Annotated in this window: 53 protein-coding genes, 1 tRNA gene and 1 other RNA gene (1 of these 55 only partly in view); 20 read left to right on the forward strand and 35 right to left on the reverse strand. The window is 40.6% G+C overall.

Annotated features, from left to right (window positions below):
• Positions 1 to 35 precede the first annotated feature (35 nt).
• Positions 36 to 1,283 (forward strand): hypothetical protein, encoded by a 1,248-nt coding sequence (locus tag PDL71_RS12785; RefSeq protein WP_407521622.1) that lies wholly within the window; start codon positions 36 to 38, stop codon positions 1,281 to 1,283.
• A 5-nt stretch (positions 1,284 to 1,288) separates the two neighbouring features.
• Here PDL71_RS12785 and PDL71_RS12790 read toward each other — a convergent pair whose 3' ends face one another.
• Positions 1,289 to 1,741, reverse strand: coding sequence for a hypothetical protein (locus PDL71_RS12790; RefSeq protein ID WP_407521625.1), 453 nt, complete (start codon positions 1,739 to 1,741; stop codon positions 1,289 to 1,291).
• A gap of 59 nt (positions 1,742 to 1,800) precedes the next feature.
• Here PDL71_RS12790 and PDL71_RS12795 point away from each other — a divergent pair, with 59 nt between their 5' ends.
• On the forward strand, positions 1,801 to 2,295 hold the full coding sequence (locus PDL71_RS12795; protein ID WP_407521627.1) for a T-complex 10 C-terminal domain-containing protein: 495 nt from the start codon (positions 1,801 to 1,803) through the stop codon (positions 2,293 to 2,295).
• 51 nt (positions 2,296 to 2,346) lie between these two features.
• On the opposite strand, the gene PDL71_RS12800 is transcribed toward PDL71_RS12795, so the two are convergent.
• From PDL71_RS12800 to rpmI, 3 genes are all read right to left on the reverse strand, one after another.
• Complete coding sequence (locus PDL71_RS12800; protein ID WP_407528409.1) at positions 2,347 to 3,750, reverse strand: arginine decarboxylase; 1,404 nt, start codon at positions 3,748 to 3,750, stop codon at positions 2,347 to 2,349.
• 163 nt (positions 3,751 to 3,913) lie between these two features.
• Positions 3,914 to 4,258 carry a 50S ribosomal protein L20 gene (rplT, locus tag PDL71_RS12805; RefSeq protein ID WP_407521629.1) on the reverse strand — a complete coding sequence of 115 codons (345 nt, stop codon included), beginning with the start codon at positions 4,256 to 4,258 and terminating at the stop codon, positions 3,914 to 3,916.
• 47 nt (positions 4,259 to 4,305) lie between these two features.
• A complete protein-coding gene (gene rpmI, locus PDL71_RS12810; protein ID WP_407521632.1) occupies positions 4,306 to 4,503 on the reverse strand; it encodes a 50S ribosomal protein L35 in 198 nt (65 codons plus the stop codon).
• A 257-nt stretch (positions 4,504 to 4,760) separates the two neighbouring features.
• Here rpmI and PDL71_RS12815 point away from each other — a divergent pair, with 257 nt between their 5' ends.
• A complete protein-coding gene (locus tag PDL71_RS12815) occupies positions 4,761 to 6,080 on the forward strand; it encodes an OmpA family protein (RefSeq protein WP_407521635.1) in 1,320 nt (439 codons plus the stop codon).
• A gap of 50 nt (positions 6,081 to 6,130) precedes the next feature.
• On the opposite strand, the gene PDL71_RS12820 is transcribed toward PDL71_RS12815, so the two are convergent.
• Together PDL71_RS12820 and hutH are read right to left on the reverse strand one after the other, a co-directional pair.
• Positions 6,131 to 6,742 carry a hypothetical protein gene (locus tag PDL71_RS12820; protein WP_407521637.1) on the reverse strand — a complete coding sequence of 204 codons (612 nt, stop codon included), beginning with the start codon at positions 6,740 to 6,742 and terminating at the stop codon, positions 6,131 to 6,133.
• 100 nt (positions 6,743 to 6,842) lie between these two features.
• Positions 6,843 to 8,384: a histidine ammonia-lyase gene (hutH, locus tag PDL71_RS12825; RefSeq protein ID WP_407521639.1), complete on the reverse strand. Its 1,542-nt coding sequence runs from the start codon at positions 8,382 to 8,384 to the stop codon at positions 6,843 to 6,845.
• A 58-nt stretch (positions 8,385 to 8,442) separates the two neighbouring features.
• Between hutH and PDL71_RS12830 the strand changes: the two genes are divergently transcribed.
• On the forward strand, positions 8,443 to 9,435 hold the full coding sequence (locus tag PDL71_RS12830) for a WD40/YVTN/BNR-like repeat-containing protein (protein WP_407521642.1): 993 nt from the start codon (positions 8,443 to 8,445) through the stop codon (positions 9,433 to 9,435).
• 247 nt (positions 9,436 to 9,682) lie between these two features.
• Here the strand turns inward: PDL71_RS12830 and PDL71_RS12835 are convergent, their stop codons facing one another.
• A complete protein-coding gene (locus PDL71_RS12835; RefSeq protein ID WP_407521644.1) occupies positions 9,683 to 10,477 on the reverse strand; it encodes a DUF4382 domain-containing protein in 795 nt (264 codons plus the stop codon).
• Positions 10,478 to 10,770: 293 nt separating this feature from the next.
• On the opposite strand from PDL71_RS12835, the gene PDL71_RS12840 reads away from it, so the two are divergent.
• Positions 10,771 to 12,471, forward strand: coding sequence for a S8 family peptidase (locus PDL71_RS12840; RefSeq protein ID WP_407521646.1), 1,701 nt, complete (start codon positions 10,771 to 10,773; stop codon positions 12,469 to 12,471).
• Positions 12,472 to 12,524: 53 nt separating this feature from the next.
• Positions 12,525 to 13,034 (forward strand): DinB family protein, encoded by a 510-nt coding sequence (locus PDL71_RS12845; protein ID WP_407521648.1) that lies wholly within the window; start codon positions 12,525 to 12,527, stop codon positions 13,032 to 13,034.
• A gap of 99 nt (positions 13,035 to 13,133) precedes the next feature.
• Here the strand turns inward: PDL71_RS12845 and rnpB are convergent.
• The 3 genes from rnpB to PDL71_RS12860 form a co-directional block, all read right to left on the reverse strand.
• Positions 13,134 to 13,483: RNase P RNA component class A (rnpB, locus tag PDL71_RS12850), an RNA gene on the reverse strand.
• 136 nt (positions 13,484 to 13,619) lie between these two features.
• Positions 13,620 to 14,642 carry a Smr/MutS family protein gene (locus PDL71_RS12855; protein WP_407521651.1) on the reverse strand — a complete coding sequence of 341 codons (1,023 nt, stop codon included), beginning with the start codon at positions 14,640 to 14,642 and terminating at the stop codon, positions 13,620 to 13,622.
• A gap of 142 nt (positions 14,643 to 14,784) precedes the next feature.
• On the reverse strand, positions 14,785 to 15,252 hold the full coding sequence (locus PDL71_RS12860) for a DoxX family protein (protein WP_407521653.1): 468 nt from the start codon (positions 15,250 to 15,252) through the stop codon (positions 14,785 to 14,787).
• A 204-nt stretch (positions 15,253 to 15,456) separates the two neighbouring features.
• Here PDL71_RS12860 and PDL71_RS12865 point away from each other — a divergent pair, with 204 nt between their 5' ends.
• Positions 15,457 to 15,894, forward strand: a complete 438-nt coding sequence (locus tag PDL71_RS12865) for a hypothetical protein (RefSeq protein WP_407521656.1) — start codon at positions 15,457 to 15,459, stop codon at positions 15,892 to 15,894.
• A gap of 86 nt (positions 15,895 to 15,980) precedes the next feature.
• Here the strand turns inward: PDL71_RS12865 and PDL71_RS12870 are convergent, their stop codons facing one another.
• The 7 genes from PDL71_RS12870 to PDL71_RS12900 all read right to left on the reverse strand — a co-directional run bounded on the left by PDL71_RS12870 (position 15,981) and on the right by PDL71_RS12900 (position 23,983).
• Positions 15,981 to 17,657 (reverse strand): amino acid permease, encoded by a 1,677-nt coding sequence (locus PDL71_RS12870; RefSeq protein ID WP_407521658.1) that lies wholly within the window; start codon positions 17,655 to 17,657, stop codon positions 15,981 to 15,983.
• 161 nt (positions 17,658 to 17,818) lie between these two features.
• Positions 17,819 to 18,784: a polyprenyl synthetase family protein gene (locus PDL71_RS12875; protein WP_407521660.1), complete on the reverse strand. Its 966-nt coding sequence runs from the start codon at positions 18,782 to 18,784 to the stop codon at positions 17,819 to 17,821.
• 2 nt (positions 18,785 to 18,786) lie between these two features.
• Entirely contained in the window at positions 18,787 to 20,844 is a 2,058-nt protein-coding gene (rnr, locus tag PDL71_RS12880) for a ribonuclease R (RefSeq protein ID WP_407521663.1), read from the reverse strand.
• Between the two features lie 55 nt (positions 20,845 to 20,899).
• Complete coding sequence (lpxK, locus tag PDL71_RS12885; RefSeq protein WP_407521666.1) at positions 20,900 to 22,009, reverse strand: tetraacyldisaccharide 4'-kinase; 1,110 nt, start codon at positions 22,007 to 22,009, stop codon at positions 20,900 to 20,902.
• Positions 21,996 to 22,568, reverse strand: coding sequence for a 5-formyltetrahydrofolate cyclo-ligase (locus tag PDL71_RS12890; protein WP_407521669.1), 573 nt, complete (start codon positions 22,566 to 22,568; stop codon positions 21,996 to 21,998). The genes lpxK and PDL71_RS12890 overlap by 14 nt, the downstream gene beginning before the upstream one ends.
• A gap of 69 nt (positions 22,569 to 22,637) precedes the next feature.
• The gene (locus tag PDL71_RS12895) at positions 22,638 to 23,183 is read right to left on the reverse strand and encodes an RsmD family RNA methyltransferase (protein WP_407521672.1); all 546 of its coding nucleotides are present in this window, start codon (positions 23,181 to 23,183) and stop codon (positions 22,638 to 22,640) included.
• Positions 23,171 to 23,983 (reverse strand): DUF3822 family protein, encoded by an 813-nt coding sequence (locus PDL71_RS12900; RefSeq protein WP_407521674.1) that lies wholly within the window; start codon positions 23,981 to 23,983, stop codon positions 23,171 to 23,173. The genes PDL71_RS12895 and PDL71_RS12900 overlap by 13 nt, the downstream gene beginning before the upstream one ends.
• Positions 23,984 to 24,106: 123 nt before the next feature.
• Here PDL71_RS12900 and PDL71_RS12905 point away from each other — a divergent pair, with 123 nt between their 5' ends.
• The 3 genes from PDL71_RS12905 to PDL71_RS12915 all read left to right on the forward strand — a co-directional run bounded on the left by PDL71_RS12905 (position 24,107) and on the right by PDL71_RS12915 (position 27,861).
• Positions 24,107 to 25,489 carry an MATE family efflux transporter gene (locus tag PDL71_RS12905; RefSeq protein ID WP_407521677.1) on the forward strand — a complete coding sequence of 461 codons (1,383 nt, stop codon included), beginning with the start codon at positions 24,107 to 24,109 and terminating at the stop codon, positions 25,487 to 25,489.
• A 104-nt stretch (positions 25,490 to 25,593) separates the two neighbouring features.
• Positions 25,594 to 26,223 (forward strand): hypothetical protein, encoded by a 630-nt coding sequence (locus PDL71_RS12910; RefSeq protein ID WP_407521678.1) that lies wholly within the window; start codon positions 25,594 to 25,596, stop codon positions 26,221 to 26,223.
• Between the two features lie 396 nt (positions 26,224 to 26,619).
• Positions 26,620 to 27,861, forward strand: a complete 1,242-nt coding sequence (locus PDL71_RS12915; RefSeq protein ID WP_407521681.1) for an adenylate/guanylate cyclase domain-containing protein — start codon at positions 26,620 to 26,622, stop codon at positions 27,859 to 27,861.
• A gap of 249 nt (positions 27,862 to 28,110) precedes the next feature.
• On the opposite strand, the gene PDL71_RS12920 is transcribed toward PDL71_RS12915, so the two are convergent.
• The 8 genes from PDL71_RS12920 to PDL71_RS12955 all read right to left on the reverse strand — a co-directional run bounded on the left by PDL71_RS12920 (position 28,111) and on the right by PDL71_RS12955 (position 35,986).
• Positions 28,111 to 28,896 (reverse strand): S1/P1 nuclease, encoded by a 786-nt coding sequence (locus tag PDL71_RS12920; RefSeq protein ID WP_407521684.1) that lies wholly within the window; start codon positions 28,894 to 28,896, stop codon positions 28,111 to 28,113.
• 61 nt (positions 28,897 to 28,957) lie between these two features.
• Positions 28,958 to 31,153, reverse strand: a complete 2,196-nt coding sequence (locus tag PDL71_RS12925) for a B12-binding domain-containing radical SAM protein (RefSeq protein WP_407521686.1) — start codon at positions 31,151 to 31,153, stop codon at positions 28,958 to 28,960.
• Positions 31,154 to 31,394: 241 nt separating this feature from the next.
• Positions 31,395 to 32,147 carry a tetratricopeptide repeat protein gene (locus PDL71_RS12930; RefSeq protein ID WP_407521688.1) on the reverse strand — a complete coding sequence of 251 codons (753 nt, stop codon included), beginning with the start codon at positions 32,145 to 32,147 and terminating at the stop codon, positions 31,395 to 31,397.
• Positions 32,148 to 32,153: 6 nt separating this feature from the next.
• Complete coding sequence (folB, locus tag PDL71_RS12935) at positions 32,154 to 32,504, reverse strand: dihydroneopterin aldolase (RefSeq protein ID WP_407521691.1); 351 nt, start codon at positions 32,502 to 32,504, stop codon at positions 32,154 to 32,156.
• 73 nt (positions 32,505 to 32,577) lie between these two features.
• Positions 32,578 to 33,039 (reverse strand): hypothetical protein, encoded by a 462-nt coding sequence (locus PDL71_RS12940; RefSeq protein ID WP_407521692.1) that lies wholly within the window; start codon positions 33,037 to 33,039, stop codon positions 32,578 to 32,580.
• A 28-nt stretch (positions 33,040 to 33,067) separates the two neighbouring features.
• Positions 33,068 to 34,009: a thioredoxin-disulfide reductase gene (gene trxB / locus PDL71_RS12945; RefSeq protein ID WP_407521695.1), complete on the reverse strand. Its 942-nt coding sequence runs from the start codon at positions 34,007 to 34,009 to the stop codon at positions 33,068 to 33,070.
• 89 nt (positions 34,010 to 34,098) lie between these two features.
• A complete protein-coding gene (locus PDL71_RS12950) occupies positions 34,099 to 34,986 on the reverse strand; it encodes a DUF4249 domain-containing protein (protein WP_407521698.1) in 888 nt (295 codons plus the stop codon).
• A 139-nt stretch (positions 34,987 to 35,125) separates the two neighbouring features.
• Positions 35,126 to 35,986 (reverse strand): RNA polymerase sigma factor RpoD/SigA, encoded by an 861-nt coding sequence (locus tag PDL71_RS12955; protein WP_407521701.1) that lies wholly within the window; start codon positions 35,984 to 35,986, stop codon positions 35,126 to 35,128.
• Between the two features lie 340 nt (positions 35,987 to 36,326).
• Here PDL71_RS12955 and PDL71_RS12960 point away from each other — a divergent pair, with 340 nt between their 5' ends.
• On the forward strand, positions 36,327 to 37,352 hold the full coding sequence (locus PDL71_RS12960; RefSeq protein ID WP_407521703.1) for a threonine aldolase family protein: 1,026 nt from the start codon (positions 36,327 to 36,329) through the stop codon (positions 37,350 to 37,352).
• Positions 37,353 to 37,472: 120 nt separating this feature from the next.
• On the opposite strand, the gene PDL71_RS12965 is transcribed toward PDL71_RS12960, so the two are convergent.
• From PDL71_RS12965 to thrS, 4 genes are all read right to left on the reverse strand, one after another.
• Complete coding sequence (locus PDL71_RS12965; RefSeq protein WP_407521705.1) at positions 37,473 to 37,736, reverse strand: Txe/YoeB family addiction module toxin; 264 nt, start codon at positions 37,734 to 37,736, stop codon at positions 37,473 to 37,475.
• 4 nt (positions 37,737 to 37,740) lie between these two features.
• Entirely contained in the window at positions 37,741 to 37,986 is a 246-nt protein-coding gene (locus PDL71_RS12970; protein ID WP_407521707.1) for a hypothetical protein, read from the reverse strand.
• A gap of 263 nt (positions 37,987 to 38,249) precedes the next feature.
• Positions 38,250 to 38,822 carry a translation initiation factor IF-3 gene (infC, locus tag PDL71_RS12975; protein ID WP_407521709.1) on the reverse strand — a complete coding sequence of 191 codons (573 nt, stop codon included), beginning with the start codon at positions 38,820 to 38,822 and terminating at the stop codon, positions 38,250 to 38,252.
• Between the two features lie 79 nt (positions 38,823 to 38,901).
• Positions 38,902 to 40,836 carry a threonine--tRNA ligase gene (gene thrS, locus PDL71_RS12980; protein WP_407521712.1) on the reverse strand — a complete coding sequence of 645 codons (1,935 nt, stop codon included), beginning with the start codon at positions 40,834 to 40,836 and terminating at the stop codon, positions 38,902 to 38,904.
• Positions 40,837 to 41,078: 242 nt separating this feature from the next.
• Here thrS and PDL71_RS12985 point away from each other — a divergent pair, with 242 nt between their 5' ends.
• The 3 genes from PDL71_RS12985 (at position 41,079) to PDL71_RS12995 (ending at position 43,378) form a co-directional block, all read left to right on the forward strand.
• Positions 41,079 to 41,537: a hypothetical protein gene (locus PDL71_RS12985; protein WP_407521714.1), complete on the forward strand. Its 459-nt coding sequence runs from the start codon at positions 41,079 to 41,081 to the stop codon at positions 41,535 to 41,537.
• A 60-nt stretch (positions 41,538 to 41,597) separates the two neighbouring features.
• Positions 41,598 to 42,656, forward strand: a complete 1,059-nt coding sequence (locus PDL71_RS12990) for a hypothetical protein (RefSeq protein WP_407521716.1) — start codon at positions 41,598 to 41,600, stop codon at positions 42,654 to 42,656.
• A gap of 74 nt (positions 42,657 to 42,730) precedes the next feature.
• Positions 42,731 to 43,378 carry a hypothetical protein gene (locus tag PDL71_RS12995; protein WP_407521718.1) on the forward strand — a complete coding sequence of 216 codons (648 nt, stop codon included), beginning with the start codon at positions 42,731 to 42,733 and terminating at the stop codon, positions 43,376 to 43,378.
• A gap of 11 nt (positions 43,379 to 43,389) precedes the next feature.
• Here PDL71_RS12995 and PDL71_RS13000 read toward each other — a convergent pair whose 3' ends face one another.
• Positions 43,390 to 45,723 (reverse strand): TonB-dependent receptor, encoded by a 2,334-nt coding sequence (locus PDL71_RS13000; protein ID WP_407521720.1) that lies wholly within the window; start codon positions 45,721 to 45,723, stop codon positions 43,390 to 43,392.
• Positions 45,724 to 45,797: 74 nt separating this feature from the next.
• Positions 45,798 to 46,379 (reverse strand): DUF3347 domain-containing protein, encoded by a 582-nt coding sequence (locus PDL71_RS13005; protein ID WP_407521722.1) that lies wholly within the window; start codon positions 46,377 to 46,379, stop codon positions 45,798 to 45,800.
• Between the two features lie 91 nt (positions 46,380 to 46,470).
• On the opposite strand from PDL71_RS13005, the gene PDL71_RS13010 reads away from it, so the two are divergent.
• Positions 46,471 to 48,459, forward strand: coding sequence for an ABC-F family ATP-binding cassette domain-containing protein (locus tag PDL71_RS13010; RefSeq protein ID WP_407521724.1), 1,989 nt, complete (start codon positions 46,471 to 46,473; stop codon positions 48,457 to 48,459).
• On the opposite strand, the gene PDL71_RS13015 is transcribed toward PDL71_RS13010, so the two are convergent.
• The 3 genes from PDL71_RS13015 to PDL71_RS13025 form a co-directional block, all read right to left on the reverse strand.
• Positions 48,460 to 49,203, reverse strand: coding sequence for a lysophospholipid acyltransferase family protein (locus PDL71_RS13015; protein ID WP_407521726.1), 744 nt, complete (start codon positions 49,201 to 49,203; stop codon positions 48,460 to 48,462).
• Positions 49,204 to 49,205: 2 nt separating this feature from the next.
• The gene (gene ung / locus PDL71_RS13020) at positions 49,206 to 49,883 is read right to left on the reverse strand and encodes a uracil-DNA glycosylase (protein ID WP_407521728.1); all 678 of its coding nucleotides are present in this window, start codon (positions 49,881 to 49,883) and stop codon (positions 49,206 to 49,208) included.
• A 55-nt stretch (positions 49,884 to 49,938) separates the two neighbouring features.
• Positions 49,939 to 50,012: transfer RNA gene (locus PDL71_RS13025), tRNA-Arg, on the reverse strand.
• A gap of 272 nt (positions 50,013 to 50,284) precedes the next feature.
• Between PDL71_RS13025 and PDL71_RS13030 the strand changes: the two genes are divergently transcribed.
• Positions 50,285 to 50,635: a hypothetical protein gene (locus PDL71_RS13030; RefSeq protein ID WP_407521730.1), complete on the forward strand. Its 351-nt coding sequence runs from the start codon at positions 50,285 to 50,287 to the stop codon at positions 50,633 to 50,635.
• An 86-nt stretch (positions 50,636 to 50,721) separates the two neighbouring features.
• On the opposite strand, the gene PDL71_RS13035 is transcribed toward PDL71_RS13030, so the two are convergent.
• Entirely contained in the window at positions 50,722 to 53,472 is a 2,751-nt protein-coding gene (locus tag PDL71_RS13035; RefSeq protein ID WP_407521732.1) for a putative LPS assembly protein LptD, read from the reverse strand.
• A gap of 123 nt (positions 53,473 to 53,595) precedes the next feature.
• Between PDL71_RS13035 and PDL71_RS13040 the strand changes: the two genes are divergently transcribed.
• The 4 genes from PDL71_RS13040 to nhaA all read left to right on the forward strand — a co-directional run.
• On the forward strand, positions 53,596 to 54,540 hold the full coding sequence (locus PDL71_RS13040) for an N-acetylmuramoyl-L-alanine amidase (protein ID WP_407521734.1): 945 nt from the start codon (positions 53,596 to 53,598) through the stop codon (positions 54,538 to 54,540).
• Between the two features lie 114 nt (positions 54,541 to 54,654).
• Positions 54,655 to 55,635 (forward strand): MlaD family protein, encoded by a 981-nt coding sequence (locus PDL71_RS13045; RefSeq protein ID WP_407521736.1) that lies wholly within the window; start codon positions 54,655 to 54,657, stop codon positions 55,633 to 55,635.
• 4 nt (positions 55,636 to 55,639) lie between these two features.
• Entirely contained in the window at positions 55,640 to 57,571 is a 1,932-nt protein-coding gene (locus PDL71_RS13050) for an OstA-like protein (RefSeq protein WP_407521738.1), read from the forward strand.
• Positions 57,572 to 57,603: 32 nt separating this feature from the next.
• Positions 57,604 to 57,671 carry the start of a Na+/H+ antiporter NhaA gene (gene nhaA / locus PDL71_RS13055; protein WP_407521740.1) on the forward strand. It continues 1,105 nt past the right edge of the window, so the window shows 68 of its 1,173 coding nt (coding positions 1-68); the start codon lies at positions 57,604 to 57,606; its stop codon lies off the right edge, out of view.

Below are 57,671 nucleotides of genomic sequence, written 5' to 3' on the forward strand. Positions count from 1 at the left end.
GTTTCTTTCATTTGAAGTATTTTCGCAGCATCAACATGAAACAGATACTCCTTCTTACTGCAGGTTTATTTTTTGCATTCAGTATATCAGCCCAGGAAAAAACAGATTCTGTTGTGGTGCCGGATGCTGATACGATTCTTCGTATCCGCAACCTCAACCCTTATTTTACTCTACATGTAGACAGTTCACTCAACTATAAACTGGAAATCAATAAAGAAGAAAGTAAGTATTACTGGTACTTAAAAAACTCACCATTAGGTTTACGCATTAATAAAGACAACGGTTTACTCACTTTCAAAGCAGATAAAGCCTATTTCCTTTCCGGCAAACTCAAATATGATACTGAATACAAAGTGATGCTGGGTGTTCAGAATCTGTTTAACCCGGCAGACAGGGCTGATACTGCTTTTACGATTTTATTCTTCAATACAGAAGTGGTTACTTCAAAAGCAAGACCCTCTGTTTCAGGAATCGTTACGGTGGATGAAGGTGATACGCTTCGTTTTACCATTGGATGCGAAAACGGAAACTTTCCTGTAGAGTTCATTAATTTTGAAAGCAGTTTGCCTTTAAAAACAGAATCATCCATTACAAAATGTGCTGATGAATTTAGATGGGGTATTCCTTATGACTTTGTAAAAGATAATGACACATTAAAAACAAAATCGGTACGGTTGTTATTTATTGCAACAGATAAATTCAGAAACAGGGATACAGCAATTGTGCGGGTGAATGTGCGTGATGCATTGAATTATCCGCAAAAGAAAATGGAATATGAAAAAACAGTTTCTGATTACAACCGTTACATTCAGCAACTCAAATTCACATTCCGATCGTTAGATAAAAAAATAAAGAAAGTAAGAGGCTCCCGTATTGCATTTGACATGACTTCTTCTTCCACAGCTCTTGCCGGAACAATTATGAGCACTTCTGCCAATGAAAGTCAGAAAAATGTGGGAAGGGTATTACCTGCTGTTGGAGTTACATTGGTACCGGTTAAAGAAGCGGTAGCGCCGAATAAAGTAAATGAACAGAACATGGTATCACAGGTGCGCAGCAGCATCCGGCGCCTCGAATTTGTGCTTTCTGAAAACAGTTTGATTGGTGAAAAAGATATGGAAATTGTACAAAAAACAGCCAGACTCAAAGCTGAGTTAAAACAAAGTCAGCTACAGTTAATTGATGTACCGCTGGAAGGAGTTGATATTCTTGATCCCCTGCAAGCCAATCAATACTTCAATGACCCCAAAGTAAATAAGAAGTATAACCGGAGAAAAAAGTAAAGCCGTTATTTACAACTGTCTTTTCTTCTTGTATCAATGATGTACTGAATTTTCCAAACACCATTCAACCGAACCAGTTGGAATGAATTAACACCGCAATGGCTGAAATTGCCTTTATAATAAAATTCATAAGGCGTCCACACACTTGCCATTGGGCCGTCTATATGAATAGCTCCGAAAGTAATCCGTTCATCAGCATCACCTTTTGCCAGTTTGCTGATACTGGATCCAAAACCTGAAATCTGTTCTGTACGCACCATTGTTTGTCCTTCTTTATTACGGCCAATGGTTTGCAAAACGGCAGTTGGCGAAAAAACATTCATCAAACCTGCACTGTCAGCATTCCGCATAGCTGTAAACATATCATTCACAGCTGCTTTTACGGAATCTTCGGTGCTTTGTGCGGCAGCAAATTGTGCCATAAGGATTGTTAAAGAAAGCGTAAGAAAATATTTCATACCCGTTGTTTTATGTTTTTGGCCGATGGTTTGAATTACAAGTATAAAACTTACCAACTATGGCTACAACTAAACTTTACAAGTGGTTATTAACGGTGATGATGATAATTGCCACATTTGCCTCTTATGCACAACCCTCTGCACGGGATATACTAAATGAAGTTCTGATAAAACAACGCAGACAAGAACCCGTTGTGGAAAGAGATGGCACCACGAGGTACCCGGATGGAACCATTGTGTATCCTGATGGTACGGTGCGTTACCCCAACGGCAGAATAGAACGCAATGATCGTTATCCTGATTATGACCGGAGAGATGAACGTCATCAATGCTGCAATGGTTGTGGAATGCCTCCCGGCCAGGCTAAGAAAAGATATGGTGGTAATGCAAGAGATTACGCCAAAGGAAGAAAATACTGTAAGAAAGATCACGACGATGATGATGACTGGGATGATGACAGACGTGTAAGAAGATATCCTCAGCAATACCCACAGTATCCTCAAAACCCACGCAATGGTCAGAAATATCCTTCAGGAAAAAACCGGCAGTTATAAAATCCAGTGAAGAACATAAAAAACCCCGACGAAATGGTCGGGGTTTCTGTTTTAATAACCAAGTATCTTCAACATACTTTGTGCCGTCTGTTCTTTCGCATAAACCCAATCCACCAGTTTACCATTCTTATCATGTCCCACAATAATATGTTTGGGCGATGGAATCATACAGTGCTTGATACCTCCGTATCCGCTGATCTGATCCTGGTAAGCACCGGTGTGAAAAAAGCCGACATACAAAGGCTCTGTGGTATTACCATTTAACTTAGGAAGAAACACTTCATTGATATGTTCCTCTGAATCGTAATAATCATGACTGTCACAGGTAATACCGCCTAATACTACACGCTGGTATTCATTATCCCACTTATTAATGGGCAGCATCAGGAATTTTTCACCAATACCCCAGGTATCAGGCAAGGTTGTGATGAAGGAGGAATCAATCATGTACCAGTTTTCACGATCGTTTTGTTCCTTCTGCCCCAGCACACTGTAAATATGTGCCATACTCTCTCCTACTGTAAAGCTTCCGAACTCTGTATAAATATTCGGCATGGGCACACCTGCTTTCTTACATTGCTTTTTGATAGTACCTACAATTTCATTAATCATGAATTGATAATCATACTCAAAACCCAATGAATGCTTGATAGGGAAACCACCGCCAATATTGATTGAATCCAGTTCCGGACAGATTTTACGCAACTGGCAATAAAGGTTTACAATCTTGTTTAATTCACTCCAGTAATAAATATCATCTTTAATACCCTTGTTCAGAAAGATGTGAAGCATCTTGAGCTGAAAGCGATCCTCGTTGCCTTCAATCTTATCTACATAAAACTCGAGAATATCCCTGGCACGGATACCTAATCTGGATGTATAAAAAGGAAAAGTAGGTTCTTCTTCTGCCGCTACACGGATGCCCACCTTAAACGGAACCTTTACCGTTTTCTTGAGTTGCTGTAACTCCTCTTTGTTATCCAGTACCGGCATTACATTTTTAAAACCGGTGTTGAGCAGTTTGGCAATGCGTTGGATATATCCTTTCTGTTTATAACCGTTACAGATGATCTGGATATCCTTCGTGATTTTTTTCTTTTGGTACAGCTTATTGATGATTTCAATATCATAAGCAAAAGAAGTTTCCAGGTGAATATCGTGCTTCAGTGCTTCTTCCACTACAAAAGAGAAGTGACTGCTCTTGGTACAGTAACAATAAAAGTACTTGCCTTCATAACGATGCTTTTTCATGGCCGCATCAAACATCTTCTTCGCCTTTTTGATCTGCATCCCGATCTTGGGTAAATACGTAAGCTTCATAGGCGTTCCGTACTTATCAATCAAAGCTTTCAGATCCACACCGTTAAACTGGAGATAACCTTCTTTGGTATCAAAACCTTCCTGTGGAAAATTGAATGTTTGCTGCACCAGGTCGGTGTACGTATTGTTGCTCATCTGGTAGGGAGCATTGTCTCTTGCCAATGTAGAAAAAGTTTAGGGTGCAAACTTATTGGAAAAAATGAAATACAGGCATGAAGTTTTTTGCAGGCTGTAATTTCCCGGCAATAAAAACGTCCCGTCAGTAAATGACGGGACGTTTATAATGAAGTAGCTGAAATTACTTCACTGAAGCCACGAGCTTTTTAAAGCTTTCAGGCTCGTTCATAGCCAGGTCGGCCAGAACCTTACGGTCAAGATCAATATTCTTAACTTTCAGCTTGTTGATGAATTCAGAATAAGTTAAACCTTCTTCTCTTACTGCAGCGTTAATACGTGCAATCCAGAGACGGCGGTATTCTCTTTTCTTTAATTTACGGCCTACATAGCTGTAGGTTTGTCCTTTTTCTACAACGTTTTTAGCAACGGTGTATACATTTTTACGTTTGCCGTAAAATCCTTTTGCGGCTTTTAAAATTCTTTTGCGGCGTGCTCTTGAAGCAACTGCGTTTACTGAACGGGGCATATCTTAATGTTTTTAAATTTTTGAAAATTGGTTTACTGATGTGCGGCTTATTTAAGACGCAATAAACGTTTTACAAAATCAACATGAGATTTTGCCACTGTACCGTCAATACGCATGTTACGCTTGCGCTTTTTAGACTTTTTGGTAAGAATGTGACGTTTGAAACTCTTTTGGTGAGTGATTTTTCCGGTGGCCGTTACTTTGAAACGTTTTTTGGCACTGGAATTCGTTTTAACCTTAGGCATTTTGATGCACTTTAAGATGATACCCTGACGGCGTTTCTGCACGGGCAGAACTCTTAGGGAGCCGGGTGGGCAATAATCACAATTACCTGTGATCCCTTTTGGGGGTGCAAATGTAGGCAAATACACTCAAAAAAAGGCAGATTCAGCCCTGAAATTTTAGCCTCTATACCTGCACAGGCGCTTTTTCATTACCTGAATGTGTTATTTCAAAGGCGGAAAATCCTGTTTAACTTTCAGACCATCTAAACAGCATGCACATGAAACCGATTTTGATTACCTGCTTTTTATTGCTTTTTGGAGCCTTGTTTACTCAGGCCCAATTTAATCCGATTGAAAGGGCTAAGGAAAGAGCCAAACAAAAAGCCCAGCAGAAACTTGACCAGAAAGTGGATGAAACGGTTGATAAAGCCATGGACCCTGCCATGGATCCGAAAAAGAAAAAGAAAGGGGCAAAAGACAGTACGGGCACTAAGTCAAAAGAAGAAATGGAAGGCCCCGGCAATCAGAAGGAAGGAAAAGCCTCTCTTGAAACTTACAGCAAGTTTGATTTTGTGCCCGGCGAAAAAGTGATCCTCTTTGAAGACTTTACCAAAGATAATATCGGCGACTTTCCTGATAAATGGAATACCAACGGAAGTGGCGAAATTGTAACTGTTAACAAAACACAGGGGCGGTTTCTCATGACCAAAAAAGAAGTGGTGATGTACCCGGAATGGATTAAAAACCTGCCCGACAACTTTACTCTTGAGTTTGATTTAATGACTACTGATAAGTTCAGCTATTACAGTGGCTGGTTTATTGTAGGTATTACCAGTGCAGATAACGTAGGAAAAGATTTCAGACGTTTTGCCAAATTTGGTGATGGACGTATTGATAACGGAGGCGGATTTGAAATTGCATTTCATCCTGAAAATGCCGGCGGCCAACAAGGTATTACAAGCGCATACGGAAGTTTTAACGGACAGGAAGTGTTAAGAAACGAAGCCGATCAAAACGTACTTGCAGCACCTGAACGTACACTGTGCCGCATTTCCATCTGGCGACAGAAAGGAAGAGTTCGTGTTTACATGAACGATAAAAAAGTGTGGGACTTACCCAAACTGGTGGCTGATGGTTTAAAACTCAACTCTGTTTACTTCAGAAACGATGGTGCTTCCAATGAAGAAGATGCATTTTATTTCGGCAACATACGAATGGCCATTGGAGCCCCTGATACAAGGAATAAACTTATCACCGAAGGAAAGTTTGTAACCCGTGGAATTTTATTTGATGTAAACAGTGACAAAATAAAACCGGAATCCTACGGAGCTGTTAAGGATATTGCCAATGTGCTGAAAGAAAACGGGGATGTGAAAGTTGTCATCATCGGTCATACAGATAGTGATGGCGATGAAGCAAAGAACCTGGAGTTATCTAAAAAACGTGCCGAAGCTGTTAAGCAATTCCTGATAAAAGAATTCGGTATTGAAGCCGGTCGTATGACCACAGATGGAAAAGGTGAAAGTCAGCCAACTGACAGCAACACCACACCTGAAGGAAAGGCAAATAACCGGCGGGTAGAATTCATCAAGCAATAATCAACGGCACACTTTATAAAAAACAGCCATTCAACTTGAATGGCTGTTTTTTATTTAATCAGGCTATCAATGCGTGCTTTTGCTTTTTGTTCAAATTCACCGGTGCTGATCTTATGTTGCAGCAAATCAATTTCACTGTTCATCACTTCTATAGCGAGTGCAAGTTGCTGTTTATAGTCTTTCAAATCTTCATCCAGGTGCTGCGCATCTTTTGCAGCTACATCTTTGCGTAGCAAGTCCACATCAAACAAAAGATTTTCACGTATTACATTAAACTGCTCATGCGTTTTAGGATGCAATACTTCTGACAACAACTCTGTTCTAACGGTTTGTGTAAAGAAAGGCGGCATTTCGAGGTAATAATATTTCTGGCGTTGTGATTGTGCCAAGGTATCGGTAACGAGATCAATAGCTTTAGCCCTGTTAATAAGCCATTGCATTTCCTCTTTACTTGCCTCCAGCACTTTCACTGTAAGTTTGCGTTTATCATTAGCCGCTGCTAAATCAGTAAAATACAACCCGGCAATTATACCTACAAAAGTGCCCACCAATGAAAGTATATATCCAAACGCATCAGGATACTTTTGCCTGAACGACGAAAACAAAGGAAGAAATAAAATAAACGGAATACAGCAGAGTACAATTACAAACCATAAAGGCATAGCATAATCATTTAAAATGACTGCCGGTTGCAAAAGGGTTGAAACAAAAATAAAAACTACACAGGAATTTAAAAATGCTTCTTTGCTTTTTTAAGTGTTTCTACAATTCATATTGCTGAATAAAAGCAACTGCCTTCATCATATCATTATGTAACACACGGTCTTTCTTTACAAAATCTACTTCCCTTCTGAAAGCAGCAATCACCTCTTCTACCCTTTCTGAGCTACGTGCCGGTCTTCTGAAATCAAGTGCCTGTGCAGCACTCATCAATTCAATCGCCAATACTTTTTCTGCATTTTTTAAAACACGATAAGCTTTGGTAGCCGCATTGGCACCCATGCTCACATGATCTTCCTGGTTATTGGATGATGAAATAGAATCCACGCTGGCAGGGGTGCATAGCTGTTTGTTTTCACTCACAATACCTGCTGCGGTGTATTGCGGAATCATAAAACCACTGTTGAGCCCCGCTTCTTTTACAAGAAATAAGGGAAGACCTCTTTGTCCGCTGATGAGTTGATAGGTTCTGCGTTCACTGATGTTTGCAAGTTCACTCATAGCAATTGCAAAATAATCCAGCGCCATCGCTAAAGGTTGTCCATGAAAATTACCACCGCTCACAATCAAATCATCTTCCGGAAAAACATTCGGGTTATCAGTTACTGAGTTCATTTCTCTCAGGAACACTTCTTTTACATGTGCTACTGCATCTTTTGTGGCGCCATGCACCTGCGGAATACAACGGAAGCTGTAAGGGTCCTGCACCTGTTGTTTCCTTTGTGCAGCTATGCTACTTCCGTTTAAAATTTGTTGTAAGGTTTTGGCTGTATGCAATTGCCCCGGATGCGGGCGGGCATGATGAATTTTTTCATGCAAAGGTTCAGTAACACAATCAAACGCATCAAAGGAAACCGCTGCAATCAAATCGGCCCATTGCATCAATCGTTCTGCCTGTACCAGGCAGTACAAACCATAAGCACTCATGAACTGTGTACCGTTAATCAATGCCAGCCCTTCTTTACTTTTTAAATGAATCACTTCCCAGTTCAATTGCTGCAACACCTCTTCAGCCTTAATTCTTGTGCCTTTATATTTTACTTCTCCTTTTCCAATCAAAGGCAAACTTAAATGACTCAAAGGCGCTAAATCACCACTGGCACCTAATGATCCTTGTTGATAAATAACAGGCAATACATCTGCATTGTGCATTTGTACCAACCGATCCACAGTAGCTGTTTGCACACCACTGTTACCATAACTCAAGGATTTTACTTTAAGCATGAGCATTAAGCGAACAATGGCATCCGGCACTTCCTCTCCCATACCGCATGCATGACTCATGAGCAGGTTGTTTTGCAGTTCCTCCAATTGATCATCGCCAATGGTTACATTCTGTAAAAAACCAAAACCGGTATTGATACCATAAAAGGGAGTATCTGTATCAGCCATCTTCTGATCAAGATAGGCCCTGCATTGTTCAATTTTTGTTTGTGCAGAAGTTGTAACAGCCACGGGCTGATGAAAACGCAGGTACTGTTCAATTTCCTGAAACGTAAGAAAACGTTCATCCAGCAGAAGAAAATTCTTATCAGTCATAATAAGGGCAATCGTTGGCAACGAAAGTAATAAAAAAACATCCATTCAGCAGATATGCAGTATCTGCACTGCAAGCAGAGGGATCAATTGCTTATTTTTAAGTATGAAATCAATAGCCCTCCTCTTCAGTTTCTTTTATGCAAGTATGCTCCACGCACAAAGTATTCAATTACTGGACAGCAACAGGAATATTTCCATCCGTGGATTAAGTGTTGTTTCCAATGAAGTCATCTGGCTCAGCGGCAGCAAAGGCACTGTAGCTGTTTCTACAAACGGCGGAAAAACATTTGAGTGGAAAAAAGTGGCCGGTTTTGAACAAAGAGATTTTCGTGATATCGAAGCCTTTAATGCAACCACCGCTGTTATGATTGCAGTAGACACACCGGCTGTAATTTTAAAAACAACTGATGGTGGCAACACCTGGAAAAAAGTGTTTGAAGATAAACGGCCCGGTATGTTTCTCGATGCCCTGGAGTTCTGGAATCAAAACAGCGGCATTGTAATTGGTGACCCGGTTGATGGAAAAATATTCATCGCCCGCAGCTTTGATGGAGGAGATACCTGGCGTGGATTACCGGAAACCAACTATCCAACCGCTGAAGCAGGAGAAGCCATGTTTGCTTCCAGCGGCACCAATATTGTAAAGCTCAACCAACAGGAAGCTGTATTTGTAACCGGGGGAAAAAGATCCCGCCTCTTCATCAGGGATTTAAAACTTGATCTGCCCATTGTACAGGGAAAAGAATACACAGGCGCCAACTCTGTTGCTGTATTTGATGAAAAAAACATCATCATTGTAGGCGGTGATTTTACAAATGACACATCACGCTCCAGCAACTGTGTACTCACACATGACAAAGGGAAAACCTTTGTACAACCTGCAACTCCTCCTTTTGGTTATCGTAGCTGTGTAACCTATCTCACCAAAAAGAAACTGATTACCTGCGGCACCAGTGGTATAGATGTGAGTGAAGATGGAGGTATGAACTGGCGCAATATTTCAAAAGAAAGTTTTCATGTGGTGATGCGTGCTAAAAAAGGAACAGCTGTTTTTTTGGCAGGGAGAAACGGAAGAATTGCAAAACTCATTTGGTAATACAGTATTACATATGATTTAAAAAACCTGTTTTACAAATAAAACAGAGTTCGAAGAACAGAATCACTTGCTTTTGCGGAGTGTGGCAGTTTCCCCTCCCGGGAGGGGTTGGGGTGGGTTATCATTTCATCTATTATACTCTTCGTGAATTAAAAGAATATAAGAAGAAGAGTGCTGCTACAAAACAAAAAACCGGCTGTAAGAGCCGGTTGGTTTTACATAGAAACGATTTGCTTCACATCAAACCCTATTTTTTTAACTGTATGGTTCCCAGTTTCACTTCCCTGCTGCCCACCACAATATTGCGGATCACTGTATCACGATAACCATTGGCAGTAGCATTGATTTCAAGATCTACAGTTCCTGCTTTAATACCACGGATTTTAAATTCACCATCGTCATCATCAGGCAAAGCAATCAATGTTTGTCCGCCACCTGTTACTGATACAATTGCCTTTGCTTCTCTTGGTAATATCTTTCCTTCAATACGTCCGTCATGATCATCATCAAAGGTTTTGATCCTTGGCTGCAGTTCAAATTGATTATTGCTGATACGGATGATGGAACCACAGGCATCAAAATCAATATGAATTTTAAACTCACCCGGATTAATGGATGAAATATCATCCACATCAATAATCACTTCTGGCTTTTTCAATGTAAGCGGGTAGGTAACATTATCCAACACTACATTGTTACCGGCTCCCAGCGTAATACGTAATTTTTTAATTTCTCCTGTTGTTACAAAACCCTGTGCCAGCAGTGTATCCACCCCGTTGCGAAAGTTGAGAATATTGTAGATGCCGGGGCGTATTTGCAGTGTTTCCCAAAACTCACGTTCAAAACCTGCACTGTCCACTTCAATCTTTACTTCCACTTTCTGAATGTTAATATTAACTGCCTGGAAGTTAACCGGGTTATCCGTGAGATAAACTTTAAGCTGTTGTTTGCCTTTGTTCCCACTGCTTTCTTTTTTACAACCCAGCAATAACAACATAAGGATCGCTGCCACGGGTATGGCGATTTTTAAAACCGTTTTCATGATATTAAATTTTTGATTTAAAAATGTTTGCATGAGTCAAAAGTAGAAGCACCCGCCGGGCAGGAAAAGCGAATGAAACTGAACAGGCAGCAGTTCTTGCTGAACCGGAAAGAAAGCGGTGCAGACCGTTTTTGCTGTTCAGGAATCACAGTGTAGTGTGTATGAAACGAAAGACAGGGTCCCGCTTGTCATACCCCCGTCAAAACCTTGCTAAAAAAATGGAAAAATGTGGAAGAACGGTACTGTTTGCATCAAATCTTACTGCATCTTTACAGCTAAATTTTATTGAAAACATGAAGAAATCAGTTTGGTTGTTTTATATCCTTGCCCTCGTTTTATCCGTATCTGCGCAGGCACAAACTGCAGTGAAAGATGACGTACTTAAAGGATGGCACCTCAAAAACAACGATAAAGATGGGTTCTACGGCATCAGCCTGGAGCAGGCTTACGAGTTTTTGAAAGATAAAAAAAGCACTCCCATTATTGTAGCAGTTATTGACAGTGGTATTGATACGCTGCATGAAGATTTGAAACCTGTGTTATGGAAAAATCCCAAAGAAATTCCCGGCAACGGAATTGACGATGATAAAAACGGTTATGTAGATGATGTATATGGCTGGAACTTCCTGGGTGGTAAAGATGGCCGTAACGTAAAAGAAGAATCACTGGAAGCAGCCCGTTTATACCATGCACTCAAGCAAAAGTATGGCGGCGATGTAGATGAAGCAAAACTCTCTCCATTAGAAAAAGAAGAGTACCGCATTTTTAAAGAGGCTAAAGAAGATATTGAAGGTGGCGCTACTGATGCACAATCACAGATACTGTTTCTCCGCAACCTGTACAAACAATCAGCGGCTGCTGATTCTATTCTGAAAACAGCATTTAAAAAAGAATACACCGGCAACGAAGTAGCAGGTTTTAAACCCGGCAACTCTAAAGAGGCCAATGCAAAAGCTACCATGCTCACTTTGTTTAAAGCTTTTGAAATGATGGATGCGCCCAACACCACCATCATGAAAGAATTTACTGATTATTACAACGGGCAGGAACGTAAAGCCGAAGCAATGGATGCTCCTCCCAAAAACTTCCGTGCTGATATTGTAAAAGATAATTACTATGATTTCAACGACCGTTACTATGGCAATCCTGATGTAATGGCAAGTACTCCTTTTCACGGTACACATGTAAGCGGCATTATAGCTGCTGCCAGGAACAATGGCGTAGGTGTGGATGGTGTAGCCAATAATGTAAAGATCATGATGATCCGTGCCGTACCGGATGGAGATGAGTATGATAAAGATATTGCCCTTGCTATACGTTATGCAGTTGATAACGGTGCACGCATTATCAATATGAGTTTTGGTAAAGGATTTTCTCCGCAAAAGAAATGGGTGGATGAAGCGGTGCAGTATGCAAAGAGCAAAGGTGTGTTACTGGTACATGCAGCAGGTAATGATGGCAATAACGTAGACAGTACAGAAAATTTTCCCAATCCTGTTTTTAAAGACACTAAACAAAGAGCTACCAATTTTATTACCGTTGGTGCCAGTGGTGATCCTAAAACCGGCGGTCTTGCTGCTGATTTTACCAATTATGGCAAAAAGGAAGTAGATGTGTTTGCACCCGGTGTAAAAATTTACTCTACCGTACCCGGCGGTACTACTTATGGCTTTGCACAGGGCACCAGTATGGCCAGCCCTGTTGTGGCCGGTGTTGCTGCATTAATTCTTTCTTACTATCCTGATCTTTCACCTGAGCAGTTGAAGTATTGTATTGAAAAAGGAGCACAGGTACAAAACATTGAAGTAAAAAAGCCGGGCAATCCGGAAGAAATGATCCGCTTTAATCAACTAAGCCAGACCGGTGGATTATTAAATGCCTATGAATCCATTAAGATTGCTTCCACACTTAAAGGTGAACGGAACCAGCAACCGGCTGCTCCTAAACCGCTACCTAAACCTTCCCCCAAAATGAAAAAAACAAAAAAAGGATAAACCCGGAAAGTTCTGCAGTTTTGCAGAACTTTTTCATTTTAAAACAAATCAAAATGGCAAAACCCTTATCAACCGACCACCCGCCGTATTTCAAAAAGTATATTGATTTAGTAAGCGGCGATGAAATTCAGGAAGCTTTTAAAACACAACAAACACAGCTTGCCGCCATGCTCAATGCAATACCGGACAGCAAAGCTGATTATGCTTATGCCGAAGGTAAATGGACAGTAAAGCAACTGCTCCAGCATGTAATTGATGCCGAACGCATATTTGCTTACCGTGCACTCTGGATTGCACGCAAAGCTGCAGAACCATTACCCAGCTTTGATGAAGATGCATTTGCAGCCATAGCTGATGTAAGTCAACGAAGTTTGCAGGATCTTAAAAACGAACTTGTAGCAGTACGCAGCGCCACACAATACCTGTTTAGCAGTTTGGGTGAAGATGAATTGCAGCGCCGTGGTATTGCCAGCGGAAAAGAAGTAACGGTAAATGCTATTGGCTTTATTACACTCGGGCACTGGCTGCATCATATCAATGTGCTGAAGGAACGTTATTTGTAACGCTTAGAAAGTTTCAATAGCTAAACCATCATTAAATGGACAATCCCGATCAAACAGATCGGGATTGATGTTTATCCGCCCACAAGAGGCCGGATGAAAAAAATCTGCAAACCGGTAAGCCGGATTCTGTCGTGGGCTATCATTTATCTGTTCCGCCATTTACACAACGGAATCAATCTGCCTACCCATCATCATTGAACGGGCCGTTCTCAAGCGATGATTTACATGGCATTTCAGCACCTTAGGTTTACCCTACTGTAATGTTACCACTACAATTTGTGAGCTCTTACCTCACATTTTCACCCTTTCCCCGCCGTAGCGTGGTGGTTATTTTCTGTGGCACTTTCTGTTGGCACATTGCTGCACCACCCGGCTCTTCACCGGAAGGCTGCCCTTTGCTGTCCGGACTTTCCTCCTTAATTGCTTAAAGCGATAGCCTGGTTTGCAGTTGGTAAAGGTAAAATTAAATTATGAGGAATATGGATGTTACCGGCAGTTGAAACAATATTCAACGTATTTGCGTCGTATTGCAAATCCCGTCTTTAGCGGGACTCTTGTACAACCGTACATAATTCTACATTTTTCTCAATACTCAAAAAAAACTTCAGTAGCTCCATAGCCATACAAAGGATGATACTGGTTTACAAAACTCTTTACTTCTTTTTTGTTTCGTAAACGTTCATGTATTTCATCACGCAACACTCCTTCTCCCACTCCATGGATGATGATGAGCGATGGCTGAAAATGCAGCAAAGCCAGCTCATAGTATTTTTCAAACTCTTTGAGCTGCAGCGAAAGAATTTCAAAATTATTGAGTCCTTTCCAGTAGTTGGTGATTTTTTCAACGTGCAGATCAATCACACTGCGGGCCGGTGGTATATGCTGCCTTGCTTCGCCGGCATCATAAATTTTGTACCCTGCACCCGAGAGTTTATGCAGGTCAAACTTTTCTTCCACAGGTTTATCAGGATATGTTTCGAGGAGCAGGTAAGAAAAACTGGCTTCCTGTTTCAATAACAATTCTTCAATTCGTCTAAACAGTTGCTTGGGTTTGATTTTAAAAGAGGCTTCCGCATAATCTGCTTTCTTTTTGTCTTTGGGTTTGAGTTCAAACTCAAAATCAAAACGGGGCGAATCATTTAAATCTTCCAGGGGCACATCATGTAAATAAAAATCATTAAAAGGCAAGAGCTCATTCTTCAGTTCAAAATCCACTTCGCCATCAAACCTTAAAAAGTATGTGAATTCATAAGTAGCTGCAGTATTATTCACCAGGTAAATACGGAAATAATCCACCACATCATCATCAAACACATCTTTATCAAACACAGGCAATAAAGAAATCCAGATACCTTCACCCACATTATATTGCTTAATAGTACTTCCTTTTTCCTTTTTAATATTTTCTACATATTGTTTTTGTTTGGGAGGAGCCGGTTTTTTTTCAGTAAACCGTTTAAAATAAGGGTACTCAATCTGATCTGTATAAACAGGAAACTGCACACCGCCCACATCTACGGTAACCATTTGTTTATTGATGATGTCCACCACTTCTCCTTCTTCATTGGAATGAATCAGTAATACTTTATCGCCTACCTGGAATTTCATAATGCAAAGATAAAGACAGCCCCCTAAATCCCCCCAAGGGGGACTTGCCCATCACAAACCACGCTATTCATAAATGAACGAGATTAAGATTAATAATAAAGCCGCTTCAAATGAAGCGGCTTTACCTATTAGAATTTGACAGCTATTCCCATTTATGTTTATGTGGTCGTTCATCACTGTGGGTACGCATCCATTCATCAAAGCTCAGTTTACCGCTGCCCTCGATGGCAAAGAGTATGAGCAGGAACAATATGATAACAGAAAGCCACAGTTCGGCATTTGTTTGTGATACGCCGGCAGGCAGGTTTACAATAAATATAGCGCCCAGCATCACGGGGATTAAAACGATACAGGCAGCACGGGTTAATAATCCAAACAAAATCATAGCACCACCCAGCAGGTTAGCAAACACTACAATATGTACTGCAATGCCTAAACCAGCTGAACCGAGAAATCCGCTTTTTGCCATGAGATCTGTAAGCGGTTGCATGTTATTGATAAACTGTACGCCTTTGAGCATAATGATTAATCCTGCTGCAATACGTACAAAATCAAGCCATTTCGGGTGATGCCTGTCACCCCAGCTTTCAAGACGATTCATCAGATTCATAAAGCAAGTTTTTAAGATGAGCAATTATAAAGGAGCAGGTAAAAGTTACGACAGATATCCGGTTTTTACAAGCAAAGTTTTACAGTCAGCCGCAGCAGCAACCAAAATCAGCAATGGCGGTAACGTTCATCATCTGCTCAAAATCCATCTCTGCCGAAATTAGCCTGTTCAAATTCATCAACCACAAAACAAAATGTAAGTGTTATGGAAAAGAAATATTTCGTGAACGTAAAACACGTTGACAACCGTTTAAAAGTATTCCTCAATGGCGAAAATGTTTGGGACAGCGGTATTGTACACGGCGACCCTGCTATGAATGAACTCATTGAAATTACAGAACAGCTTAATCAGAACCGTGAGCATACCAGCGAATTGATTTTTGAAGGTTTTAATGATGATGTTACACTCAACGGCCAGCACAGCGATGATGTAAACCCCTGGCATTTTCAATACAGGGTGATTGAAAGAACCTTTGACAGCCACGGAACTTTTATAGAAGAAACAGATTTGCTGGAGCCTTATGATCAGAAACATTTATCCAAACCCAACATACGTGCTATGGATAATACTTACCAGATTGTTGCTGCAGGGGAAAGTTTTAAAGTGATCAACAATACTTTAACGCAGCAATACGCTATTTGATATAACCCTACATTATAGTTTACCCAAAATCAAAAAAAGCTGTGGCAGGAACCTGCAACAGCTTTTGAATTTTAGAATAACAGCTTTTAAGCTGATAATTTGCTTTTACGATAACCGTAGAAGAAATAAATGAGCAGTCCCACTCCCATCCACACAAAAAACCAGAACCAGCTGGCAACAGGTATTTCAATCATCAGGTACAAACAACTCAAAGCTCCCAGCACGGGGATAAGTGAATATTTGCGGATGAAGGTATAAGCAGTTACAACCACTGCTATTAATAAAAATACAAGGAACAATATTTCCTGGTGTGATTCATTAGAAATATTAGTTACAGCATCAACTACTCTTGTGCGGAATAAATAAATAAACAAAGCCAATATCGCAGGCATAATATATTGCCCGTTGATATAAGGCAATTTGAATTTACCGGCACCTGCATTTTGAATGCGGGGCAGGAATAAAACACCCAGGCAAACCAATACAAAGGCAAACAAGGTACCGATGCTGGTTAAGTCCGTCATGATAGAAGAAGGAAGCACTAATGCAGGAACAGCTACCATTAAACCGGTGATAATAGTAGCAAATGCCGGTGTTTGATACTTGGGATGAATATTGGAAAAACGCTTGGGTAATAAACCATCACGGCTCATCGTCATCCAGATGCGGGGCTGACCTAACTGAAATACCAGCAACACCGATGTAGTTGCTACAACCGCACTGATGCTGATGATATAGCCAATCCATTTCAACCCGATTTTATCAAATACATAGGCCAATGGATCATCTACTTTCAATTCACTGTAATGCACCATACCGGTTAACACCAGGGCAATCAAAATATACAACACCGTACAGATGAGTAACGCATACATCATACCACGTGGTAAATCACGCTGTGGATTTTTACATTCTTCTGCAGTGGTGCTGATGGCATCAAAACCGATGTAAGCATAAAACACAGCACTCACTCCCTGTAACACACCGGTAAAACCATTGGGCATAAAAGGATTCCAGTTATCCGTGTTTACATAAAAGAAGCCAACAATGATTACAAAAATGATCACTAGTATCTTAAATACCACCATGGCATTGGCACTCTTCTTACTTTCTTTAATGCCGATATAAGTAAGAATCGTAATCAAGCCTACAATAATAAAAGCAGGAAGATTTAAAAACAGTTTGGTACCCATCAACTCCGGTGCACTGTTAAACCCGTTGATGATGGTTTGCATATCCGGTGTCATCGCTACACCTTTAGCAATTTCTTCATTCACTTTTGCCAGCGCTTCACCGGCAGCAGTGCCATTGGTAGTTAACCAAAAAGGAAGATGAATATTCAAACCCTGCAAGAGATTATTGAAATAACTGCTCCAGCTGATTGCCACCACAATATTACCAATAGCATACTCTAATATCAAAGCCCAGCCAATAATCCACGCCACCAATTCACCAAAGCTCACATACGCATAGGTATATGCGCTTCCGCTCACGGGAATGCGGCTGGCAAACTCTGCATAGCACAAAGCTGAAAACCCACAGGTTACAGCCGTAATAACGAATAATAAGGAAACCCCCGGACCTCCGTGAAAAGCTGCGGAACCAATGGTTGAAAAAATACCCGCACCAATTACTGCGGCAATACCGAGAAAGGTAAGATCACGAACGTTCAACACTTTGTTGAGACCGCCGCCATGACCTTCTTCCGGCATATCTTTTAAAATCTGGTCAATCTTTTTTGTGCGGAATAAACTCTTGCTCATGAGATTGGTTTTGAAGGGTTCAAAATAGGGAAAAATAGGGAAAGCACAAGTCTTTTACAGGTACTTTGCTTTCGCAAAGAAAAATGCCATATGGTACAAGCTTGATGAATACTGTTCAACAGATGTGGCGTCGCACTCTTGTGCTTATTTAATTCTTATCATCAATACTCCCGCTGTATTAAAAATTTTGCCAGTTGCTGCAACGGCTCTTTACGTTTACTCATGACTGCAATGGCATCTAAGTGCTGCAGTGCTTTTTCAAAATATTCATTCTTTAGCTGTAGAGCCCATGAATCAACACCGGCATTTTTAAAGATGGCAAGTACCTGCGCTATTTTATCTTCAGGGTTGGACTGCAGTAACTGCTCTAATTTTTCTTTATCAGATGGTGAAGCTGTTTCCAAAGCATGAATCATCAGGAATGTTTTCTTATTGGCTAAAATATCGCCACCCACCTGCTTGCCGAATTTTGCAGGATCCCCGAAAGCATCCAAATAATCATCCTGAATCTGAAAAGCGATGCCAAGATTTTTTCCGAATTCATATAAATGATCCCTGTTGCCTTTACTGGCTCCGCCAATGATGGAACCTAACTTTAAACTGGCCGCCAGCAATACAGATGTTTTTAACGTAATCATCTCAACATACTCATCAAGGCTCACACTTGCTTTTTGTTCAAAGTCCATATCCAGTTGCTGACCTTCACATACTTCCAGTGCGGTTCTGTTAAACAGGGGCATTACTTCCTGTAATAAAGGTGGTTGTATGGCCGAAAGTTTTACATACGATTGAACAAAAGTAGCATCCCCGGCAAGTATAGCCGTAGGTTCACCATACTTTGTATGTACCGTTTGCATCCCTCTGCGCAGCGGTGCTTTATCCATAATATCATCATGGATCAATGTGAAATTGTGAAACAGTTCAACAGCAGCTGCTACATGATAGGCATCTTCTTTAAGATCATCAAATAATTCATTGCCCATGAGTACACAAACCGGGCGAACCCTTTTACCACCAATACCAAGAATGTATTGTGCAGGATCGTATAGTGTTGCAGGCGACGATGGGAATTGCCGTTCGCTGAAATAGGTTTCAAAAGATTTTAATAATTCTTCAAACGATTTCATGACTATCTTTTCTTTCTTTTTTTCTGCCCAAACTGTTTCGGGCTGCTTGTTTTATTCTTCGGCTGCTTAGCCATTGCATTTCCATTTTGTCTAACGGTTGGCAATGCATTGGGTACTACCAATTCATAATCCAGTTGACGCTTTTCCAGGTTGGCAGCCACCACTTTGATCCGCACCTTCTCTCCGATTCTGAATGTTTTACCGCTTCTTCTGCCCACCAAACAATAATCTTCCTCAATGTATCGGAAATCATCCAGTTCACTTATGGAAAACAAACTAACAAGTCCCTCGCATTTATGTTCAACTGTTTCTACCCAAAATCCAAAACTGGCCACTCCGCTCACCACACCGTCAAAATCTTCACCCAGGTACTCACTCATGTATTCTACCTGTTTGTATTTGTTGGCAGCACGTTCTGCTTCCATAGCCGCCCGTTCCCGTTCACTGCAATGACGGCATTTCTGCTCCATCTTTTTATCAATCTGGGGTTCTCCATCCAGGCATTGCTGTAAAATCCGGTGCACCATTACATCTGGATAACGACGGATCGGCGAAGTAAAATGACAATAATGTTCAAACCCCAGTCCATAGTGACCGATATTCTCGGCAGTATAAACCGCTTTGGCCATGGTGCGTATGCCCAGCGTCTCGAGCACATGCTGTTCAGGTTTACCCTGCACATCATTTAATAATTGATTAAAGGAGGCGGCAATTTTTTCCGGTGATGAGTTATCAAACTTATGACCATACTTTTTGGCAAAAGAAATAAACGGCAATAATTTTTCTTCGTCTGGCGTATCATGTACCCGGTACGGAAACGGCACCGGTTTATCTTTTACATGAATACTTCCAATATACATCGCCACATGTTTATTGGCCAGCAGCATAAATTCTTCAATGAGCTGATGCGACTCTTTGCTTTCTTTTACAGTAATGCCAACAGGTTTTTTGTTTTCATCCAAAACAAACCGCACTTCAGATGAAGAAAAATTAATAGCACCTTTTTTGAAACGGTCTTTCCGCATCTTCTGCGCCAGTTGATTCAGCAGTAATACTTCATCGCTGTGTAATCCTTCACCCGTTTCAATGATCTGCTGCACTTCTTCATAGGTATAACGATGATCGGAATGAATGATCGTTCTGCCCAGCCAAACGTCTTTGATTTCTCCTTTACTGCTCATTTTAAATACCGCCGAAAAAGTGTACTTGTCTTCATGTGGACGTAAAGAGCACAATTCATTGCTGATGCGTTCCGGCAACATAGGATTCACACGGTCCGGCAGGTAAACAGAAGTGGCCCGGTCGTATCCTTCATCATCTAATGTCATACCCGGTTGTACAAAATGACTTACATCGGCAATATGCACACCTATTTCAAGCAACCCGTTGGTGAGTTTTTTAATAGAAAGTGCATCATCAAAATCTTTGGCGTCCACAGGATCAATGGTAAAGGTTAACGTACCACGGAAATCTCTTCGCTTTAATGTTTCTTCTTTTGAAATGATTTCAGGCAGGCGAGCTGCTTCTTCCAATGCTTCATCACTAAAGCTCAATGAAAAACCGCCCTGCAAAAGCAGTTGCTTCATGGCGAGGTCGTTTACGTTTTCACCTTTGATCACTTCCAGAACTTCACCTTCAGGCAAACGTTTATCTTTATTCCATTCAATAAGCTTTACAACTACTTTATCATTGTTTTCAGCACCCGCTGTTTTATCTGATGCAATATGAATATCCGGCATGGGCCGGTCGCTTTCAGGAATAAAGAACACATTATGCTTCTGGAATTGCAAACGGCCGATAAATTCTACCTGTTTTCGTTCAATAATTTTTGTGATACTTCCTTCATTCCGGCCGCTATTACTTTCTTTGGAGATGGTTACTTCTACAATATCCCCATTCAATGCTGTGTTTAAATGATGCGGACGCACCAAGACATCACGTTGCATATTTTCTACGGTAACAAAGGCCATACCACTGCGGGTAATTTCAACAGTTCCTTTGTAACTCGCATGTTTTTCTGCACCCTGCTTTCTTTTTTTATCTGTCTTTTTTTTACTCATGTAAGTGTTTTAAATAATCTGTTCTTCCTCACTATTGAAAGAAGTCTTCATGGATTTATGGCTGCATTATATTTTCAACGGGAGTTTGCTTTGGTTGATGAAAATTTCTTATAAACGAAACCACAGCACTCCTGAATTTTTCTTCCTCATCAAACAAAATTTTATGTTGAATGGGCAGTACAAAAAGCGGCAAATCCTGCAGCTCTGTTTGAAACTTCATTAATCTCACAGCATCTTTTTCTGTAGTGATAATAATCTTCTGCTCGCTGTTGATGCCGGCAAACCTGTTTTTAATTTCATTTAAATCATCAATCGTAAAAATATGATGATCGCTGAAACTCATACGTTCATAGGTATAGGTACTGTCAAGGATGTAACGCTTCAGCGGTTCAATATTGGCAATACCTGTTACCAGCAATACTTCCAGGTTTTTATGCAGATGATAGGTTTGACTGTTGTTAAGAATATGATGCGGCACCCCATACTCAATGGTACTGAAAAACAATTGCTGATGCGGCAGGGGGCTTAAATCCTTTGTAACTTTTGCACGGTGCTCTTCATTAAACGTGGGTTTGCACTTAGTAGCAACAATGATATCAGCTCTTCTGCTGCTTCTTACCTCATCCCTTAAATCACCGGTGGGGAGATAAAAATCTTTAGTGTAGAGATTATTGACATCAGTAAGCAAAATCGAAAAGCCCGGAAGAATAGAACGATGCTGAAATGCATCATCCAGTAAAATAACTTCTGTTTTCGGCCGGTCCTGCAGCAATTGCGGAACAGCTTCCACCCTTTTTTCACCAACTGCTACTGCCACTTCAGGAAATTTGGAATAGAACTGCATGGGTTCATCGCCTATCTCAAGTGCACCTGTATTTTCATTAGCCAGTACATATCCACTGGTTTTGCGTTTGTAACCACGGCTCAGCACCGCCAGTTGATACTCCTCCTTCAACAAACGGATAAGGTATTCAATCATCGGTGATTTACCGGTACCTCCCACACTCAGGTTACCAACACAGATGATGGGCAGGTTAAATGAAACTGACTCCAGCAGTTTTTTATCATACAACCGGTTGCGTACCCAAATGATCAAGGCATACAACAATGCAAAAGGCAACAATAAGAAACGTATGGATTGAAATGTGATATTAGCCAAATTCATAAATACGATGCGGCGTAACGCAGTAACTTAAAGGTATATCAAATGAAGCAGAATCAGCGATTTTATCAAGGGGTTCAAAATAACTGAAACCCACTTTTAGTACATCACGGCGGCATTGTGCCAATAATTTATCATAGTAACCTTTGCCATAACCTACTCTATTACCTGCAGTATCAAAGGCAAGCAAAGGCACCAGCACCAGGTCAATTTCCTTTGCATCAACTACAGTACCATCTACCGGTTCTGCAATGCCCCATGAATTAGTGGTAAACAATAAATCTTCTGTGTGCAGGATATTATCCAGCTCATTGGTTTCAGCATTCACCCTTGGTATTACAAACTGTACACCCGGATGCTGAAACTCCATATAATGCAGAATGGCATCCGTTGCAAATTCTTTCTTTGCTTCCATAGCAAGATAAGTGTGTACCAGCAAAATTTCAGGCAATACTAATTTTTGAAATTGTATAAGCAAGAGATCATCAAAGCGGTTCCGGTCTGCAACCGGCAGTTGCATCCGCTTTTCAGTATAAAGTTTTCTTGCTTGCTGTTTGGTCAAAATTTATTTGTTTTACCACGAAGACACAAAGAAACAAAGAATATAATTCGCCTCCAGGTCTGTTGATGGCTACTCTGCTTTTGAATTTACAAATATTGAAAATACCGTTGTTCCGTAATTCCGTTCTGCTTTAAACAACGGGTAATTTTTATAACTGTTCCTGGGTGTGTGTTCCAGTACAAACCATCCAGCTTCTTTGAGTAATTTTTTCTCAACAATGAGCTTGGGCAATTCATCAATGGTACCCAATGCGTAAGGCGGACCTGCAAAAATAAAATCAAACTGTTCATTGCATTGTTCAATGAATCTGAACACATCCATCTTCACCAGTTTTACATCAATGCCCAGCTTTTTACACATCGTATTGATGAAGCCACTCATCTGCACATCTTTTTCTACAATGGTTTGATCAGCGGCGCCACGGCTTGCCAGTTCATAGGTGATGCTTCCGGTGCCTCCAAACAGATCCAGTGTTTTGATGCCTTCAACTTCTATATTGTTTTGAATGATGTTGAACAGCCCTTCTTTGGCAATATCTGTTGTGGGCCTTGTATAAGGCATATTAGCCGGTGGCTGAAAACTTCTTCCTCCGAATTTGCCGCTTATGATACGCATGTTAAAATACGGTCGAGAGATGATTTGGTATGATTGGGAATATCCGATGTATTGGGCGGAAAACCATATACCAGTTGCTGCTCCGGTTCCAGGTTTAGAATATACTGATGCAAGAGTTTGTATAAAGCTGATTGTTCTTCAATCATTCCTGTAACTGTTACCATTACTTCATCCCGCATGCCAAACTGTTGTTTGCAGTTAAGCACATGGTACAATACATCTTCCGGTGTTTGATAAGCACGCTGTTGTAACAGCAGCCATTTACCATTTTGTTCAGCAAAAAGAAACATACGGTGAAACCATAGCTCCATATTAATTTTTGCTTCTTCTGTGGGCAACTGTTGTAATACGGCTGTTTCGTGATGCTTCCATTTAGCGGCAGGAAACAAGCGGGCAAAAGCGGTATAAGCTGCCGCAGGCACCTGGAAAATATTTACCACATCAGCCGTGGCATCTTCCAGTAAAATATGGTTATGATGCAAACCGGGCACTACTTCTAATAATTGTTTTTCACTACCCGGCACAAACAAAGGTTTTGGCACCAATGTATTCACCGCATTATAATCTGCAATGGTTACGGAGCGGAAAGAAGAACGAAGCCATTCCTGCCGTTCTGTAAACTGAGAAAGCATTGTTTCATCCAATGGCGCCGTCAGTTCATACAACACCCATCCATGCACCTGTTGCTGCTGCGGATCAAACAGCACAAATCCGCAAAAGGAATCATGATGCTGCACCAGCAAATGCTGTGTTGCCGGATCAATGGCATTGTTCTTAAAAAAATAAACCGGGTGTAACAATGTTCTTTGTTTAAACCAAACTGAAGGAACTGCTACAGTGCATTTCTTACAATTCTTAACACTGCAATAATAGGAAGAATAAGGCAGAGATAAATCACATAATTTCGCTGCAAATTTTACAGTGTGGAAACGCCTTTACCGAAGAATGATTTACGGCTGGATATAACCAACAAACAGATCTTATCCATCTCATTGCCCATCAGCCTCTCGCTGCTGGTACCATTTTTGAATTTTACGGCTAATAACTATTTCATCAGCGGCCTGGGGGAAGAATACCTTGGTACAGCCGGCATTACGGGTGTTTATTTTTTAATAGTAGCCGTAATTGGTAATGGATTGAACAATGCACTTCAATCGCTTATTGCCAGAAGAGCCGGGGAAAACCGTGTTGATGAAATAGGCAAACTGTTTGCGCAAGGTGTGCGTATAGCAGCAGTGATGGCGGCTGTGGGCATTACGCTTACTTACTTTATTACTCCTTTTATTTTTCATAATGCGTTACAGTCAGAAAAGGTGGATGCCAATGCCATTGAGTTTCTCCGCATCAGGGTTTGGGGGCTGCCCTTTCTTTATCTCTTCCAGATGGGGAATGCGTTTCTTGTGGGTACCAATAACAGCCGTTTCTTAATGATTGGAACCTTTGTGGAAGCAGGCGCCAACATTTTCTTTGACTACAGTCTCATAAATGGTCATTTCGGAATGCCCAGGCTGGGATTTAACGGAGCAGCTTATGCCAGTGTACTGGCAGAGTTTATCGGAATGATTACAGTGTATGCATTAATTTTTATATTAAAACTGCACCAGCGTTTTCATTTGTTCAGACACAGGGCTTACAGTAAAACTATTTCAAAGCTCATTTTGAATATTGCAGCACCATTGATCGGCCAGTTTTCCATAAGCCTCATTACCTGGTTATTATTTTATATTCTCATTGAGAGGAATGGTAAACTTATTTTTCCGGAGGAACCCGAACGGGCACTGGCGATCAGCAATGTGATGCGGAATATTTTTTCGCTTACCGGTATTTTCATCTGGGCTTTTGCAAGTACTACCAATGCCATGGTGAGTAATATCATTGGCCAGGGAAGAAAAGATGAAGTGGTAAAACTCATTCACCGCATTATGCGGTTGAGCTTGATTGCCACCACCTTCATGTTTGTACTTTTTAACCTTTTTGCAGCAGAGCTGCTCTCCTTCTTTCAACTTTCAGCAGCTTTTGTTGATGCAGCCATTCCCCCTTTGCGTATTGTAACAGTGGGCATGATGTTTATGAGTTTTTCAGTGATATGGTTAAATGCTGTTACCGGCACCGGTAATACCAAGGTGAACCTGCTCATTGAAGCAGTAACTATTATGGTTTACATTATCTATGTGTACCTGGTACTGGAAGTATGGCATCTCAATTTAACCTGGGCCTGGGCTTCTGAAATATTGTATTGGATTGTGATTTTTGTGATGGCCTACGCTTATATCAGGAGTGGGAAGTGGCGGGGGAAGGTGATATGAAGTGAATTTTGGTTAAATTCGTTTTGAGAATCAATATCAATTTGAATAAATTGATGCGCAAATACAAATGTTGGCAGTCAGCTTAAAACGACATACTTCACACATTGAAAAATAAAGGACTTTACATCACGACAATTATTTTCTTTCTACTGGTCAACACGACATATTATTGGGAAGGAAAACTTGGACTTTTTGCTATTCCTGCTTTTATCTTATTAGTGGCGGTTTATTTAGGACTTGCAATAGCTCTTCTGCGACAGATTTACTTTGCAGTTAAAGAGCAGTTTAAACAAAGCCACAGGTTCATCTTAATTGGACTATTGACAACTGTGTTGTTATTGACTTATTTCAAACCATTGGGAATTGTAGACTTTGACAAGTTTGAAGTAACAGACATATTAGTTGCAGAAAGAGAAGGTGCAGCAAATTGCTTGACAACTCTCAAACTCAAAGACGACTACACCTTCAGAGAAAGAATTGGCTGTTTTGGTATTTCAGAAATTAAAGGAACATATCGTGTTGCAAACGATACCATTTATTTTGACAATATTGAACTTGGCAGACAAGAAGAAAGTTTTTACAAATTTGCAGTTATCAAATCAACAAAGTTTGACAACTCAAAAATATTTGGAGACCTGATAAGATACAAAGATTTGACCGACACTGTTGGACACTTTCTTTGGATTACAAAAAATGATTTAAACAAGTTGAAAGACAAAAAGCCGAACCGCTAACATTGCATTTGTTTTATGTCGGCGGACGAATAACGCCTCCTTCTCAACTTCTCTCAAATTCATTTACTGATAACCTGCAAACCGCTGGATGGGGACGTTGCGTAAATCAGTACTAAAAAGCACAAAAGCTGAACAAGATTACAATCCGCAAAAGTCTTATTCTGCAGAGATGTCTCCTATCGTCGACATGACGGGACTCCGATGTCACAGGATAAAAAAAGCGATTCATCAAACTCTTTCACCGTCATTCCGAATGAAGCCATGATAATGCCTTTTTTAGTATCTTGATGTAAATTTAGATGATTCTTTTTTTTAATGAAAATAACTAAAGCAGAATTAGTTTTAAATAATGTCTTTCCTGTTTAAAATATTAGCCGGTTTTAAAACACAGAATTCATGAAAATGCCAATAACTCGACTATTGAATAAAATTATAAATATTGGCATTACCTCTGATCTTGTCATTAATGAAGCTAAGTATATAAGGGTAACCAATGGAATATGTTTTATAGCAGTACTTTGGCTGTTACCTCTTTCTTTATTTTTTATTCCCTTATTACCTGATTCAAAGAATGTATTATTCAATTGTATTTTTTTCCCAACTGTTTGGTTAGGCACTTTCGTTTTTAACTATTACAGGTATTACCTGGTAGCCAGGGTGTTTTTATACGGAAGCGCCATAATCTGTGTTACATTAAATGCCTTTCAACTGGGAAGGGATTCTGAAAATCACTTGTATTTAATAACTGCAGCCATAGCCTCTTTTTATATATTTCCAAAAACCCAGTTTAAGTATATTGTGCTCATATCCATTTCTTCGCTATTGGCCTTCATCGCAGTCGAATTATATTCGACTGACAAAGGTGCATTTGTAAATGCTCCCCCGGATTTTTTTAAGTTCGGCAGACTCCTCAGTATGATTGGATTGGCTATTATCATTTTTGCATTAACTGCCTATCACTACCGTAGTCTTAATAAGGCACAAGAGGAAATTGAAGAAGCTCATAAGAAGTCAGAAAATTTATTGTTAAATATTCTACCACCTTCCATAGCTTCAAAATTGAAAAATGACAATACTTCTACAATAGCTGAAAGAATTGACGGAGCTACAATCTTGTTTGCGGATATTGTTGAGTTTACCAAGCTATCGCAAAATATAGAACCAGAAAAGCTTGTTGAATTACTTAACGATTTATTTTCAGAATTCGATAACATCACAAGAAAATTTGGATTGGAAAAAATTAAAACCATTGGTGACGCATATATGGTGGCAGGTGGCGTTCCTGAACGCAATGACCACCATTGCGAATTAATAGCGAGGTGCGGGTTAGAAATGCTGGAAATTATGAATAAAGGAGTAGGCTTTTTTACTAATTGTAAAATAAGAATTGGCATACACACGGGCCCTGTTGTTGCGGGAGTTATAGGTAACAGCAAATTTGCTTATGACCTGTGGGGGGACAGCGTCAATACAGCAAGCAGAATGGAATCTCATAGTGAAGCCAATAAAATAATGGTAACACGAGATGTCTTTTTAACACTTAAAGACAAGTTTATATTTGAAGAAGGTCGCACCATTTATGTTAAAGGAAAAGGAAACATGGAAACCTATTTCCTAAATAGCGTGAAGAACAGTTGAATTGACGATTAAATAAATGTCAACAACTTGAGAGTTTTTTCCTTCTCAGCAACATCTCCCAAATTCATTTGCTGATGATCTGCAAACCATTAAATGGGGACGTTGCGTAAATCAGTAAAAAGCACAAAAGCTGAACAACATTACAATCCGCAAAAGTCTTATTCTACAGAGATGTCTCATATCGTCGACATGACGGGAATCTGATTATTTGAATGCGATCAGAAACTAAAATAATTCAAGCAAAAAATATCACCCAAAAATTTCATTCAGCAAGCCTGCCAAACGTACACCACCTTTCAACAATTGCTGGTTCACCACCTCTATAAAATCATAGTTATAACGATAGCCCAGTTTTTGCTCCGGCTGGGTAATGCTTTTATAAATACGATCCGCTAATTGATAGGATTCAAAAAACCATTGTTCCCTGGGTTGTTGTTGCCATGTAGCTCTTTGTATTGTTGTGGTATGGTTGATGGCTGTTGCAAACTCGGTATAGCTGAGCTTTTGCTGTTCAATCAAACGATCATCCCACAAAGCGTGCAGGTTGGTGGGATCATTAAACCATTGCACACGAATACGGTTACCGCCTAAATCTTCAGCACGGCCCACATGCATCGGCTGGTGAATATCACCCACCATATGAATGAGCATACGCAGACAAAACTGTTTCCGCTCGGCAGAAAGATTTTTGTTCTTCAGTTCAGCCACCAGGAAATTGATTTTGGTATAGGCGTTTACTCCTGTGTCCTGTTTTATCTGTGTTTCAAAAGCTGCATAGTCCAATCCCGGTTTGATATTGACATAATGCCAGGGATCTAAATATTTCATCGTAGAATCACTCTTTATAAAATCGGCCCAGTTACTGCCCATGGCAATTGACTCGTTCCCTAAAATAGCAGCAATATTTTTTCTTGCTTTTTTACTGAGGTAAGAATCTGCAATAGCACCTACAATACGATGACCGTTGGCGCCCCATCCAAATGTGCTGGTAACTGCAACAAAACAAATCAATACAACCAGTGATACTTTACGCATAACAAAAAATTAGAGTGCAAAAATAAGGGAGTGGCGCTATGTAACATTCTTCAATAAACCGTTACAACCGAAGCAATCCTGCTTTCCATAACTGCCCCACCGGTTTGTTATCAAAAAACAATTCAAAATCATCCCAGCCATGGGCATCGTAGGATTCTTTTACCTGCTGTAATGTTTTAGGCGGGAATGTATGTACTGAAAGTTGCGGTAAGAGTTGTGCCAGCCACGCTCCTTTTTCCTTATCTACCTGTATGGAAATCGTTTCTTTATTGGTAACGAAGTTGAGTTGCAATAATTCCCAACTGTTTCCTTTTTTGGACTTGGTGATCACTTCTGTGCTTATCAATTTACCGATGAAAAGAATTTTGGTACCGGGTTTACTCAGCAGTAATTCTTCTTCAGCAACAATATTGAGAATGGTTCCAGGTGCTACGGTGGTTCTTGGCACTTTCATATCAAACCATTTATGCAATGGTTCTTCCAGGCCGATTCCCTGCATATAGTTGAACAGTGATTTCTTCAACCCAAAACTGAAACTTTCATGATCAGTTCCTGTTTCATCTATATGCTCCACATCATTATCAGCAAAGATGATGGCTACTTCTTTTGCCCGTTTTACTTTGTACTGTTCAGGATTCATACCCACCGGGCTATGGGCGGTCATTGCAAACTGGTGCCAGAATGCAGATTGCAACACGCCGGTTTGAAACAGTTGCCGTACCATCTCCAGTGAATCCATCGTTTCCTGTGCTGTTTGTGTAGGAAAACCATACATCAAATAAGCATGCACCATTATACCGGCCTCTTTAAAATGTTTATTTACTTTGGCTACCTGTGCAACAGTGACGCCTTTTTGAATAAGCTCCAGCAAACGGTCACTGGCCACTTCCAGTCCGCCGCTTACGGCAATACAGCCGCTGGCTTTCAACAACAAACATAAATCACGGGTGAAACTTTTTTCAAAGCGGATATTCGTCCACCAGCTCACCACTAATTTTCTCCGTAGAATTTCCAACGCCACTTCACGCATGAGTGCAGGTGGCGCCGCTTCATCTACAAAATGAAAACCGTTGTTGCCGGTTTGAGCCATGATAGTTTCCATTCTATCCACCAAAAGTTTTGCAGCAACAGGTTCATAGAGTTTGATATAATCCAATGAAATATCACAAAAAGTGCACTTGCCCCAATAGCATCCGTGGGCCATGGTGAGTTTGTTCCATCGGCCATCGCTCCACAAACTGTGCATGGGGTTCACCACTTCAATGGCTGATATGTATTGATCCAGCAACAGATCATTGTAATCCGGTGTGCCTACATCCGCCTGTTTATAATCTTTGCAGGAAGCATTGTTGATATAGACAACAGTATCATCCTGTAACAGGAAGGTGCGTTTTAATTCCTTTACAGGAATTTCATGATGAATGAATTTGATGAGTTGTTCTATGGGTGCTTCTCCATCATCCAACGTAATGAAATCAAAAAACTCAAACACACGTACATCTTTGAGCGAACGTAATTCTGTATTGGGGAAACCGCCTCCCATGCATACGTTGATTTCAGGATGCTGCTGCTTCAACCATTGTGCACTCCGAAAGGCAGCAAACAAATTGCCGGGGAAAGGCACAGAAATGCAAACAAGTTTTGGCTGAACGGTTTCAATATGCTCTTGCAAACATTGAATGAGTAATTGATCTACATAACTTAATGGTTGTTGCAGTTCTGCATACAATTCATCAAAGCTGTTGGCACTGCGGCCCAACCGCTCTGCATAGCGACTGAATCCAAAATGCTCATCAATGGTTTCTTTGATGAAATCAGAAAGATCTTCGAGGAACAATGTGGCAATATGCTTGGCTTTATCCTGCAGACCCATGGAGCCGAAAGCCCATTGAAAATCTGTTAACTCCTGGAAACGGTTTGCTTCCGGTAACAAATTGCGGGATGCAATGAGATGGGCAATGGTTGGGTTTTTTCCCTGGAGAAAAAGAATAACGTCGTCAATGCAACGGATATAATCATCTTTTAAGGCAAGGATACGTTGGGCATTTAGTGAAAGCTCCTCACCTTCTTTCATTAAGGAGAACAAATGTGTTAACCCTTTTTTTGAAAACAGTTGCAGCGTTACCTCAATACCTAAATCTGCCTGGAGAGAAGAAATGTTTTTGGTGTTCAAAAATCCTTTGAGATACGCCGTTGCAGGATATGGGGTATTCAGCTGTGTAAACGGCGGCGTAAATAAAAAAACAGTTTTGCTCAAAGGAAGTGATTGATGGGCAAAAATATTGAAATTAAAATGAGTAAGCTTTTTTGTGATGGATTTCAATTTGTATAGCTGTGATACCCACCCCTGTTAATCATTCTGATTGTTTAAAACTCCTCTACCCCTCCCTTGGAGGGATAAACATTCTCAATGAGTAAGAGTTGAAATCATACAGAGGTGTACGTCATACTTCTTACATCATACTTCTTACTTCGTATTTCCTACCTCGTACTTCATTTCAGTTCCACTCTTTCAGTAACTCGCCTGCTTCTTTTTTTACCAATGCATCTTCTGATGTAGCATCCGGCAGTTTCATAGCCTGCCTCAACAATTCAATGGCCCGGGTTTTATTTTTTTGTTTGTAATAAACTTTCGCCATTTCTAAATAGTTCAACACAAAACCCGGACTTAACGCACCTGCTCTTTGATAAAAATATAAACTGGAATCATAGCTTGCTTTGGGTAAACCGCCGAAAAAAACTTTAAGTCCCGCTTTTTCTACAGCATTCAAACTCGTTACTTCATAATGCCATTTACCCAATACATGCAGGGCTTTGAAATTTTTGGGATTATAAGCTACTGCACGTTCTGCATAAATTTTAATATCACGTACATACGCTACTTTTTCTTTGCCGCTCAGGAGCAAAGCCATACGACCATATGCCAGGCTCATTACCATATTGGCATCACTGTCCTTAGGATTTACTTTCAATGCACGCTCTGCGTAGATTTTTGCAGCTCTGTAAAAATCAGCTTGTTTTTCTTTGGTGTTTTGCATACGGCCGATACGGCTGGCCAGTTCACTGCATTTGTTGAGTGCGTAGAGGTGCTGCGGATGTTGTCTTACAATCTCTTTAAACTTTGCATAAGCTTCCGGCTCTTTCATTTCTTTTTCCAATGCATCAGCCTGCTTTACCAGTTCTTCAACCGGCTGGGCAATGCTTTGAATGGAAACGGTGATGCATAAAAACAGAACAAAGCGTTTCAGCATAAAGGGTTAATAGGTTTTGATCATCGTAATACCTGTCTTGCCTTCAAATCCTTCAATGGGCGGTGAGCATTTGTAAATACTCAACTCCACTTTCTGTATAACGTTGAAACGGGTGTGAATGTTACTGCAAATATCTTCTGCCACTGTTTCCAGCAGACTGCTGCGTTGCTGCATTCGCTGCTTTACCAGCTCAAACAGTGTTACATAATTAATGGTTTGCTCTAAGGAAGTAACGGGTGCTGATGGCTGGTACCAAACAGTGAGGTTTACTTCAAATGGTCCGCCTGTTTTTTCTTCCCCTGCATACAAACCATGATAAGCATGAAATTTTAAATCTTCCAGATGAACTGCAATCATGCGGTGAAATTAAAAAGTCCTGCGGAGATGCAGGACTTTTAATACTACTTTCCCCATAATTTAAATTCACAAATTATCTTTTTAGGTTGATAATTTTGATCAAGACCCCCCCGTTTGAACTTGTATCAGTACCATACAGAGTTAAACTTGTGCTGGTTACATTAATAATTTTAGCCTTGTGCATCGTTGGTTGGAATTGTAGAATTGAAATACTGGAGTCAGACAATAAATTATATTTACATGTCCCCGTGTACCAATAGATTTTAAAATTTACCTCTCCATTTGACTTAAAATCCATGAAATCTGATGAGTTACCAATATAATTTCCCGGCATAGGAAAACCTCCATTATAATAATCTCCAATATTTGCTAACGAATCATTTACAACTTTCCATCGTCCTGAAATAATTGAGGTTGGCTGTGGATTTGGATTTACAGGATCAGAATTATCCGAATCTTCATTTTGTTTTGTACATGACGAAATCAAAAAGAGTATAAGAATAAAGACCTTAAGTGCTAATAATGTATTTTTCATAGTCTTAAAAATAATATAATCAGAGAAATTACACAACCCCTTTATGTGATAAATATCTCTCCGCATCCAATGCCGCCATACAACCACTACCCGCCGCAGTTACTGCCTGTCTGTAAATTTTATCCTGTACATCACCTCCTGCAAATACACCTTCAATATTTGTTTTGGACGTACCCGGAATGGTTTTGATATAACCTGCTTCATCCATATCAATCCATGGTTTGAAAATAGCAGAGTTGGGTTCATGACCAATAGCTACAAAGAAGCCTTGTACAGGTATCACACTCTCCTCTCCTGTTTTATTATTCTTCACCTTCATACCATCTACTTTATTATCGCCCAGGATTCCAAGCGTTTCCGTATTCCAGTAAATTTTAATGTTAGGCGCATTCATCACACGTTCCTGCATCACTTTGCTGGCACGCATGGCATCTTTACGAATGAGCATGTGAACGGTAGTACAAAGTTTGCTAAGGTATAAGGCTTCTTCTGCCGCTGTATCACCCGCACCTACAATGGCTACTTCTTTACCACGGAAGAAAAATCCATCGCACACAGCACAGGCACTTACACCATAACCGTTTAAGCGTTGTTCACTTTCCAGTCCAAGCCATTTAGCGCTGGCACCGGTACAAATAATCACACTATCTGCTTCAATTAACTTTTCATCATCAATCCAAACTTTATGAACGGGACCCGTAAAATCAACTTTAGTAGCCAATCCATAGCGGATATCTGCCCCCATACGCTTGGCCTGTTTTTCAAAATCCACCATCATCTCCGGGCCTTGCACACCATCAGCATAACCGGGATAATTTTCTACTTCGGTGGTAATGGTTAATTGTCCGCCCGGTTGAATACCCTGGTACAATACCGGTTTTAAATTGGCTCTTGAGGCATAAATGGCGGCGGTATAACCTGCAGGGCCGCTGCCGATAATCAAACAATGTACTTTTTCTGCTGCTTCCATAATATTCTTCTTGTAATCGTCAAAAATAAGGGAGTGACAAATTGGTTTTTGTCTTTTTAGTTACAGAGCGGCTGGTTGTGGATAAAATACTACTTTGGAATGACAACTGTCTTAAACTGGTTGGCATAACCGCCAAAATAACCCAATGCCCCGTTGCTGATGTTACCCAGAATTTTAGTGGGAGATGAAAACGGGTTGCCGATGCTTTGGTAACTGAATTCAACCGTTCGCCAGAAATCAAAAGTGGCTTTATCAATATTGCTAAACTTAATGGTTACCGTATCGCCTTTGGCAAAGAATCCGTAGTTATCAATATCAATATCTGTATTGCGGTCCACACCCTGGTCTACATCCACGGTATAAGTGGTATTGTTCACCAGCGCATCATCAAAAACGGAATTCAGACCGGGCAGGAAAGGCGCACTGTTTACTTTGGTAAAATAGCGGATGTAGTTCCCAAAACCGGGCGGATCCGTTACTCTTGCTTTTACCACCATTTTTTTGCTGGTATCCGGTGTATTAGGCGGTTTGGCATACCAGAGCGAATCAATTTTTTTAGTGAGCAAGGGAATCGTTGTGGTGGAACTGTATTCCTTGCCTTGCCATACAATTCGGAGCGAATAGCTTTTCCCGAATTCACCGGTAATGATGGTGGCGGGTGAAGCAGGGTCGCTTGAATAAAAACTGAAGGGCACATTAGCACCGGGAATGGTAATATCGTAACGGCGCAGCTTATGGGTTTTTGTTCCATCGCTTACAAACACTTCTGCATCTTTCACCAGGCTGCTGGCAATCACATCGGCTGAAACCTTAGAGAAATAATTTAAACTTTTGGTGAGTATCACCACCGGCGGCTCATTGCTTTCAATACTGGCATCTACAGTGAGCAAGGTGGGAGATTCTTTTAAATCAAACTCCACTTTCTTTTCGCAGGCAATGAGGAGTAAACAACAAAGAGAAATGATGTGTCCTTTCATGGAAGTGCAAAGTTATGGAAGCATGGCAAAGGATTATTCGTTGTTGATGGAGAATTAACATCATGACTGCATTCATAAAACAAAAATCCGCCCCAGAAAGGGGCGGATTGAATACTTAATACCCATTAACATTCCAAACTTAATTGCCCAGGTAACTTTTCAGTGCATTGCTGAAACGGGCTTTTTGCAAGCGTTTAATAGCACGCTCTTTGATTTGACGGATCCGCTCTTTTGTGAGATCATATTTCTGACCAATCTGCTCAATGGTAACTCCATTTTCGCCATCCAGTCCAAAATAAGCATTCACAATTTCAGCTTCACGGGGGCTGAGTGATTTTAACACCCTGCGAATTTCATTGCGGAGTGAGTCTTTCATCACATCCTCATCAGTATCGTCACTTCCTTCCAGCAAATCGCCCATAGCCACATCTTCAGCTTCGTGCACGGGTGCATCCAGTGAGGTATGACGGGTGTTGCTTTGGAAAATGTTGTTGATTTCAGTTTCGCTCATCTCCAGGATATCAGCGAGTTCTTCAGTTGAAGGCTCACGCTCATGCTCCTGTTCAAAAGCCATGTAAGCTTTATTGGCTTTGTTGTAGGTACCAATTTTGTTTTGTGGCAAACGTACCAAACGTCCTTGCTCAGCCAAGGCTTGTAAAATGCTTTGACGAATCCACCATACTGCGTAGGAAATAAATTTAAAGCCCTTTGTTTCATCAAAACGTTGGGCAGCTTTAATCAAGCCGAGATTTCCTTCGTTAATGAGGTCGCTCAGTGATAAACCCTGGTGCTGGTATTGTTTGGCCACAGAAACCACGAAACGGAGGTTGGACTGTACCAATTTGTCCAAAGCCCTTTGGTCGCCCATTTTAATACGCTGGGCCAGGGTGGTTTCTTCCTCCGGAGTAATCATAGGGATTTTGGAAATTTCCTGTAAATACTTCTCCACCGCTTGTGAATCACGGTTGGTAATTTGTGTTGCAATTTTTAGTTGCCTCATGATAGAATCTCCTGATTTTTAGTTTGTAACGTAGCTAAGACAGGGAAATTTCACCGAAAGTTGTAAAACCGGGTTAATACATCCTGTAAGTCTGTTGGCAAAGGTACAACCCGTTTCCCGCTTTTCATAGCTTTCCTGTTTAAGAAAACTGATTCAAGCAGATTTATAACGTTTGCAGTGAACACATAACATATTGCTAACAATATGAGTTGCAAAAGGTTGATGCATCATTTAAGATTTTTACACAAATTGTGAATTATTTGATGTGCGGTAATAGCATCATTCAAGACATGCAGGTTTTTTGTGTTTCCGCAGTTTGAACGCATAAACTGATTTATATATGACGCAACAGGTAATTGATTTTAGAAGCGATACGGTTACCAAACCCACACCTGCCATGCAGGATGCGACGCAAAAGGCAGCGCTGGGCGATGATGTGTTTGGCGAAGACCCCACCATTAATGAACTGGAGGCTAAAACTGCCGCTATGTTTGGAATGGAATCGGCTTTGTTTTGTCCCAGTGGCACCATGACCAACCAGATAGGCATTAAGATGCATACACAGCCGGGGGATGAAGTGATCTGTGATTTTTTAAGTCATGTGTATCAGTATGAAGGCGGTGGTATAGCTTTTAATGCCGGTGCTTCCGTTAGGTTACTTACCGGTGATCGTGGACGTATTACTGCTGATCAGGTGCTGGAAGCCATTAACCCGGACGATGTACATAAGCCACACAGCAGCTTGGTTGTTTTGGAAAACACCAGCAACCGTGGCGGTGGCAGTTGTTATGAATTGGCTGAAATTGAAGCAATCAAAAAAGTGTGTACAGAAAATAAATTGAAACTGCACCTGGATGGGGCCCGACTGTTCAATGCACTTGTTTATAAAAATCAAAGTGCCAAAGATTACGGAAGATTGTTTGATTCGATTTCTATTTGCCTGAGTAAGGGTTTAGGCTGTCCTGTAGGAAGTGTGCTGATAGGAACAAAAGAAGACATTAAAAAAGCAAGACGTATCAGAAAGGTCTTTGGCGGCGGTATGCGGCAGGCAGGGATGTTAGCGGCGGCTGGGATTTATGCCCTCGATCATCATGTTGAGCGGTTGGCACAGGATCATACACATGCCAAGCAGATTGAAGCAGCACTGCTCTCCCATCCTTTGGTGGAAATGGTTGTTCCTGTTGAAACCAATATCATCATCTTTCAACTCAAGCCAACCATTACGGCTGCTGAGATGGTTGAAAAGTTAAAAGCTAAAGGAATTCTTTGTTTTGCAACAGGCAAGCAAACGATACGTTTTGTAGTGCATTTGGATGTGAGTGCGGAAATGGTGGAGAGAACAGTTGAGATGTTAAAAACTACTTGACATTTTCAGGTATCTGATCTGCCTTTCCCGGCAGGAAGGCGCCTCCACGTCGTCCTGATACCACTTTTCAGAGTTGAAGATGGTACCTGGTATCAATACATTGAAAATTATAGAAACGCTTTATTCTTGATAATGCCCATAACAGGAATAAACAATTACTAAGTCTTCCATAACCTTATAAACTAAGCGATGCTCATCGCTAATTCGTCTCGACCAAAACCCGCTTAGATTTCCTTTTAGTGGTTCGGGTTTTCCAATACCTTGAAAAGGATTAGACTGAATATCACTTAATAATTCAAATACTTTAAACGCCAGTTTTTGGTTGCCAGATTTAAATAGTTGAAGTTGATTGATTGCATCAGGTGAAAACTGAACTTTCCACATAAAGTTATTTATTTAGGAAAGCTTCTAATTCCTGCATGGTAAATGTTATTCCTTTACCTTCCTCGATATCCTGAACTGATTTACTGATGCGTGTGATGTATTCTTCTTTCGATTCGTTCAGTGCAAAACTATTTTCCTGAGTCTTGATTGATATGGTAATATCTGCAGATTTCCCATTAAGAAGTGCTTTGATTTTTTTCAGCAATTCTTCATTAAAATCTGATGATGATATTTTTATGGTAGCATCCATTTGAGGATAAAATTAACTCTCTTTGCCGAAAAAAAGAATCAAAATGATTTTGCATCTGATCTGCCTTTGCCGGCAGGCGGCGACTCCACTGCGTACTGATACCACTCACTGAAGTTTTAGAGGGTAACTGGTGTCAGGATGTTGAAAACGTCAGACACCCTTGGAAAGAAATCAAGTATCAATTAAAAGTCTAACCTTTATTATTCCACTCATCAGAAAAAATCAGTAAAAAAAAATCCCGCCACTCGGCGGGATTTCTATGCTTAAGCTTCTTTCTTTTTCTTGGCACTCTTGGGTGCAATAATCATCAGCATCCGTTTGCCTTCTAATTTAGGCAGGCCTTCCACCTGTCCAATTTCTTTCAAACGCTCTGCAAATTTCAGCAATACCAACTCCCCTCTTTCCTTAAACTGGATGGCACGGCCTTTAAACTGTACATAAGCCTTCACCTTATTACCTTCTTTTAAAAAGTTTTCAGCATGTTTTGATTTAAAATCAAAATCATGATCATCCGTATTAGGCGTAAAGCGGATTTCTTTTAACTCAGCCGCCTTACTGTTGGCCTTCATTTCCTTTTCTTTCTTCTTCTTTTCGTAAAGGAACTTGTTATAGTCAATGGCTTTGCACACAGGTGGTACCGCCTGCGGAGAAATTTCCACAAGGTCTAAGCCCAATTCCTGTGCAATCTGCAATGCTTTTTGTGTGGGATAAACACCAACTTCTACATTATCGCCCACCAATCGTACTTCGGGCACACGAATCATGTTGTTGATGCGATGTTCTGGTTCCTTACGGGGAATAAATCGTCCCCTGGGAGGTCTGGGAGGAAATGCCATATTCTGTTGCGCCTCCTTCCCCATTCGGAGGCCCTGTCAATTTAATTTTTATAAACAACTTCAGCGGGGAACTGAAGTTTTATCTACGCTCTTTGATTTCGGCGGCTGCCTCTGCTATGAAAGCTGCAGCATCCATAGTTCCTGCATCACCCTTACCCTGCTTGCGAACGGCCACTTTGTTTTCGTTCATTTCTTTCTCACCTACCACGAGCATGTAAGGTACTTTCATCAGCTCTGTATCACGGATTTTCTTACCGATCTTTTCATTACGGTCGTCAATCTCTGCACGAATATCTGCTTTTTTCAAATCATTCAGCAGAGTTTTTGCATAATCCATAAACTTATCACTGATGGGCAGAATTTTTACCTGCACCGGTGCCAGCCACAACGGAAACTTGCCGGCATAATGTTCCAGCAAAAAGCCGATGAAACGTTCATGTGTACCCAACGGTGCACGGTGGATGATCAACGGTACTTCCGGCTGGTTGTTTTGATTGGTATACGCCAGCTTGAATTTGTTACCGCTGTTAAAATCAACCTGGTTGGTGGCCAGTGTAAACTCACGGCCGATGGTGCTCCAGATCTGCACATCAATCTTAGGACCGTAAAACGCAGCTTCGTCCTGTACTTCAATAAACGGAATATCGGATTCAATTAACACCTGCCGAACCATCGCTTCTGTTTCATTCCACAAAACGGGTTCGTTCACATATTTCTGACCGAGTTTGGAAGGATCATGTAAACTCAGACGCATTACATATTTATCAATGCCAAAAATTTTGAAATACTTCAGGTACATATCATTAACGGCCCGAAACTCATCAGCAAACTGTTCACGGTTGCAGTAAATATGAGCATCATTCATGTGCAGGCAACGCACCCGCATGAGCCCGAATAATTCACCGCTCTGTTCATAGCGGTAACAGGTGCCATATTCAGCAATACGGAACGGAAGGTCTTTGTAACTCTTCGGTTCTGCATCAAAAATCTTATGATGATGCGGACAGTTCATCGCTTTCAGATAATATTTTTCTCCATCCATTTCCATAGGAGGAAACATACTATCTGCATAATACGGCAGGTGTCCGCTGGTGAGGTACATGCTTTCCTTGGCAATATGCGGTGTTACCACCCGCTTGTACCCGGCCGCCAGCTCTGTTTCTTTGGCTAATTTTTCCAGCTCTTCAATCACAATCGTTCCGTTGGGCAGCCATAAAGGAAGACCGGGCCCAACATCATCGTCCATGGTGAAAATGCCCAGCTCTTTACCCAGCTTACGGTGATCCCTGCGCTTGGCTTCTTCCAGCATGGCCAGGTGCTCATCCATTTCTTTTTGCGAAGGGAAAGTAACCCCGTACACACGGGTGAGCTGTTTATTTTTTTCATTGCCTTTCCAGTAAGCGCCGGCAATAGAGGTTAATTTGATGGCTTTGATAGCACCGGTTGCCGGGATATGTGGCCCACGGCACAGATCTGTAAAATTGCCCTGCGAGTAAAAAGTGATTTCACCATCGTTGAGATTACTTAACAGGTCGAGTTTATACTCATCGCCTTTTTCAGTGAAATACTGAATGGCATCCGCCTTGCTCATTTCCTTTCGAACGAAAGCATTGTTTTGCTTCGCCAGTTCGTTCATCTTTTTTTCAAGAGCTGCCAGGTCTTCTTCTGTCATTTTCCGATCACCCAGGTCCATATCATAATAAAAACCTTTGGGGCTTTCTAACGGCGGCCCCACCCAAAACTTAACACCGGGGAACATACTTTCCACTGCTTCGGCCATTAAGTGTGCTGAAGAATGCCAGAAGGTTAACTGTGCCTCTTTATTATCCCATGTAAGAAGTTTTAAAGAAGCATCCGCATTGATAGGTCGACTCAAATCCCACACTTCACCATTCACACTGGCCGCCAATACTTTTCTGGCCAAACCTTCGCTGATGCTTTTTGCTATATCGAGCGCCGAACTGCCGGCTGCATATTCTCTCACAGCGCCATCCGGAAAACTAATCTTGATCATTCTGAAATTCCTGTTTTTAAGAGGAGCAAAGGTAATAAATTGGATCGCTGCTCCCACAGCTATTTTCAGGCGTTAATTCAAATATTTTATGGTTAGCCGGCTTTTATTGCCTGGTTAAGCTTCTGTGATCTTCGACTCATCCGGTGAATGATTCACACTCTCGTACAGTCTTAAGTCTTTCATCATGATTCTGAAAAATTTGAAATTTTATCATCGTTTATATTTTCGTTGCTTTGCACTATATGAAAATACTTTTTATCGCTTTGCTTTCTTTTTACTTTTCCTCATCAGTTTTTGCTCAGAAACTGGAAGGAGAATGGACAGGGTACTTTAAATCAAAGGGCAGCCACATTGAAACAAAGTATTCAATAAAATTTCTACATGAAAATGGAAAAACTTATGCTGTAACCCGAACGGATTTACAAGACGGAACTTATAATTACTTCATAATTTGTAAAGCTCATGTAACAGTTAATAGTGCTAAACAAAAAATAATTCTTAAGGAATATGAATCAATAACTAAAAATACTCCTATAGAATTTAAAGAGTGCTTTCAGAAACATACTTTGTGGTTTACTTCAAAAAACAGGATTGAATACCTTGAAGGAAATTGGATATCTTTTGGCAATAAAATGAATTGCGGCAACGGCACCACCAAACTCCAAAGGGAGAGTAAGAATTCTGCCGCTCACCAATATTAACAAACCATCTTCGCTTCTATCTTTGCGCTTTCTTTAATTTGCAGGTTGATGATGAAAGCTATGATGAAACAAATACTTCTTGTGTTCTGCAGTTTGATTTCCCTGCCCCTGCTGGCACAGAAATACAGTGGCCAATGGAGTGGCAGCTTTGATGCCAAAGGTGAAGAAGGAATCCGCACAGAATATGTTTTAGAAATTGAAGCAAAGGGGAAAAGTTTTACAGGCACTTCGGTAACTTATTTCACCATCATGGGTAAACGTTATTATACCATTTGTGAAATTACCGGCACCATTGATCCCGCCAGTAAAACACTCACATCCACTGAAGTAAAAGTGATTAAACGGAATACGCCTCCTGATTTCAGGGATTGTTTACAAACACATATTCTTACCTATTTCAAAAAAGGTGAAACGGAAGAATTATCCGGCATATGGAAAAGTGCCAAAGCTGATGGTGGCTGCGGAAGCGGCAGCACCGTGTTAAGCCGTAAACAATTAGTGAAGAATACAGTTACAACACCTCCTCCACCCAACCCAACCGTTAGAAACAATACAGGTAATAAACCCAATACCACACCTGCTCCAAAACCAGTAATCAAACCTCCTGTAACGAATAATAAAACTACTACCACCAAACCACAGGCAACAAAACCGGCGCCTAAAAAAGATACGCTGGTGAAAACAGGCCCTACGATTCAAAAAGCAGAAACTGAAATCAAAGCTCCTTCCAAGCCGGAAACCAAACCTAATATACCTGCACCCAAATTGCCCAATGGTTTAGAGCGCAGGGATAACAAAGTATTTGAAACCATCACCATTGATGAAGAAGAAATTACCGTGAACCTTTATGATAATGCTGAAATTGATGGTGATATCATTACAGTTCTATTTAACGGCGAAGTTGTGGCTGCTCAAAAATCATTGACCGATAAACCGATTACCCTTAAGCTGAAAGCCATTAAAGGAAGAGACAATACACTAACGATGTATGCAGAAAACCAGGGTAAAGTTCCACCAAACACAGCCCTCATGCGGGTGCAATGCGGCGACAATTACTATAAAGTATTTTTAAGTGCCGATGATAAGAAGAATGCAAGCGTGGTGTTTCGGGTGAAGTGATTATAAAGGAATATTATTTTGAATTTTTTTTGTGACTGTCTAAATTTACCCTGAACTACTCACAAATCTCATTCATGAAATCACCTTTAAGCACGAGAGTTTTATTTTATTTAGCAATCTGCAATGCAGCATGTATTTCTGAAAAATCAGAAAAAAATACATCCATTCTTGTAGTTGATAGTTCCATTAAACACATTGCACTTCAAAAAATATGGAATAGAGACTCAAGTTATTCGAATTGCGTTTTTTCTTCAAGGTTAAATGCTCAATTCTTTCAAAATGACCAATTAGACCAAGAATTCAAGGATTCAATTGATGAAACTTTTTGGGGAAGATATTGGTGGCAAAATGATACATTAACTCTAACCGGTAATACTGGTGTACTTAGTTCAAGTGGATTTATTGTACATATTTATAAAAATTCTACTGCCGATATATATGTTAATCAATGTGCACATGAAACTCCGAGATATAAAGTAAATGAAACAGATACGTTATCTGTTTGTATAAAAGTACCCTGCCAATTTGCAGAGCTTAAAATTTCAGCATTTCCTGACAGTACAAAAGATGAGGTATTATATGGATTTGTAAACTTTAAAAGCAACGACTATTATTACCAAGTTGGTAAAGAAAAAACAAAGCTCAGGACTAATATGTCTTTCTACTTTAAAGCTTGTAACTACGAATACTATCTCAAAAAGCTACGACGAAACGTTCCGTAACAATTATACTTTTAAAACTTAAAATTCAACGTTACACTCGGTATTACCGGAAATAAAGAAACCTGTCTGGCTTCTACTTCCAGTGTTCCCTGCAAAGGATTGCCGCTTTGATCGTAATAAATAAAGTAAGGATTCTGACGACTGTACACATTGTACACACTAAACACCCACTCTGTTTTAAACTTACGTACTTTCTTTGGTTGCGGTGTATAGATGGCCGCAAAGTCAAGGCGGTGATACGGGTCCAAACGGTATTGATTAATACGACTGAACTGCTGCGTTAGTACGCCATTCACCAAAAAGAAACGCTCCGGTAATGTAAAGGCATTACCTGTGCCATATACAAACACAGCTGAGTATTTCCATTTTTTTGTTTTCTGATAGTTTGCCACAATACTTAAATCATGACGGCGATCAAAACGACCGGGATATTTTTCGCCTTCATTCAACTGCGGGAATTTTCTCCAGGTCCATGAAAGTGTATAACCGATCCACCCCGTGAAATTGCCTCTTGCTTTGTTCACATAAAACTCAGCGCCATAACTCCAGCCTTTTCCAAATACAAAACTTTTTTCGGGATCGCCAATGCCAGGTGTGTATCCTTCTGCATACTCAATCTGGTTAGCCATGGTTTTGTAATACACTTCAACGGATGTTTCCCAAAGGTTGTCTTTAAAATTTTTAAAGATCCCCGCTGCATATTGCCATCCTATCTGCGGTTGAACCCTGTAAGTACTGGGCACCCAGATATCGGTAGGTAATGTAGTACCGGCATTGCTCACCAGATGAATAAACTGAAGATTACGGGTGATGGCGGCTTTCAATGAAGTCTCTTCATCAATGGAATAACGCATGGTCACTCTCGGTTCCAGTCCGCCATAGGTTTTCACAGGATCTCCTTTGCCATAAACAACAGTGTCTCCGTTAATACGTGTATAAGGACCCACCTGCTGAAAAAACGTGTACCGTAAACCATAATTGATTTTAAGCTTGCTGTTCACCTCCCAATCATCCAACAAATAAATACCGGCTTCATTGGCAAACTTGTTGTTCACAGCTTCCGGTGTAAACACCTGGTCGCCGCTGCGGCCACTTGTTGTTTGCGGATTGAATTTATGACGGGTTGCTACAACTCCGAATTTTAATTGATGACCTGTAAAGGGATAATAATCAAAATCAATCTTGGCGGTAACATCTCTTACTGCTGAATTAAACTTTACTTCAAAATTGCTTTGTGCTCCTTCAAAAGCAAACTGATAATCGTTCCACACCACAGAAGTATTAGCAAAGAGCTTACTGTTGAACACGTGATTCCAACGGATGGTTCCGGTAGAGTTACCCCACGGTATGCGTGCACTGAAACTGCGTTCAGCATTTTTGAAAGTAAACACATCTCTTCCAAAGTAACCGCTCACATACAAACGGTCTTTCTCCGTAAACTTATAATTGAACTTGGCATTTAGATCATAGAAATAATAACCGCTGCCGAAAAAATTACTTTCTTTCTTGATAAAAGGTTTTGCCAGCACATCAATATACGTTCTGCGTGCTGAAATAATAAAGGATGCTTTTTCTTTAACAACCGGACCCTGTATGGAAACTCTTGAAGAAATGGTTCCGATACCACCTTCCACCTGGTATTTTTTGTTATTACCTTCTTTCATGGCAATATCTACCACACTGCTGATACGACCTCCGTAGTTTGCCGGCATTCCACCTTTTATAAGACTTACATTCTTGAGTGCATCACTGTTGAACACAGAAAAGAATCCAAACAAATGCCCGGGATTATACACCACGGCATCATCCAATAAAATCAAGTTCTGATCCGGTCCGCCACCACGTACATACAAGCCGCTGTTACCTTCACCTGCATTACGCACACCGGGCAGTAACTGCAACACTTTCATGGGATCAACTTCACCTGCCAGCGCCGGCACAGAACGGATCTGATTCATGCTCAGTTCAAACTTGCCCATTTGTGCCGCTTTCACATTAAGGTCACGCTTTTTGCTGTACACTACTACTTCCTGCGATACGGCTATGCGTGGCGCTAGGTCAAAATTGAACTGTTTGTTTGCATTCAATTCAATTTCCAGTTCTTTCGATTGATACCCGATATGAGATACAGAGATGGTATAAACACCTTTCTCAAGTGTTACAGAATAAAAACCGTATTGATTGGAGCTGATACCTTTGGTACGGCCTTTTACTGTAATGGTAGCGCCAATAACAGTTTCGTTACTGGTACTGTCTTTTACATAACCGCTGATGGTGAATTTATCCTGTGCTGCGGCTGTTATGTACATGAGGCTCAGGATAAGGGTTGCAACAAAAATTTTCATTCGTCTTAAAAAGTTTGACTTCTTCTGCTAACAATCAAATGGCAAGCATTCATTTCATCATTCACTTGTCCAACTCAATACTTCAACGTCTCTTTCACTTCACCACAGGTAAGCATTTTTTTACCGAAGTAAGGATTGCGGATACTGTCTGCATTGCTCAGCCAATAAGCGCCTTTGTCATTAAAAGCCATCGGGCAATATTGATAGTAAGCTGTAACACCGTTTGGACGAACAGCCCGGAGCAGATCATAAAACGCACCGCTGATCATTTCAAAAGATTCACGCTTTTTTTCTAATTCTTTTTCTGAAAGCATAGCAGTAATTTCAGCTGCTGCATCACCGGGTCTGCCGCTGATGCTTGAAAAAGCAATGGTATCTTTTTGTTGTACTTCATCCAGTTTTAAACTATCAAGTAAATTTTTAAGTTGATTTCCTGCAGCATTTACCGCAACAGTATCGCTTTTCACAAACGCATCTTTCAGATTATAGTAGGCGTTCAGCACATTGTTGAAAGATGTTGTAAAAGTTTCAGAGTAACGATTACCGCTTCCCTCCTTTTTTTCTTCTGTAGCAGAAGCATCTGCCTGTTTGTCTTCACCATTTTTGCAGGCAATAAAACATGCAGAGAGCAGCATCAACATAAAAAAATGTTTCATAGTATAAAAATTTTGGTCAAAGGTAGCCGATTTCGGTTACAGGCATTTTATCATTCTGTGAATGGCTTAACTTCGCCGCACTTTTATCATTATGTTAGCAGGATTACAAAACGTTACGTTTGAGTTTGGCGCAAGAGCCATCATTGAAGAAGCCACCTGGCATATCCACCCCAATGAACGCATCGGGCTTATTGGTTATAACGGTACCGGCAAATCAACTATACTCAAGTTGCTGGTAGGCGAATATTCCCCATCCAAAGGAGAAGTGATCCGCAGCCGCAGCACCAGCATCGGCTACCTGCACCAGGACCTGCTTAGTTTTGATACCAACGATTCAATTTTACAGGTGGCACTCGGTGCTTTTGAAAAAGTATTGCAACTGGAAAAAGAAGTAGAAGAACTGGGCAAACAGCTGGAACAGAATCATGAAGATGAAAACCTGCTGCATCTTTATTCTGATAAACTGCATGAAATAGAAACACTCGGTGGTTACAACATGCACCACCGTACAGAAGAAATTCTGCAGGGGCTTGGTTTCAGCAATTCAGACTTGCAGCGGCCTTACAAAGAATTCAGCGGAGGATGGCGTATGCGGGTGCTCTTAGCTAAAATGATCCTCCAACAGCCCGATCTTTTGCTTTTAGATGAACCTACCAACCACTTGGACCTGCCCAGTATTGAATGGCTGGAAAAATATTTGCAGCATTACCAGGGTTCAGTAGTAATTGTGAGCCATGACCGCTGGTTTTTAGACAGAATGGTTACCAAGATTGTAGAAGTATTTCAACAGGACCTGCATATATACGGCGGCAATTATTCTTTTTATGAAAAGGAAAAAGAGCTGCGGATGGAAATGCAGCAAAAGGCTTACGAAAATCAACAGGATTTTATTCGCCAGCAGGAACGTTTTATTGAACGTTTCCGGGCAAAAGCATCTAAAGCTGCTGCTGCACAAAGTGCCGTGAAGCGTTTGGAAAAATTAGATGTAATTGAAGCCCCCACTTCTGACCGTCCCAGTATCCGCATCAACTTTTCAGTAGATAAGCAACCCGGCAAAGTGTTGTGTGAACTCAAACACCTGAGTAAACATTTCGGTCCTATACAAATTGTAAAAAATGCACAGGCCGAAATAGAACGGGGCGATAAAATTGCATTGATTGGTGCCAACGGAAAAGGGAAATCCACTTTGCTGCGCATCATTGCAGGAACAGAATCTTTTGATGGCGAACGTAAATGGGGGCACAATGTTGATGAGAGTTTTTATGCCCAGCATCAACTGGAATCACTGGACCTGAATCATACATTAATAGATGAATTGAAAACCTGCGGCAGCCAGAAAACAGACCAGGAGCTACGTACACTGCTGGGTTGTTTTTTGTTCAGTGGTGATGATGCAGATAAAAAAATCCGAGTGCTGAGTGGTGGTGAAAAAGCAAGGATTGCACTGGCAAAAACCATCATCAGCAAAGCCAATTTTTTATTGCTGGATGAACCGACTAACCACCTGGATATGCATTCAGTGGGTTTACTCATTGAAGCATTGAATAAGTATGAAGGAAGCATCATCCTGGTAAGTCACGACCGTTACTTTGTTTCTAAAACAGCCAATAAGATCTGGGAAATTATTGATGGTGAAATCAAAGAATTCAAAGGAACTTATACAGAATACTTAGAATGGAAAGAACGAATGGCGGCAAAAAAAGAGCCGGTAGCTGATAGTAAAGAATCATTAGCCAACACACCCAAGAAAGAAATTACTGTTGAAAAGAAAGCTGAAATAAAACAAACCCCTGCACCCGTTAACGACAGTAAAACAGTCATCAACAAAGAAGTAAAGAAAGAACTCAACCGCCAGCAAAAAATCTTACAGCAGCTGGAAGAAAAAATCAATACCATCACCACCGAAAAAAATAAACTGGAGCAACTCCTCTCCGATCCTGCCACGTATAGTGATAAAGTTAAGTTTCAGCAAACAGAAACGGCTTATCAAAATCACAGCAAACAATTGAATCAACTCAACAGTGAGTATGAACAGGTTTTTGAAAAGGTAATGGAACTGGAAACGAAAGTGATGGAGTAATCAATTTGATTTTTGTGTTTCGATATAGGACCACATCAACTCAAATACTTTCCGGTTGAGGTCTTTAACATTTTCAGGTTTTAAACCATTTACAGGCACCGGAGGCAGAAAATGCATTTCAATACGGCCGGGCCAGAAGAAAAACTTTTTATGCTGTGGTAATACTTTTTTGGTATTAAATAAAACAGCAGGAATGATTGCCTTATTGGTTTCAATAGCCAGGCGAAAAGCGCCATCCTTGAACTCTTTTAACGGCAGGTTGGTTTTGTTCCTTGTGCCTTCAGGATAAATACACATATGCAGCCCCATTTCCAGTACCTTCTTCATATAAGCATAACTCTTGCTGCGGCTTTCTTCACTTTTACGATCCACCAATACGCTTCCTCTTCTATAAATAATTCCAAACAACGGAATTTTTGTAAACTCAATCTTTGCAATGGTTTTATTACCGCCGGGTATGCCTGGTGATGTAACCGGTACATCCATAAATGAATTATGATTGCACACCACTACATAGTTTTCTCCTTTTGCAAAATGCTCTTTTCCTTTTATCACCAATCGTATTCCCGCAAGTGGTAACCAAATACCCATCCACAAGCGTGAAAGATTAATAAACGCTGTTGTGCGTTTGGGTTCGGCCATTAAACCAAAAGCCCATGCAGGTATTATAATCAACAGCATGGTAAGTATAAAAGTGAGCAGGGCCCACAAAGCAAAAACTCTGCCCAGTATATTCTGAATCATCTTCATGGTAATTTCCAGTCAATGGGTTCAATCCCCTGTTTCATGAGTAATTCGTTCGTTTTTGAAAAATGACGGCAGCCAAAAAAGCCTTTATCAGCACTGAACGGCGAAGGATGGGCGGCCTTAAGTACATAATGCTTTGTTTCGTCAATCAACACTTGTTTTTCCTGTGCAAACTTACCCCAGAGAATAAACACCACACCTTTCTTTTCATCAGATATCTTTTTGATTACACTGTTGGTAAATTCTTCCCATCCAATTTTAGAATGACTGGCCGGTTCGTTGGCTCTTACTGTTAAAAAAGCATTCAGCATGAGTACACCTTGTTGGGCCCATTTTGTAAGATTACCATAACGGGCCGGCATACCCACACCAATATCTGATTCAATTTCTTTATAAATATTGATAAGTGATGGCGGCGGTGGTACTCCATCCTGTACTGAAAAACAAAGACCATGCGCCTGCCCGGCACCGTGATATGGGTCCTGGCCCAGAATCACCACTTTCAGATGGTGAAAAGGTGTTTGATCAAACGCATTAAAGATGAGCGAACCGGGCGGATAGATGATTTTCTTTTGCAGTTTCTCCGTTTTTAAAAACGTAACAATCTGCTGAAAATAAGGCTTGCTGAACTCCTGTTTCAGCACTTCTTTCCAACTCTGTTCCATTTTTATATCCATAACAAGGGCAAAAGAAATGAATAAAAAAAGTCCATGTGTATGGACTTTTATGATGTGATCCCGACACGATTCGAACGTGTGACCCACAGCTTAGAAGGCTGTTGCTCTATCCAACTGAGCTACGGGACCATTTTTTAGAGCGGCAAAGATAATTGCCGTTTATCTTGTATCCAAAAGCAATTCACGCTTCTATCTCTTTAAAAATCAAAGTTCAAAAAAAAAATTATGAAAAAAGCTTGGTGAATCCGAATACGACCGTATTTTTACGGTGTAATTGAATCCGGCCCTAACATCTTTTCCGCTTCAATTATTACCCCCACTATCCGGAAACCCTTTCCAATCTTCCTTTTCAGAAATCCGTTGATCCATTCCTGTGTACCCAGTACTCAAATTGAGGCATTATGAAAACAATTCTGTTCGTTTGCTTATTCTGCATAGGAATTAATAGTACCGCACAATCAGTAATAACCAACTGGCCACGGGTGTCATCCGTTACAATCACCACATCTGCACAAAATATCATTCTTAAGTGGACGGCCGATAAAGAAGATGCTGATCTGTATTATGAAATAGAACGCAGTACAGATGGTGAGCATTTTAAAACAGCAGCAATTGTACTCACCGGCTTTTCAGATAAAGAAAATTTCCGTTATCAGTTCAAAGAAAAAAATCAAGGCAACAAAGTTTATTACCGCATTAAACAAATAAAACAAAATGGTTCCTGGCATATAGCTGCCGAAACAACATTGTAAGATATTTCAAACCTACTGTTGGTTCTCTTATAGGTAAATACGCCGTCCCTATTCTTAGGGATGGCCTTTTTTTTAGCGGTAAAAAATTAACGGGGAATATTGTTGTAAAAGAAACGGGAACGGTTAATACGTAAATCTCTTAATAAGGATGATTTAGGGTTGATGGTGATGCTGAAAGTGCGGATAGGTCCTACCGGTGTAACGTTAATGGATAGTTGCCAGCAATGCAGATCACGGGAAATAGAAGTAGTGATATACTGGAGTTTGCGTGTTTGTATATCAAACGTTCCGCTACCCTGTATCTTCCATTTTTCTGTAAGATTAAAATCACCATTAAAGTTTAACGACTGGGTGAGCATGGTGGTAAACCCTGAAAAATCAGAACGGGGTACACGTGTAAGATTGAGTGCATAAGATAAATTCAAACTCCAGGGAATATTAAAATCAGCAAACTCTGCCGGGTTACTTTGTATCATATTCATTTCACGGCTGCGTTCATCTCCTTCATAACTTCTTTCCTTTTCAAGCGCTTCACGTTCCTTTGCCTTTTTTTCATCTTTTGGTTTGCTGCGGAAATTCGTGTTCACTGATACAAAACCATTGGTAAAAGTTCCTAACCGGAACTTATCACCCTCCCATGCATATTTTGAAATCTTTCTTCCGTTGGCCAATTGCTGGTAAGGTGAAATATTAGCACCTGCGGTTAAACTGATTTTATCAAACAGGTTACTGCGCAGGTAAAAATTAAAATCACTGAGCTGAAAAGAATCTACTGACAGATTATAGGAACCATTAAAACCAAACCCATCAATCAAACGAACCTTTTTGATGCCTTCTTCCGTTGTATCAGTTTTGCTTCTTGTTTTCATCTCCAGGTTGTTATCAATTCCGAAGCTGATGCTACCCCCACCCGGCTGTATAAATTCAACACCTGAGAAAGGAGAATACGTATCAAAAAACAACGTATTGCCTGCTGAATCTATCTGCACTTTTTGCCAGTTATTTACATTGAGGTTAGGAGCATAACCAATACCAATGGTTGGCCGTATCACATGCCTGATGGCCTGTATGCCGCTTTTACGTTTAAAGTTGAGCATACCAAATATAGCTGTGCTAATATTCAACCCCACACTCATACGCTTATCACGGTACAGACCTTTTGCAGAAGAGGTTATCACTTTTTTTGAATTAGGATCCCATTCACGGGAGTAGCCCCTGCTGCGCCATGTTTCTGAATAACTGATGGAAGGACCAATCTGCAGAGGACCCAGCGGTGGCAGAGATAATTGAATAGGAATAGAGTGTGTAGCATTCCAGTCCAGCGTATCCAGCAACCTGCGCACATTCACTGCTGTATCATAAAAAGAAATCTGGTTATTAAAGGTTCCGTTGTAAGCAATACCCAGCTTTTCATACCACTTAGGTGTTCCTGCAAATTCTTTTTTCTGAAACGGATAGATCGTGTTTACAGTAAACCCAACAGCAGGAAGTGTAATGTTATACAACCTTTGATTGGTGTTTTGATTATGATTGGCTGTAACTGTAAGATTGTATGGTTTGCCGGCCCAGGTACGTTGGTAAGCAATAGATGAGTTCAACTGGTTATTAAAGTTCTGAACTGCATTATTAGGAAAGAAACTATTGAACAAACTTGTGGCAACGTTTACACTGGCGCTGAAATTGGTTCCCGGTCTTGCTTTTCCATCCACCGTATGACTCCACTGCACTGAAAAGTTACGGGATGGTGGGCGGTAATCAGGATCATCCTTAAATCCCACTTTATTATTCATGAAACTCAGGTTAATACCGCCGCTATAACGGTACCGCTTACGGTAGCTGGGCGATAAAAAAAGATTCCAGGAGCCGTAGGAATAAATATTGGTTCTTATGGAAGCATCCCAATGATCTCCGAAAGTTTTGTAATATCCCAAACCTTCAAGTCCTAAACCGAGTTGTTCATTTACCACCGGTTGAGGAGGAAGCAACCCTGTTCTTCTTCCCTGCTTCAACGGAAACAAACCAAAGGGCAAACCAATAGGAATAGGCACTCCTTCAAACTCCGGACGAACCGGGCCTGTAACAGCAATTTTATTACTGATGAATTTTGTTTTCTTAGCCCGGAAGGCAAAATGCGGTGTATCAAAATTACAGGAGGAGAAGCGGGCTCCTTCGCCATAAAAAGCATCAGGAGCAATTCGCTTGGAACGGTTTACATACACAAACATTTCCTGCTGCTGGGTATAAGTTCCAACGGTTAAACCTTTTTGTGTTTTAAAGTTATAACGGATCGTATCAGCCGTAAAAGCTTCTTCGCCCTGTTTAAAAGCGGGAACACCTAATCGTTTACCGGTGCTGTCTTTGGTGGGATAAGCCGTAAGCATGCTGGTGGTTTGATCCAGTTGAATAATCTGGGCATCCAGCATAATATCTTTATACTTTACCTGTCCTTTATTATAGATGTAAATCTTATCTCCCGGTATATCAATCACCATCGAGTCTTCTGCTACAAACTCCACCGGGCCATCAAGACTGTCCTTTGAAACTTTGAGATTGAATGTATCTGTTTTCTGAAAAGCACTGTCCTTCATCACCAGGCTGTCTTTCACCAACGACGAATCAGTTTTTGTGGGTTTAATCGTATCAGGCTTAACGGGAACCGGTGTGAGTGGCTTATTTCTTGCGCCCGGCGGAACAGTGTCTTTAACTGTTAAAGGAATAACAAATTGTGCCCTTCTGCGAAATGATGTGCGCCCTTCAACCGTTAATCCATAAAGGACAAGAACCGCTGAAACTGATAGCAATACATATTTATAATTAACTTTGCCGGTAATGTTCATAACGCAATAGGGGCAAAAATAACCACATTTGCATTAAGGAACTGTGAATCTTGCAAAGAAGTATTAACCCAAAGAATTTGAACTATGACTAAAAACTGGTTACCGGCTTTCATCTGTCTTTGTATGATAAGCCTTGTTGTTTTATCCTTTACCAGTAAAAAAAATAATGCAACAACTGCTTCTGCTTCTGTAGCAAAGATTAACACCATTATAGTAGATGCAGGGCATGGTTTTAAAGGATCCATGAGTTCTCCGGATGGGGCAAAAGGCATCAATGGCCAGGAAGATGTGATTTCCTATGAAGTTGCAAAAAAAGTGGTGGAAGAACTTAAGAAGCAATTACCGAATGTAAAAGTGCTGGAAACAAGACCTACCCCGTTTTTTGTTTCGCTGCAGGAACGAGCCAATTTCGCCAATAGCAACAAAGGAAACTTATTTGTTTCCATCCATTGTAATTATGCACCCAAGTTAAGAGAAGTAAGACGTGAAGGCAGCCGCACAGAAACCCGCTATGTATATGTAGGAAAAGGCAAAAAGAGAAAGAAAGTTAAAAAAACTGTTACCGTACCTGTATATAAAACCTATTACCACCCCAACCCTGCCAATGGTACAGAAACTTATGTGTTTGCGGCGCATAAAACAGAAGACAAAGAAGATATCATTATGGAGAACGGTGATATTTTTGAAAACGAAAAAGACGATAGCACTTTCAATACCAATATCAACGATCCGTTGATTAAACAGCAGGTAGCTTTGTGGACCAAGCAGTTCTTTTCCAACAGTGTAAAACTGGCTGCGATGGTGGAAGAAGAGTTTGTGGGCATCGGTCGTTTCAGCCGTGGTGTAAAACAAAGACAAAAAGGTATCTGGGTACTGCAGGCAACTGCCATGCCCAGTATTTTAATAGAACTCGGATTTCTTTCCAATGAAACAGAGGAAAGTTTTTTGATGAGTGACCAGGGACAACAAACCATGGCCGAAAGCATTGTTAAAGCCATCAACCGCTATAAAGAACTGGTAGAAAAAAGTCCGGCTGCTGTACAACAACCCAATAACGGTAAAAAATAGCCTCTTTTTTATTTTAACAGCAGTTTCTCTGATGCCGGTTGGCAACGGGAAAACATTTCTTATTTTTGGCCCTTACCGAATCTGCCGTAAGGGATTCAATCTAATAAACAACCCATGACTGTTTCAAACGAAACCAAAGTTGGCGCTTTAACTGTAATTGCTGTAACCCTGCTGGTGCTGGGTTATAATATGCTCAAAGGAAAAAACCTCATCAAACGATCTGATGTTATTTATGCCCGTTTTTCAGATGTAGGTTCACTGGAAATATCCAGCCCGGTAAAGGTTAAAGGATTCCGTATCGGCAATGTGTACAGCATTGAAGCTTCTGATGAAAACATCAGCGAAGTGATTGTTGCAATTAATGTGGATCAGAAAGTAAATATTCCGGTGAATTCAATGGCCGTAATCAACGGTAGTTTAACCGGCAGTACATCACTTAATATTAATCCCGGTAATGCAACCACTTATATTAAAGTAGGTGATACGCTCCGCAGCGAACCTTCTGCCGATCTGATGTCAAAACTCAACAGCAGCGTAGATCCTGTACTGGCTAATATCAAGCAGGCAGTTGATTCTTTAAAAATGGTGTTGAGCAGTTTTAATTCTGTGTTTGATGAAGGCAATAAAGCCAACCTCAAAGCAGTGATAGCTAATTTAAAAAACACATCAGCTAACCTTACAGAATTACTTGACAGCAAAGATGGTTCCTTAGCTAAAACATTGAAGAATGCTGAAACCTTCACCACCAACCTCAATAAAAACAATGAAAATCTCAATGCCACCATTGAGAACTTCAAAACAACTTCCAAAAAGTTTTCTGAACTGGAGCTGAAAGAAACCATCAACGGCCTTAACAACACCGTTACCCAGTTAAAAGATGTGATGGAAAAAATCAATAAAGGCGATGGTTCACTTGGCTTGCTCATAAATGATAAAAAGCTTTACAATAATCTTCAGAATACCGTTCGCAGTTTAAATATTCTGCTGGACGATTTAAAAACACATCCGAAACGTTATGTAAGCTTTTCTGTGTTCGTAAGAAAAGACAAAGGCACACCACTGAATGCACCATTGGCCGACAGTACAAATAAATAAGAAGATGCACCTGCTGAGATTTGTGTTGCTGAGTTGTTGTATGCTGTGCACTTATGTTGCTACTGCACAAAAACCTGCGGCTGCTCCTCCCCGTCCCTCTCAAACTTCTGATACAGTTCGGGTAGTAAACATTATCAATGCCAATCGTTTTGATTTTAAAACGATTGACTCTGTTACACAATTACAGATTTTAACAGGGAATGTGATCATCCACCAGGGCAATACCAAATTTAAATGCGACAGTTTGATATGGAATGAACGCACCAACTTTATGGAAGCCTTTGGCAATGTGCATATCAATGATGCTGACAGTGTGAATATTTACAGCAGCTATATGCAATACGAAGGCAATAAAAAACGGGCCACATTTAAAAATAAAGTAAAGCTTACGGATGGCAACAGTACACTGTACACTGATGAGATGGATTATGATATGAACGGAAAAGTTGGTACTTACCGAAATGGCGGACGTATTGAAAGCAAACAAACAACACTGTACAGTAAGCAAGGGTTTTACTATGCTGATATAAAAGATATTTACTTCATCGGAAGTGTAAAGATGAGTGATCCTGAAGTAGCGCTTGCAACAGATTCACTTTTATACAATACCACCAGCGAAGTAGCCACTTTCATTGCTCCTACTACTATCAAAAGCGGCAACTCCATCTCCAATGTTAAAAGCGGTTATTATGATCTGAAAACGAAGAAAGCTGTATTTGCCGGCAGATCGGTTGTAAAAGACAGTACCAGCACCATCATTGCCGATAATATGGTGATGGATGACAAAACAGGTTTTGGAGAAGCCAAAGGAAATGTTCAGTTTAAAGATACAGCACAAGGTGTACTGCTCTTCAGCAACCGGGTGTTCTTCAATAAAAACAAAAAGAATTTCTTAGCCACAGAAAAACCGGTACTGGTAGTAGTGCAGGAAGCAGACTCAGTTTACATCGCTGCAGATACCATCTACTCAGGTTTGATGAAAGACCTGGAACAATTAAAAGGCGGATACATCAAAGAATTTGATACCGTTACCACAACACGTGTTGTAAATGTTGATTCGTTGCTCAACAAAGCACCTGCACCTGTAATAACAAGAGACAGCAGCAAACAAACAGAACCACCTGTTACTACAATACTGGACAGCAGTAAGGTATCCATCAAACCGGAAACAACAGCTATTAAAAAAGATAGTGTTGTAACGAAGGTAACAACACCTCCGGTTACAGACAGAAAAGGCAAATTGATTCCATCAACTGTTGATAGCAGTTCAAAACCAATTGCAGCAAAAGATTCTGTAACGATTGTTGTAAAAGATACCATCAATCAACGGACCAGCTTTGCACCCAAGCCGAAAACAGAAACAGACACACTACGTTTTATTACAGCCTTCCGCAATGTGCGTATATACAATGACTCATTACAGGCCGTGGCAGACAGTATGTTTTATTCCGGAGTTGACAGTGCTTTTCAGTTGTATTATGATCCTGTAGCATGGTCACGTGGCAGCCAGGTAACCGGCGACACTATTTTCATGTACACGAAAAACAAAAAACCTTCCCGTCTTTTTGTTTGGGAAAATGCCTTACTGGTGCAGGATGTAAGATCAACGGCTAATTTCTTTAACCAGATTAAAGGAAGAACGATCAATGCCTATTTTAAGAATGGTGAAATTGATTTTGTAAAAGCGAAAGGAAGTTCAGAAAGTATTTACTACGCACAGGACAGTGATAGTGCGTATGTGGGCATGAACCGCACTACAGCTGATATGATTGATATGTTCTTTGCCGACAAAGAAGCTAAAAAAGTAAAGTTTACCAGCTCCGTAAAAGGTATCACCTATCCTATCCGTCAATTGCCGGAAGATCAGAAAAAGCTGGATAATTTTAAATGGCTGGAACAACGAAGACCCAAGAATAAACTGGAGTTGTTCCTGTAAACTTCATTCTGGCAGTGTCATTATATTTGCACATGCCATTGAAATTCCTCAAAAGAAGTTTTCTTTCTCCCCTGCTTGAATTTATTCACGACAGTCGTGC

The organism is Lacibacter sp. MH-610, assembly GCF_045780045.1.
In the GTDB taxonomy this organism is placed as follows: Bacteria; Bacteroidota; Bacteroidia; order Chitinophagales; family Chitinophagaceae; genus Lacibacter.

Coding starts and splice junctions, on each gene's coding strand:
- PDL71_RS12785 (WP_407521622.1), top strand. CDS start 36: ATGAAACAGATACTCCTTCTTACTGCAGGTTTATTTTTTGCATTCAGT.
- PDL71_RS12790 (WP_407521625.1), bottom strand. CDS start 1,741: ATGAAATATTTTCTTACGCTTTCTTTAACAATCCTTATGGCACAATTT.
- PDL71_RS12795 (WP_407521627.1), top strand. CDS start 1,801: ATGGCTACAACTAAACTTTACAAGTGGTTATTAACGGTGATGATGATA.
- PDL71_RS12800 (WP_407528409.1), bottom strand. CDS start 3,750: ATGAGCAACAATACGTACACCGACCTGGTGCAGCAAACATTCAATTTT.
- rplT (WP_407521629.1), bottom strand. CDS start 4,258: ATGCCCCGTTCAGTAAACGCAGTTGCTTCAAGAGCACGCCGCAAAAGA.
- rpmI (WP_407521632.1), bottom strand. CDS start 4,503: ATGCCTAAGGTTAAAACGAATTCCAGTGCCAAAAAACGTTTCAAAGTA.
- PDL71_RS12815 (WP_407521635.1), top strand. CDS start 4,761: ATGAAACCGATTTTGATTACCTGCTTTTTATTGCTTTTTGGAGCCTTG.
- PDL71_RS12820 (WP_407521637.1), bottom strand. CDS start 6,742: ATGCCTTTATGGTTTGTAATTGTACTCTGCTGTATTCCGTTTATTTTA.
- hutH (WP_407521639.1), bottom strand. CDS start 8,384: ATGGATGTTTTTTTATTACTTTCGTTGCCAACGATTGCCCTTATTATG.
- PDL71_RS12830 (WP_407521642.1), top strand. CDS start 8,443: ATGAAATCAATAGCCCTCCTCTTCAGTTTCTTTTATGCAAGTATGCTC.
- PDL71_RS12835 (WP_407521644.1), bottom strand. CDS start 10,477: ATGAAAACGGTTTTAAAAATCGCCATACCCGTGGCAGCGATCCTTATG.
- PDL71_RS12840 (WP_407521646.1), top strand. CDS start 10,771: ATGAAGAAATCAGTTTGGTTGTTTTATATCCTTGCCCTCGTTTTATCC.
- PDL71_RS12845 (WP_407521648.1), top strand. CDS start 12,525: ATGGCAAAACCCTTATCAACCGACCACCCGCCGTATTTCAAAAAGTAT.
- PDL71_RS12855 (WP_407521651.1), bottom strand. CDS start 14,642: ATGAAATTCCAGGTAGGCGATAAAGTATTACTGATTCATTCCAATGAA.
- PDL71_RS12860 (WP_407521653.1), bottom strand. CDS start 15,252: ATGAATCTGATGAATCGTCTTGAAAGCTGGGGTGACAGGCATCACCCG.
- PDL71_RS12865 (WP_407521656.1), top strand. CDS start 15,457: ATGGAAAAGAAATATTTCGTGAACGTAAAACACGTTGACAACCGTTTA.
- PDL71_RS12870 (WP_407521658.1), bottom strand. CDS start 17,657: ATGAGCAAGAGTTTATTCCGCACAAAAAAGATTGACCAGATTTTAAAA.
- PDL71_RS12875 (WP_407521660.1), bottom strand. CDS start 18,784: ATGAAATCGTTTGAAGAATTATTAAAATCTTTTGAAACCTATTTCAGC.
- rnr (WP_407521663.1), bottom strand. CDS start 20,844: ATGAGTAAAAAAAAGACAGATAAAAAAAGAAAGCAGGGTGCAGAAAAA.
- lpxK (WP_407521666.1), bottom strand. CDS start 22,009: ATGAATTTGGCTAATATCACATTTCAATCCATACGTTTCTTATTGTTG.
- PDL71_RS12895 (WP_407521672.1), bottom strand. CDS start 23,183: ATGCGTATCATAAGCGGCAAATTCGGAGGAAGAAGTTTTCAGCCACCG.
- PDL71_RS12915 (WP_407521681.1), top strand. CDS start 26,620: ATGAAAATGCCAATAACTCGACTATTGAATAAAATTATAAATATTGGC.
- PDL71_RS12920 (WP_407521684.1), bottom strand. CDS start 28,896: ATGCGTAAAGTATCACTGGTTGTATTGATTTGTTTTGTTGCAGTTACC.
- PDL71_RS12930 (WP_407521688.1), bottom strand. CDS start 32,147: ATGCTGAAACGCTTTGTTCTGTTTTTATGCATCACCGTTTCCATTCAA.
- folB (WP_407521691.1), bottom strand. CDS start 32,504: ATGATTGCAGTTCATCTGGAAGATTTAAAATTTCATGCTTATCATGGT.
- PDL71_RS12940 (WP_407521692.1), bottom strand. CDS start 33,039: ATGAAAAATACATTATTAGCACTTAAGGTCTTTATTCTTATACTCTTT.
- trxB (WP_407521695.1), bottom strand. CDS start 34,009: ATGGAAGCAGCAGAAAAAGTACATTGTTTGATTATCGGCAGCGGCCCT.
- PDL71_RS12950 (WP_407521698.1), bottom strand. CDS start 34,986: ATGAAAGGACACATCATTTCTCTTTGTTGTTTACTCCTCATTGCCTGC.
- PDL71_RS12955 (WP_407521701.1), bottom strand. CDS start 35,986: ATGAGGCAACTAAAAATTGCAACACAAATTACCAACCGTGATTCACAA.
- PDL71_RS12960 (WP_407521703.1), top strand. CDS start 36,327: ATGACGCAACAGGTAATTGATTTTAGAAGCGATACGGTTACCAAACCC.
- PDL71_RS12965 (WP_407521705.1), bottom strand. CDS start 37,736: ATGTGGAAAGTTCAGTTTTCACCTGATGCAATCAATCAACTTCAACTA.
- PDL71_RS12970 (WP_407521707.1), bottom strand. CDS start 37,986: ATGGATGCTACCATAAAAATATCATCATCAGATTTTAATGAAGAATTG.
- infC (WP_407521709.1), bottom strand. CDS start 38,822: ATGGCATTTCCTCCCAGACCTCCCAGGGGACGATTTATTCCCCGTAAG.
- thrS (WP_407521712.1), bottom strand. CDS start 40,836: ATGATCAAGATTAGTTTTCCGGATGGCGCTGTGAGAGAATATGCAGCC.
- PDL71_RS12985 (WP_407521714.1), top strand. CDS start 41,079: ATGAAAATACTTTTTATCGCTTTGCTTTCTTTTTACTTTTCCTCATCA.
- PDL71_RS12990 (WP_407521716.1), top strand. CDS start 41,598: ATGATGAAACAAATACTTCTTGTGTTCTGCAGTTTGATTTCCCTGCCC.
- PDL71_RS12995 (WP_407521718.1), top strand. CDS start 42,731: ATGAAATCACCTTTAAGCACGAGAGTTTTATTTTATTTAGCAATCTGC.
- PDL71_RS13000 (WP_407521720.1), bottom strand. CDS start 45,723: ATGAAAATTTTTGTTGCAACCCTTATCCTGAGCCTCATGTACATAACA.
- PDL71_RS13005 (WP_407521722.1), bottom strand. CDS start 46,379: ATGAAACATTTTTTTATGTTGATGCTGCTCTCTGCATGTTTTATTGCC.
- PDL71_RS13010 (WP_407521724.1), top strand. CDS start 46,471: ATGTTAGCAGGATTACAAAACGTTACGTTTGAGTTTGGCGCAAGAGCC.
- PDL71_RS13015 (WP_407521726.1), bottom strand. CDS start 49,203: ATGATTCAGAATATACTGGGCAGAGTTTTTGCTTTGTGGGCCCTGCTC.
- ung (WP_407521728.1), bottom strand. CDS start 49,883: ATGGATATAAAAATGGAACAGAGTTGGAAAGAAGTGCTGAAACAGGAG.
- PDL71_RS13030 (WP_407521730.1), top strand. CDS start 50,285: ATGAAAACAATTCTGTTCGTTTGCTTATTCTGCATAGGAATTAATAGT.
- PDL71_RS13035 (WP_407521732.1), bottom strand. CDS start 53,472: ATGAACATTACCGGCAAAGTTAATTATAAATATGTATTGCTATCAGTT.
- PDL71_RS13040 (WP_407521734.1), top strand. CDS start 53,596: ATGATAAGCCTTGTTGTTTTATCCTTTACCAGTAAAAAAAATAATGCA.
- PDL71_RS13045 (WP_407521736.1), top strand. CDS start 54,655: ATGACTGTTTCAAACGAAACCAAAGTTGGCGCTTTAACTGTAATTGCT.
- PDL71_RS13050 (WP_407521738.1), top strand. CDS start 55,640: ATGCACCTGCTGAGATTTGTGTTGCTGAGTTGTTGTATGCTGTGCACT.